Annotated in this window: 47 protein-coding genes (1 of these 47 running past the window's edge); 32 read left to right on the top strand and 15 right to left on the bottom strand. The window is 66.2% G+C overall.

The genetic code is table 11. From position 1 onward, the window contains the following. The 5 genes from RBT54_RS02430 to RBT54_RS02410 form a co-directional block, all read right to left on the bottom strand. Positions 1–1,427 carry the 5' portion of a YgiQ family radical SAM protein gene (locus RBT54_RS02430; protein ID WP_320363941.1) on the bottom strand. The gene continues 736 nt to the left of window position 1, outside the view, so the window shows 1,427 of its 2,163 coding nt (coding positions 1–1,427); its start codon is at positions 1,425–1,427; the stop codon falls past the left edge of the window. Between the two features lie 201 nt (positions 1,428–1,628). After that, positions 1,629–2,348 (bottom strand): RES family NAD+ phosphorylase, encoded by a 720-nt coding sequence (locus tag RBT54_RS02425; RefSeq protein ID WP_320363744.1) that lies wholly within the window; start codon positions 2,346–2,348, stop codon positions 1,629–1,631. Beyond that, the gene (locus tag RBT54_RS02420; protein ID WP_320363742.1) at positions 2,308–2,724 is read right to left on the bottom strand and encodes an antitoxin Xre-like helix-turn-helix domain-containing protein; all 417 of its coding nucleotides are present in this window, start codon (positions 2,722–2,724) and stop codon (positions 2,308–2,310) included. The genes RBT54_RS02425 and RBT54_RS02420 overlap by 41 nt, the downstream gene beginning before the upstream one ends. Before the next feature lie 107 nt (positions 2,725–2,831). Continuing rightward, positions 2,832–3,344 (bottom strand): RES family NAD+ phosphorylase, encoded by a 513-nt coding sequence (locus tag RBT54_RS02415; protein ID WP_320363740.1) that lies wholly within the window; start codon positions 3,342–3,344, stop codon positions 2,832–2,834. Beyond that, complete coding sequence (locus RBT54_RS02410) at positions 3,344–3,832, bottom strand: antitoxin Xre/MbcA/ParS toxin-binding domain-containing protein (RefSeq protein WP_320363738.1); 489 nt, start codon at positions 3,830–3,832, stop codon at positions 3,344–3,346. Before RBT54_RS02410 ends, RBT54_RS02415 begins: the two co-directional genes overlap by 1 nt. A gap of 148 nt (positions 3,833–3,980) precedes the next feature. On the opposite strand from RBT54_RS02410, the gene RBT54_RS02405 reads away from it, so the two are divergent. After that, entirely contained in the window at positions 3,981–5,057 is a 1,077-nt protein-coding gene (locus RBT54_RS02405; RefSeq protein ID WP_320363736.1) for a hypothetical protein, read from the top strand. Next, complete coding sequence (gene recJ / locus RBT54_RS02400) at positions 5,054–6,745, top strand: single-stranded-DNA-specific exonuclease RecJ (protein WP_320363735.1); 1,692 nt, start codon at positions 5,054–5,056, stop codon at positions 6,743–6,745. The genes RBT54_RS02405 and recJ overlap by 4 nt, the downstream gene beginning before the upstream one ends. Here the strand turns inward: recJ and RBT54_RS02395 are convergent. Next, positions 6,670–7,440: a Crp/Fnr family transcriptional regulator gene (locus tag RBT54_RS02395; protein ID WP_320363733.1), complete on the bottom strand. Its 771-nt coding sequence runs from the start codon at positions 7,438–7,440 to the stop codon at positions 6,670–6,672. The two genes, recJ and RBT54_RS02395, sit on opposite strands and share 76 nt — an antisense overlap. 451 nt (positions 7,441–7,891) lie before the next feature. Here RBT54_RS02395 and RBT54_RS02390 point away from each other — a divergent pair, with 451 nt between their 5' ends. The 12 genes from RBT54_RS02390 (at position 7,892) to RBT54_RS02335 (ending at position 18,331) form a co-directional block, all read left to right on the top strand. Next, entirely contained in the window at positions 7,892–9,394 is a 1,503-nt protein-coding gene (locus RBT54_RS02390; RefSeq protein ID WP_320363730.1) for an aromatic/alkene/methane monooxygenase hydroxylase/oxygenase subunit alpha, read from the top strand. 58 nt (positions 9,395–9,452) lie between these two features. Next, entirely contained in the window at positions 9,453–9,719 is a 267-nt protein-coding gene (locus RBT54_RS02385) for a toluene-4-monooxygenase system B family protein (protein ID WP_320363727.1), read from the top strand. A gap of 34 nt (positions 9,720–9,753) precedes the next feature. Further along, positions 9,754–10,089: a Rieske 2Fe-2S domain-containing protein gene (locus RBT54_RS02380; RefSeq protein ID WP_320363726.1), complete on the top strand. Its 336-nt coding sequence runs from the start codon at positions 9,754–9,756 to the stop codon at positions 10,087–10,089. Positions 10,090–10,141: 52 nt separating this feature from the next. After that, positions 10,142–10,456: an MmoB/DmpM family protein gene (locus RBT54_RS02375; RefSeq protein ID WP_320363724.1), complete on the top strand. Its 315-nt coding sequence runs from the start codon at positions 10,142–10,144 to the stop codon at positions 10,454–10,456. A gap of 57 nt (positions 10,457–10,513) precedes the next feature. Next, positions 10,514–11,500 (top strand): aromatic/alkene monooxygenase hydroxylase subunit beta, encoded by a 987-nt coding sequence (locus tag RBT54_RS02370; protein ID WP_320363722.1) that lies wholly within the window; start codon positions 10,514–10,516, stop codon positions 11,498–11,500. A gap of 72 nt (positions 11,501–11,572) precedes the next feature. Next, positions 11,573–12,592 (top strand): 2Fe-2S iron-sulfur cluster-binding protein, encoded by a 1,020-nt coding sequence (locus tag RBT54_RS02365; protein WP_320363721.1) that lies wholly within the window; start codon positions 11,573–11,575, stop codon positions 12,590–12,592. A gap of 82 nt (positions 12,593–12,674) precedes the next feature. Next, positions 12,675–15,563: an ATP-binding protein gene (locus tag RBT54_RS02360; protein WP_320363719.1), complete on the top strand. Its 2,889-nt coding sequence runs from the start codon at positions 12,675–12,677 to the stop codon at positions 15,561–15,563. After that, on the top strand, positions 15,560–16,189 hold the full coding sequence (locus RBT54_RS02355) for a response regulator transcription factor (protein WP_320363717.1): 630 nt from the start codon (positions 15,560–15,562) through the stop codon (positions 16,187–16,189). Before RBT54_RS02360 ends, RBT54_RS02355 begins: the two co-directional genes overlap by 4 nt. 244 nt (positions 16,190–16,433) lie before the next feature. After that, positions 16,434–16,622 carry a CsbD family protein gene (locus tag RBT54_RS02350; protein ID WP_320363715.1) on the top strand — a complete coding sequence of 63 codons (189 nt, stop codon included), beginning with the start codon at positions 16,434–16,436 and terminating at the stop codon, positions 16,620–16,622. A gap of 54 nt (positions 16,623–16,676) precedes the next feature. Beyond that, a complete protein-coding gene (locus RBT54_RS02345; protein ID WP_320363713.1) occupies positions 16,677–17,120 on the top strand; it encodes a PRC-barrel domain-containing protein in 444 nt (147 codons plus the stop codon). A gap of 77 nt (positions 17,121–17,197) precedes the next feature. Further along, complete coding sequence (locus RBT54_RS02340) at positions 17,198–17,572, top strand: DUF1840 domain-containing protein (protein ID WP_320363711.1); 375 nt, start codon at positions 17,198–17,200, stop codon at positions 17,570–17,572. 75 nt (positions 17,573–17,647) lie between these two features. Then, positions 17,648–18,331, top strand: coding sequence for an alpha/beta fold hydrolase (locus RBT54_RS02335; protein WP_320363709.1), 684 nt, complete (start codon positions 17,648–17,650; stop codon positions 18,329–18,331). Between the two features lie 116 nt (positions 18,332–18,447). Here RBT54_RS02335 and RBT54_RS02330 read toward each other — a convergent pair whose 3' ends face one another. Continuing rightward, positions 18,448–19,149, bottom strand: a complete 702-nt coding sequence (locus tag RBT54_RS02330) for a VIT family protein (RefSeq protein WP_320363707.1) — start codon at positions 19,147–19,149, stop codon at positions 18,448–18,450. Positions 19,150–19,417: 268 nt separating this feature from the next. On the opposite strand from RBT54_RS02330, the gene RBT54_RS02325 reads away from it, so the two are divergent. The 6 genes from RBT54_RS02325 (at position 19,418) to RBT54_RS02300 (ending at position 27,679) form a co-directional block, all read left to right on the top strand. Continuing rightward, positions 19,418–20,833 carry a Crp/Fnr family transcriptional regulator gene (locus RBT54_RS02325; protein ID WP_320363705.1) on the top strand — a complete coding sequence of 472 codons (1,416 nt, stop codon included), beginning with the start codon at positions 19,418–19,420 and terminating at the stop codon, positions 20,831–20,833. Then, complete coding sequence (locus RBT54_RS02320; protein ID WP_320363703.1) at positions 20,754–23,522, top strand: chemotaxis protein CheB; 2,769 nt, start codon at positions 20,754–20,756, stop codon at positions 23,520–23,522. Before RBT54_RS02325 ends, RBT54_RS02320 begins: the two co-directional genes overlap by 80 nt. Next, a complete protein-coding gene (locus RBT54_RS02315; RefSeq protein ID WP_320363701.1) occupies positions 23,503–25,794 on the top strand; it encodes a putative bifunctional diguanylate cyclase/phosphodiesterase in 2,292 nt (763 codons plus the stop codon). The genes RBT54_RS02320 and RBT54_RS02315 overlap by 20 nt, the downstream gene beginning before the upstream one ends. Before the next feature lie 133 nt (positions 25,795–25,927). Next, complete coding sequence (locus RBT54_RS02310; RefSeq protein ID WP_320363699.1) at positions 25,928–26,074, top strand: lmo0937 family membrane protein; 147 nt, start codon at positions 25,928–25,930, stop codon at positions 26,072–26,074. 84 nt (positions 26,075–26,158) lie between these two features. Further along, a complete protein-coding gene (locus RBT54_RS02305) occupies positions 26,159–27,403 on the top strand; it encodes a DUF2254 domain-containing protein (protein WP_320363697.1) in 1,245 nt (414 codons plus the stop codon). 147 nt (positions 27,404–27,550) lie between these two features. Next, entirely contained in the window at positions 27,551–27,679 is a 129-nt protein-coding gene (locus RBT54_RS02300) for a hypothetical protein (protein ID WP_281054838.1), read from the top strand. Between the two features lie 58 nt (positions 27,680–27,737). On the opposite strand, the gene RBT54_RS02295 is transcribed toward RBT54_RS02300, so the two are convergent. The 3 genes from RBT54_RS02295 to RBT54_RS02285 form a co-directional block, all read right to left on the bottom strand. Then, on the bottom strand, positions 27,738–36,824 hold the full coding sequence (locus tag RBT54_RS02295; RefSeq protein ID WP_320363694.1) for a GH36-type glycosyl hydrolase domain-containing protein: 9,087 nt from the start codon (positions 36,822–36,824) through the stop codon (positions 27,738–27,740). 120 nt (positions 36,825–36,944) lie between these two features. Then, entirely contained in the window at positions 36,945–37,259 is a 315-nt protein-coding gene (locus RBT54_RS02290) for a BON domain-containing protein (protein ID WP_320363692.1), read from the bottom strand. 85 nt (positions 37,260–37,344) lie between these two features. After that, positions 37,345–37,677: a DUF883 family protein gene (locus RBT54_RS02285; RefSeq protein WP_320363690.1), complete on the bottom strand. Its 333-nt coding sequence runs from the start codon at positions 37,675–37,677 to the stop codon at positions 37,345–37,347. Positions 37,678–37,983: 306 nt separating this feature from the next. Between RBT54_RS02285 and RBT54_RS02280 the strand changes: the two genes are divergently transcribed. Then, positions 37,984–38,142, top strand: coding sequence for a DUF3309 family protein (locus RBT54_RS02280; protein ID WP_320363688.1), 159 nt, complete (start codon positions 37,984–37,986; stop codon positions 38,140–38,142). 186 nt (positions 38,143–38,328) lie between these two features. On the opposite strand, the gene RBT54_RS02275 is transcribed toward RBT54_RS02280, so the two are convergent. Both RBT54_RS02275 and RBT54_RS02270 read right to left on the bottom strand, forming a co-directional pair. Then, a complete protein-coding gene (locus tag RBT54_RS02275; RefSeq protein ID WP_320363686.1) occupies positions 38,329–38,883 on the bottom strand; it encodes a hypothetical protein in 555 nt (184 codons plus the stop codon). A 124-nt stretch (positions 38,884–39,007) separates the two neighbouring features. Further along, the gene (locus RBT54_RS02270) at positions 39,008–39,376 is read right to left on the bottom strand and encodes a hypothetical protein (RefSeq protein WP_320363684.1); all 369 of its coding nucleotides are present in this window, start codon (positions 39,374–39,376) and stop codon (positions 39,008–39,010) included. Positions 39,377–39,891: 515 nt separating this feature from the next. Here RBT54_RS02270 and RBT54_RS02265 point away from each other — a divergent pair. Together RBT54_RS02265 and RBT54_RS02260 are read left to right on the top strand one after the other, a co-directional pair. Continuing rightward, complete coding sequence (locus RBT54_RS02265) at positions 39,892–41,811, top strand: PAS domain S-box protein (protein ID WP_320363682.1); 1,920 nt, start codon at positions 39,892–39,894, stop codon at positions 41,809–41,811. 2 nt (positions 41,812–41,813) lie between these two features. After that, a complete protein-coding gene (locus tag RBT54_RS02260) occupies positions 41,814–42,449 on the top strand; it encodes a response regulator transcription factor (protein ID WP_320363680.1) in 636 nt (211 codons plus the stop codon). Positions 42,450–42,513: 64 nt separating this feature from the next. Here the strand turns inward: RBT54_RS02260 and RBT54_RS02255 are convergent, their stop codons facing one another. Together RBT54_RS02255 and RBT54_RS02250 are read right to left on the bottom strand one after the other, a co-directional pair. After that, a complete protein-coding gene (locus RBT54_RS02255; protein ID WP_320363679.1) occupies positions 42,514–42,729 on the bottom strand; it encodes a glycine zipper 2TM domain-containing protein in 216 nt (71 codons plus the stop codon). Between the two features lie 242 nt (positions 42,730–42,971). Beyond that, positions 42,972–45,395, bottom strand: a complete 2,424-nt coding sequence (locus RBT54_RS02250; RefSeq protein WP_320363677.1) for a phosphoketolase family protein — start codon at positions 45,393–45,395, stop codon at positions 42,972–42,974. 262 nt (positions 45,396–45,657) lie between these two features. Here RBT54_RS02250 and RBT54_RS02245 point away from each other — a divergent pair, with 262 nt between their 5' ends. The 8 genes from RBT54_RS02245 (at position 45,658) to RBT54_RS02210 (ending at position 55,021) form a co-directional block, all read left to right on the top strand. Next, on the top strand, positions 45,658–46,212 hold the full coding sequence (locus RBT54_RS02245) for a phasin family protein (RefSeq protein WP_320363675.1): 555 nt from the start codon (positions 45,658–45,660) through the stop codon (positions 46,210–46,212). Between the two features lie 132 nt (positions 46,213–46,344). Beyond that, on the top strand, positions 46,345–46,935 hold the full coding sequence (locus RBT54_RS02240) for a polyhydroxyalkanoate granule-associated phasin (RefSeq protein WP_320363673.1): 591 nt from the start codon (positions 46,345–46,347) through the stop codon (positions 46,933–46,935). 40 nt (positions 46,936–46,975) lie between these two features. Next, positions 46,976–47,599, top strand: coding sequence for an alternative oxidase (locus RBT54_RS02235; protein WP_320363671.1), 624 nt, complete (start codon positions 46,976–46,978; stop codon positions 47,597–47,599). Between the two features lie 89 nt (positions 47,600–47,688). After that, positions 47,689–48,793 (top strand): peptide chain release factor 2 gene (prfB, locus tag RBT54_RS02230; protein ID WP_320363669.1). Its coding sequence is split into 2 segments (ribosomal slippage): positions 47,689–47,769 and positions 47,771–48,793, totalling 1,104 coding nucleotides; the frame shifts between segments, so codons are not numbered across the junction. 18 nt (positions 48,794–48,811) lie between these two features. After that, positions 48,812–50,173 (top strand): hypothetical protein, encoded by a 1,362-nt coding sequence (locus RBT54_RS02225; RefSeq protein WP_320363667.1) that lies wholly within the window; start codon positions 48,812–48,814, stop codon positions 50,171–50,173. Between the two features lie 32 nt (positions 50,174–50,205). Beyond that, complete coding sequence (locus RBT54_RS02220) at positions 50,206–50,925, top strand: hypothetical protein (RefSeq protein WP_320363665.1); 720 nt, start codon at positions 50,206–50,208, stop codon at positions 50,923–50,925. A gap of 5 nt (positions 50,926–50,930) precedes the next feature. After that, the gene (gene trmA / locus RBT54_RS02215; protein ID WP_320363663.1) at positions 50,931–52,037 is read left to right on the top strand and encodes a tRNA (uridine(54)-C5)-methyltransferase TrmA; all 1,107 of its coding nucleotides are present in this window, start codon (positions 50,931–50,933) and stop codon (positions 52,035–52,037) included. A gap of 191 nt (positions 52,038–52,228) precedes the next feature. Then, positions 52,229–55,021, top strand: a complete 2,793-nt coding sequence (locus RBT54_RS02210; protein ID WP_320363661.1) for an AAA family ATPase — start codon at positions 52,229–52,231, stop codon at positions 55,019–55,021. 45 nt (positions 55,022–55,066) lie between these two features. Here the strand turns inward: RBT54_RS02210 and RBT54_RS02205 are convergent, their stop codons facing one another. After that, positions 55,067–56,863, bottom strand: coding sequence for a methyl-accepting chemotaxis protein (locus RBT54_RS02205; protein WP_320363659.1), 1,797 nt, complete (start codon positions 56,861–56,863; stop codon positions 55,067–55,069). A 203-nt stretch (positions 56,864–57,066) separates the two neighbouring features. On the opposite strand from RBT54_RS02205, the gene RBT54_RS02200 reads away from it, so the two are divergent. Continuing rightward, positions 57,067–57,671, top strand: a 605-nt coding sequence (locus tag RBT54_RS02200) for an OB-fold nucleic acid binding domain-containing protein (protein WP_320363657.1), incomplete at its 3' end; no start/stop codon positions are given.

Raw genomic sequence — 57,671 nt, 5'->3', positions numbered from 1 at the left:
CGCAGGCCCGAACCGATGGTGATGCGCTTGATGCCCGGCACCGCGCGCGCCTTGCGATACAGCTCGACCAGCGACGAGTGGTCGGTGTCGAGGTTCTCGCAGATGCCCGGATACACGCACGACAGCCGCCGGCAGTTCTCCTCGATCGCCTTGCTCTTGCACGCCATGCGGTACATGTTCGCCGTCGGCCCGCCGAGGTCGGTGATGTGGCCCTTGAAATCGGGCGACTTGTCGCGGATCTCCTCGATCTCGTGAATGATCGACTCGTGCGAGCGGCTCTGGATGATGCGGCCCTCGTGCTCGGTGATCGAGCAGAAGGTGCAGCCGCCGAAGCAGCCACGCATGATGTTGATCGAGAACTTGATCATGTCCCACGCCGGGATGCGCGCGCCGCCGTAGCTCGGGTGCGGCGCACGCGCAAAAGGCCGGTCGAACACGAAGTCCATCTCGGGCGTGGAGAGCGGCACCGGCGGCGGGTTGATCCACACGTCGCGCGCGCCGGGGCCTTCGCCGTGACACTGCACCATCGCGCGCGCATTGCCGGGGTTGGATTCGAGGTGGAACACGCGCGAGGCATGGGCGTACATCACCGCGTCTTCCTTGACCTGCTCGTACGACGGCAGGCGGATGAAGGTGTGCGCACGGTCGGCGCGACGCGCAGCCAGGCGCTCGGCTGCCGGCACGATGCGTACCGGCTGGGCGCCGTCGGCGGCGGGCCTGGGCGCAGCGGAGGCCGGCTCCATCGCGTAGGGGTCGGGGTGGGTGTCGATGCGGCCAGGCTTGTCGAGCGCAAGCGAATCGATCTCGTGCCATGCGTCCGCCGGCCGCCAGCCCGGCTTGACCATGAACGCGGTACCACGCAGGTCACGGATGGATTCGATCGGCTCGCCCGCAGCCAGGCGGTGGGTCAGCGCCACCAGCGCGCGCTCGGCGTTGCCGAAGAGCAGGATGTCGGCCTTGGAGTCGGGCAACACGGAGCGCCGTACCTTGTCCGACCAGTAGTCGTAGTGCGCGATGCGGCGCAGGCTGGCCTCGATGCTGCCGATCACGATCGGCGTGCCCGGATACGCCTCGCGCGCACGCTGGGCATACACCGTCACCGCACGGTCCGGGCGCTTGCCGGCTTCGGCGTTGGGCGTGTAGGCGTCTTCCGAGCGGATCTTGCGGTCCGACGTATAGCGGTTGACCAGCGAATCCATGTTGCCGGCGGTGATGCCGAAATACAGCCGCGGTTTGCCCAGCGCACGGAAAGGCTCGGCCGACTGCCAGTCGGGCTGGCTGAGGATGCCGACGCGAAAACCGTGGGCCTCGAGCAGCCGCCCGACCAGCGCCATGCCGAAGCTCGGGTGGTCGATGTAGGCGTCGCCGGTGACGAGGATGACGTCGCATTCGTCCCAGCCGAGCGCGTCCATCTCCTGGCGCGACATGGGCAGGAAAGGCGCGGCACGGCGGCCCGTGACGGCACCGTCGTCAATGCTGGAGGTCGTTGATTCGCCGGCGGATAGCGCGGCGTCGGAGGCAGGGAGTGATCGCATGATGGGCGCCATTGTATCGGGCGGCAGGGACGGACGCGCCATCGTTACGACCTCGCCCGCATGCGCCGGGAAGCACCCTTGTCGTTTCCGGATTCAGGCCAGCCAGGGGCTCGCAGCAAACACCAGTCGCTCACTGTCGCGTCGCCACACCACGGCGTCCCGCTGCACGGCGAGCCACCAGGTCTGCATGGCAGGATCGGGCCTGGGGGAAGCGAACGCCGCTGGATCGAGGACTGCGATACACCATGCCGGCTCCGGGTCGCGCACCGACGGGTAAATGATTCCGCCGATCGGGGCTTCACGCGCGACGCGGGCAAAGGCCTGGGTGGCGCTGTAGTCGGTGGGATGCTCCCAGGCACCGAGGTCGGTGGCAAAGGGCGGCTCGCGCAGGTCGACGACAGCGGTGGCGAGCCTGACCCGAAATGCGGTGTGGGCCACGGGCTCGATCCGCTCGAGATCGACGGCGTCCTGGAGGAATTTCCAGCGCCAGTACCCCAGCTCGGCGCAGGCCGTGCGCACACGCTGCGCGCCATAGAACACCCCGGGATCGGTGGCGCCCCGAAAGCGCGAACCGCCCCGCCGTGGGTCATAGCGAAACGGCGTGGCCAGCAGATAGTCCAGCGCGGAAACGCTGGAAGGCTGAGGGGGCTTGCTGGTCTCGAGCAGCAGCTCCAGCACATCCTGTTCGGCGGCGTCATCGACGATCTTCATGGTCGAGGCGACGTGCTGGGCTTCGACGATGCGCCAGGCCGGCGCCGCCCATGCGCGAGCCTCAGACGAGACCGCGAGAGGCGTCCAGATAGTGGACGACACGAACGAGTCCTTCGGTTTGGCTGATGAGTTCGATGGGGCGCGCGTTGAGCCCCTTGTTGTCGCTGTTGAGCCATGCGCGCGCGGTGCCCTCCTCGCCCACGATGGAATCGAGCGAGCGGAACAGGCGCACGAACAGCAGCGCAAACTCCCACTCCTTGCGGTGCTGCTCGAGCTGGTAGTCGCCGGCATAGAGCCGCGTGATGGTCGACGGGCTGACCCCCAAGACCTTGGCAAGCAGCGCGCGCGAAACGTTGAGCCGTTCGGCAGCGCGCGCGACCGCCTTCGAGAGCACAGCCGCCGCGTTGGCGGTTTGCACGGTTGCGGTGGCAGTGTTGATGGTAGCAGCGGCGGTGTTGGTGGCAGCGGCGGCAGTCATGGCGCACCTCCTTTCTCCAGAAATTTTAGTTCATATTTCTTTCTTCTGCAAAACAATAAAGCCAGAGTCGATTGATTGGACTCACCCGCCCGCCGTTCGCAAGCCCATCACCACAGCCGCGCATCGGGCCGGTAGTCGACACGCCGCGTCGTCACCCGCCGCGCATCCGGGTGCGCAGGGTTGAGCAGGTAATTCCAGCCCACCGGCACCACCACCGAAGGCACGCGCAGCAGCATTGACGCGCCGCGCGCGAGCCAGTCGTCGCCGATGCGCTGCGAAGCGGCGCTGCCCACCGACCAATCGAAGTTATCCGCAGCCCAGTCTTGAGGCAGCACCACGCCCTCGGCGGCGGCCACGGCCGCGGCGGGCAGCGTCACCTCGACCGCGACCATGTCGCGCGGCGGGCGCAGGGGGGTGTGGACGCGCTTTTCGAGCTGCGCGAGCGCGAGGCTGTCGGCGAGGTAGATCACCGGCCGGCCTACGCTGTTCCAGCGCCCCCCGACCGCCGCTGCGCCGTTGCCCGCGCAGGCGAAATCCTCGGCGGCGCAAAGCAGCGCACCCGTGTCGAGGTCGATCCAGTCCTGCGCCAGCCGCCACAGCGTGGCCGTGCGTGCGGCCATCAGGCGGCGGTGCCGGCCATGATGCGGCGCAAGGCGTTCATCACCGCCTGGTGGCCCGGCGTGGTGACGAGCAGTTCGATGGGAATCGCACCGCCCAGCACCGGGATGGGCGCACCCAGCCATTCGCGGGCGGCGGCCTCGTCGCCGAACACGCGCGTTGCCGCACGCTCGACGTCGATGAGGCGGGCGACGCGGTCGGAGTCGTCCTGCGACAGCGGCTTGCCCTCGCGCACGCGGCGGTCGTAGGTGGCCGGTGCCACGCCCAGCAGTTGCGCCAGGCTGCGCCCGCTGCGCCCGAAACCGTGGGCAAAGGCATCGAGCGAGCCGGGCTCGAAGCCCTCGCGCACCATGTGGTCGCGCTCGAGCGCCGACGCAGCGTGCAAGTAGTGCTCGATGCTGGCCCCGCCCCTCACGCCACCCATTGCGCCGCGCGCAGCGTAAGGGACCGCGGGTTCACGGGTCGACGGGCTTGGTTTGCTGGCGGACATCGTTATCACCTGATTGCTAAACGTGAATCAATTGAATCCCTTCGACTGCAATCTGTCAAGCCGCCGCACCGGCTACAGCGGGGATTCGCACGGCGGGTCGCTCTGGTCGCACGTGCTAGACTCGCGCGCTTCCAACGAAGCGTTCCCGATGCAGATCCAGCTCCTGATTCCCGGCCTGTTATGGCCTGTCGCCACTCTGCTCGGCCCGGCCTCCGGGCTCGCGCTCGACGGGCTGGCGACCCTGCTCGGCCGCGGGCGGCGGCAGGTTACGGCCTTCGAACCCTACGACCGCCAGCTCGCGCGGCTGTTCGGCCTGCACGGCGACACCCTGCCGCTGGCGACGCTGCGCCGCCTGGGCGAAGCCGATGCGCCAGCGCTCGAGCCCGGTAGCCACTGGCTGTGCGCAGACCCCGTAAACCTGTCGTTCGCCCGCGAACACCTGCTGCTGCAGGCGTTTCCGGACGAAGAACTGGACGCGGCGGAATGCGCCGAGCTGGTCCTTGAGCTCAACGAGATCTTCGCCGACCTCGGCCGCTTCGAGGCCTGCACCCCCACGCGCTGGTACCTGCGCCTGCACCAGCCGACCGCGGTCACGCTCTACCCGCTCGACGATGTGACCGGGCGCCCGGTCAAGCACTTCCTGCCCGAGGGCGACGACGCCCGCCTGTGGCAGCGCACGATGAACGAGGCGCAGATCGTGCTGCACAACCACGCACGCAGCCGTGCCCGCGAAGAGGCCGGCCGGCGCGCGGTCAATAGCGTGTGGCTGTGGGGCGCCGGCGCGCTCGACACACCGCCGCAGGCGCCCGCGCGCCACGTCCAGGCCACCGACCCGATCAGCATCGGGCTCGCCCGCGCGGCCGGCGCGGCGGTCGGCGCGCCGGACCCGGGTTCGGCGCTGAAGCAGGACACTCTGGTCGTGCTCGATGCGCTGCGCAAACCCGCCCAGCAGCTCGACCTCGACACCTGGCGCCGCGGCCTCGAGGCGCTCGAGCGCGACTGGTTCGCCCCGCTCGCCGACGCCGTGCAGCGCGGCCGGGTCGATACGCTGCGTCTGCTCGCCCCCGGCGACCGCGGCACGCTGCAGCTCGAGGTGCGCGCCAGCGAACGCTGGAAGTTCTGGCGCAAGCCCTACGCCTTCGACGCCCTGTTGAAGTCGATCGCCCCGGCGCCGGTGCAGTTGCCCGACGCCCCGCCTCCCATGAATCCGCACGCAAACCGATGACCCGCATCCAGTCCCGCGCCATCCCGCAGCAAGCCTTCAACCGCCTCGCCGATGCCGGCCTGCACCCGCTGCTCGCCCGCCTCTACGCCGCGCGCGGCATCAGTCGCGCCGACGAGCTCGACACCAGCCTGAAGAACCTGCTGCCGCCCGAGGCGCTCACCGGCACGACCGAGGCCGCGATCCTGCTCGCCGACGCCATCGAGGCCGGCGCGCGCATGGTCATCGTCGCCGACTACGACTGCGACGGCGCCACCGCGTGCGCGGTCGGCGTGCGCGCGCTGCGCGCCTTCGGTGCCGACGTGCATTACCTGGTGCCCGATCGCGTAACCCTCGGCTACGGCCTCACCCCGGCCATGGTAGAGATCGCCGCGCGCCTGGAGCCGGATGTACTCATCACCGTCGACAACGGCATCGCCAGCGTCGAAGGCATCGCCGCCGCGCGCGCCCACGGCATGGCCACGGTGATCACCGACCACCACCTGCCGGGCGACGTGCTGCCCGAGGCCGACGTGATCGTGAACCCCAACCAGCCCGGCTGCGACTTCCCGAGCAAGGCGCTGGCCGGCGTGGGCGCGATGTTCTACACCATGCTCGCGCTGCGCGCCGAGCTGCGCGAGCGCGGCGCCTTTGCCGGCGCCAAGGAGCCCAACCTCGCCGACCTGCTCGACCTGGTCGCGCTCGGCACCGTGGCCGACGTGGTGAAGCTCGACCGCAACAACCGCATCCTGGTCGCGCAGGGCCTCACCCGCATGCGCGCCGGGCGCCTGCAGCCGGGCATCCGCGCGCTGTTCGCGGTGGCCGGGCGCGACCCGGGGCGTGCCAGCACGACGGACCTCGGCTTCATGATCGGCCCGCGCCTGAACGCCGCCGGCCGGCTGTCGGACATGAGCCTGGGCATCGAATGCCTGATCACCGACGACGCCGGGCGCGCGATGAACATCGCCCAGGAACTGGACAAGCTCAACCGCGAACGGCGCAGCATCGAGGCCGGCATGCAGGAAGATGCGCTGGTCCGGCTGGAGGGGTTCGATGCCGGCAACCGCGCCACCGTCGCGCTGTTCGAGCCCGACTGGCACCAGGGCGTGATCGGCATCGTCGCCGGGCGCATCAAGGAACGCCTGCACCGCCCGACGATCGCCTTCGCGCGCGCCGGCGACGGCGAACTCAAGGGTTCCGGGCGCTCGATCCCCGGCCTGCACCTGCGCGACGCGCTCGATCTCGTCACCAAGCGCCAGCCCGATCTCATCGTGCGCTTCGGCGGCCACGCCATGGCGGCGGGCCTCACCATCCGCGAATCCGAGCTCGCGCGCTTCGACGCGGCATTCGAGGAGGCGGTGGGCGAACTGCTCGAGCCCGCCCAGCTCGAGCGCCGCATCGACACCGACGGCAGCCTGGAATCCGGCTATTTCGCGCTCGACGCCGTGCGCCTGCTCGAGCACGAGATCTGGGGCCAGGGCTTTCCGGCGCCGGTGTTCGACGACGTATTCCGAGTAGAGCGCCAGCGCCTGTTGAAGGACAAACACCTCAAGCTCGACCTGTGCCGCAACGCCTCGCGCTACGAGGCCATCCAGTTCAACCACGCCGGCGGCGCGCCGGATCAGATCCACGCAGCCTACCGCCTGGGGATCAACGAGTTCCGCGGCGTGTCGAGCGTGCAGTTGATGCTGGAGCATTTCGAAGCGGCCTGAGCTTCGAACAGGCGGTCGCACTCCGCCCGCACCGCGCGGTAACACTCGCAGGCGCGCGCCTCGAGGCCGGCGCGATCATTCACCGTGATGTGTCCGCGCCGATAACGGATCAGGCCCTCCGCCTGCAGCTTGCCCGCCGCCTCGGTGACCGCCTCGCGGCGCACGCCGAGCATGTGCGCGATCACCTCCTGGGTGACATCGACCTGATTGCCCGGCAACAGGTCCAGGCTCGACAGCAGCCAGCGGCACAATTGGCGGTCAACGAGGTGGTGGCGATTGCAGACGATGCTGTAGGCCATCTGCGCCATCAGCGCCTGGGCATAGCACAGCGACAGGCGCTGCAGACTTCCGCCCTGATCCCGTTCCCGGCACATCACCTCGGCCGGCAGGCGCCAGGCCTCGCCCCCGCTCTGCACCGTCATCGCAAAGCGCGTGCTCACACCCCCGAGCACGAGCGGAATGCCGACCAGGCCGTCCTTGCCCGTCATCGCCAGCTCGGCCGACGCGCCGCTGTCGTTGGCAAGGATCAGCGCCACGATGGCGGTGGTGGGAAAGTACGCGAACTCGAAGGGCGCACCCGGTGCATGAAGCAGCGCACCCGGCACCAGGGTGACATGCTCGAACTCCCCCACCAGCCGCGCGTAATCGCGATCTGGAAGCGCCGCCAGAATCTGGTTCTGGCGCGGATCGTCCATCGGTAACCCCACCTTGTTGCCCCACTGCTGCTGATACCGCCAATCGGTGTGCGCTGCGCACAAAGACCCGCAGCGCGACGCGTGTCCGGTGGAATTTGTATTCCTTATGTCGGCACGCATCTGTTCGACGGCGCACGTAAGTGCCGAAGACGAGCCCCCAAGGTTCGGCAGCTCCCCCCGAATTTCACCCCTTTTCGGAAAGTGCCTTCAGCGCTGGCGCGGGTTTGAAGATCGCCGCAATCGGCACGATCGCGTAGCTGCGGGACAGGATCGGGTCCTCGGGTCAGGCGGAAATCTAAACCAAAGTCTAATTCCAGCACGCCCCGCTTCCGCTTACCTTCTCTTCGCGCTCGGTGTTAAGTGGTTTTGACGCGCACCGGCACGTGGCGAAAGGGTTCGCCGTACTTCGAGGGCCGCCGAACTCTCGAGACTAATCAGAAAGGAGACATGGATGGCTTTGCTCAACAGAATGGATTGGTACGACCTGGCGAGAACCACGAACTGGACGCCCTCGTATGTGACCGAAGACGAATTGTTCCCGCCGAAGCACTCGGGCGAATTCGGACTGCCGCTGAGCGCGTGGGAAAAATATGACGAACCGTACAAGCAGACCTATCCGGAATATGTGAAAGTCCAGCGCGACAAGGATGCCGGCGCGTACTCGGTGAAAGCCGCGCTCGAGCGCAGCCGCATCTTTGAGAATGCCGATCCGGGCTGGAAGTCGGTGATGAAGGCCCACTACGGCGCCATTGCCCGCGGCGAATATGCGGCAGCCAGTGCCGAGGCCCGCATGATGCGTTTCTCGAAGGCGCCAGGCATGCGCAACATGGCGACGCTGGGCTGTATGGATGAAATCCGCCACGGCCAGCTACAGCTCTACTTCCCGCACGAGCATGTGTCCAAGGACCGCCAGATGGACTGGGCGTTCAAGGCCTACGACACCAACGAGTGGGCGATGATCGCCGCGCGCCACTTCTTCGACGACATCATGGTCCGCGATGCGATCAGCATTTCCATCATGCTGACCTTCAGCTTCGAAACCGGCTTCACCAACATGCAGTTCCTTGGCCTGGCGGCGGATGCGGCAGAAGCCGGCGACCACACCTTCGCCAACCTGATCTCGAGTATCCAGACCGATGAATCGCGCCACGCCCAGATTGGCGGCCCGGCGCTCAAGGTGCTCATCGAAAACGGCCATAAGGCGGAGGCGCAAAAGCGCGTCGACATTGCCGTCTGGCGCGCCTGGAAGCTGTTCTCGGTGCTGACTGGCCCGATCATGGACTACTACACCCCGCTTGAGCACCGCCAGCAGTCGTTCAAGGAGTTCATGGAGGAATGGATCGTCGCCCAGTTCGAGCGCGCCCTGACCGACATGGGCCTGGATCTGCCCTGGTACTGGGACATCTTCCTGAACGACCTGAGTCAGACCCACCACGGCATGCACCTGGGCTCCTACTTCTGGCGCCCGACCCTGTGGTGGAATCCGGCCGCGGGCGTCACGCCGGACGAGCGCGCCTGGCTCGAGGAGAAATATCCCGGCTGGAACGACACCTGGGGCCAATGCTGGGACGTTTTCATCGACAACGTGGTGGACGGCAACATGGCCATGACCTACCCGGAAACCCTGCCCTACGTCTGCAACATGTGCCAGTTGCCGATCCTCGGCACGCCGGGCAAGGGCTGGAACGTGAAGGACTATCCGCTCGAATACAACGGCCGCTTGTACCACTTCGGCTCCGAGGTGGATCGCTGGGTCTTCCAGCAGGATCCGGAGCGTTATGCCGGCCACCTCTCCATCGTCGATCGCTTCCTGGCCGGGATGATCCAGCCGATGGATCTGGGCGGCGCGCTCAAGTACATGGACCTCGCACCCGGCGAAATTGGCGACGACGCGCACAACTACGCGTGGGCCGAAGTGTACCGCGCGCTGCGTGCCACCAAGAAAGTCAGCTAAGCAAACCAATCAGGCAGGCCGGCGCTACAGCCGCCGGCCCATCAAGGAGACAAGACTTATGGCGCTATTTCCACTGACCTCCAATTTCGAGGGGGACTTCGTGCTGCAACTGGTGGCCGTCGATTCCGAGAACACCATGGACGAGGTCGCCGCCGCTGCCGCAGTGCATTCCGTCGGTCGACGTGTGCGCGCGCGCCCCGACTGCGTCATGCGCATCCGTCGCCAGGGCGGCGAGGCATTTCTGCCGCGCACGATGAAGGTTTCCGAATCGGGCCTCAAGCCGACGGAAACCGTCGAAATCATCTGGGAAGCTGCGCCCCACTGACGGCCCGGCATTCATGACGATCTGGGAGAGAACCATGAGCTTCACGAAGGTGTGCACGGTCGAGGACCTGTGGGAAGGGGAGATGGAGTCGTTCACCGTCAATGGCCACGACATCCTGCTGGTGTGCGCCGAAGGGGGCGAGTTCAAGGCTTTCCAGGGAATCTGCCCACATCAGGACATCCCGCTGTCGGAGGGCAAGTTCGACGGCCAGAAGATCATCTGCCGCGCCCACCTGTGGCAGTTCGATGCCGCTTCGGGCCAGGGCATCAACCCGGACGACTGCGCGCTGGCGCAATACCCGGTCAAGCTCGACGGCGACGACATCCTGGTCCGCACCGAGGGCGTGAGCCCCCTGTTTGCCCATAGCTGAGCCATCCGCGCCGGCGAATGCGGCGGTGACGGAAAGGAACGAGGAAGAAAAGATGAGCACGTCGAATGCAGGACAGTCCTATCACAACAACATGGTCGGCCCGGTGATGCGTGCCGGCGACCTGGCGATGGCAGTGATCGAGGCGGCCAGGATCGATAACCCGGGCAAGGAAATATTCGTGGAGGACAAGCGCGCGTATGTCCGGATTCATGCCGAACAGGAAATGATCCTGCGCCAGCAAACCATCGAAGAAGAGCTGGGGCGACCTTTCAAGATCAATGACCTGGAAGTGGACCTGAGTTCGTTCGCGGGCCAGATCGAGAGCCAGGACAACGCCGTGCGCTTTTACTTCAACAAGAAGCTCTGAGTGCGGATCGGGCCCTGCCCGACCGCACCTGACACGAAAAACAGAGGAGACAAGGAAATGTCGGAAGTCCAGCAACTGAAGCCGCTGAAGACCTGGAGCCATCTCGCCGCGCGCCGCCGCAAGCCGAGCGAGTACGAGATCGTCAGCACCAACCTGCACTACAACGATCGGGATCCGAATGCGCCCTTCGAGCAGGATCCCAACACGTTCATGAACAGCTGGTACAAGAAGAACACCTTCGCGACCCCGCTCAAGCATGAAGACTGGAACGCCTTCCGCGATCCGGACGAAGTGGTCTACCGCACCTACAACATGATGCAGGACGGTCAGGAAACCTATGTTTTCGGGCTGTTCGACCAGTTCAACCAGCGCGAGAACGACAGGGCGCTCGATCCGCGCTGGGCGGGCTCGCTGGCTCGCTTCTACACGCCGTCGCGTTATCTGTTCCACACCTTGCAGATGGCTTCGGCCTATGTGGGTCAGGTGTCACCGGCGAGCACCATCACCAACTGCAACTACTTCCAGATGGCCGACAGCCTGCGCTGGCTGAGCCACACCGCCTATCGCACCAAGGAGTTGTCTACGGCCTTCCCCGACAAGGGCTTCGGCACCGATGAGCGGCGTTATTGGGAGCACGACCCGGTCTGGCAGGGCTTCCGCGAATTGATGGAAAAGACGCTGACGGTCTGGGACTGGGGCGAGGCGGTGATCGTGCTCAACCTGGTTGCCAAGCCGGCGATCGAGGAAAGCGTGCTGCGCAAGCTGGGCGATTCCGGACGCCACAACGGCGATACGCTGCTCGGGATGATCACCGACGTGCAACTGATCGATTCGGCCCGCCACCGCCGCTGGGTGAGCGCCCTCATCAAGATGGCGCTGGAAACACCGGGCAACCTGGAAACCATCCGGGGCTGGATTGCCAGGTGGGAACCGCTCGCCGACAAGGCGATCGAGGCCTACTGCTCGCTTCTGCCCGATGTTCCGGACGCCGCCGCGTCCGCCAAATCGGCAACGCGCGAATTCCGTCATTCCCTCGGGCTGTAAGGGCCGCCACGTCTTTGACGGTTCGGGGCGCAGAGCCGACCCGGAAGCACCTCTTTTCGTGACCGAGGGACCATGAGCGATCAGGCAAGAATCACCAATCAGAAGGATGGCACCACTTTCGCCCACGCGCCGGGGGATAGCGTTCTGCGCGCTGCGTTGCGAGCCGGTGTCGGGCTGAGCTACGAATGCAACTCCGGGGGTTGTGGTGGGTGCAAGTTCGAGCTGATTGAAGGCGAAGTCGAGAATTTGTGGCCCGAAGCACCAGGCCTTACCGAGCGCGACAAGCGGCGCGGTCGGCATCTGGCCTGTCAGTGCGTGCCACGCGGCGACATCACGATTTCAGCACCCAGTGCAGCCGAGTACGCGCCCCGTCGCCCGCCGCAGCGCCAGTCCGCCCGCTTGGCCTTGGTGCGGGACATTACCCACGACATCCGCGAATTCCGCTTTGTCGCAACGGCCGGGGCCGACTTCCTGCCAGGCCAGTATGCGATGCTCGATCTCCCCGGGGTGACCGGTTCGCGCGCCTATTCGTTGGCGAACACGCCCAACGCCGAGCGCGAGTGGCATTTCCAGATTCGCCGTGTTCCGCATGGCCTCGGCACGCATGCCTTGTTCGATCGCCTTGCGAGGGGCGACGAAATCGGACTCGACGGACCGTATGGCGTGGCCTATCTGCGCACCGACAGCCCGCGTGACATCGTTTGCGTCGCCGGCGGATCGGGCCTGGCGCCGATGGTATCCATCGCACGGGGTGCGGTCGAAGCCGGGATGCTCGGCGAGCGGACGCTGTACTTCTTCTACGGCGCACGTACGGCACGCGATGTGTGCGGCGAGGACCTGCTCTCGTCACTGGCAGGATTTGGCGATCGAATCCGCTTCATCCCCGTCGTCTCCCTGCCCGGTGACGATGGGCAATGGTCGGGCGCGACCGGTTACGTCCACGACCACCTGGAACGCGTATTGCCCGAAGGACTTTCCAACTACGAGTTCTATTTCGCCGGTCCGCCTCCCATGACGCAGGCCCTGCAAGAACTGCTGATGGTCGGTCACAAAGTGCCATTCGGCCAGATCCACTTCGACCGCTTTTTCTGACGAGCGCAGTGGCGAGAGGCTGCCTCGCTTTTTTCCGGAGAGTGTTGGATGCTCTACAAACGTTAATGTCTGCAATGTATTCATGGCCCAAAATTCACGCTTCGTAATGATTCGGCGGGGAATCTCGGTAAAGGGCATCGAGCTCGCGGACGATGACTCGAACGATGTCAGGCGTCAGAAACTGGCTCGAATCATCCTCGACTCGATGTACCAGTTTCTCGGCTTGCTGGACGTCGAAGGTAACGTGATCGAAATCAACCAGGCCGCGCTTGACGGCGCCGGGGTCAAGCTGGAAGAAGTGGTCTCCAGACCCTTCTGGGAAGCACGCTGGTGGGCTTCGTCGGAAGAGGCCCGCAGCCGCGTGCGCTCGATGGTTGCGGAAGCCGCAACGGGAAGATTCGTGCGCTGCGACATCGAGGTCTACGGTGAATCCAGAGGCAGCCGGACGATCGTCGTCGATTTCTCCCTGACGCCCATTTTCGACGACGCCGGCCGGGTCGCGTTCCTGCTGCCCGAGGGACGCAACATTTCGGAGAAGATCGCCATCGAGGCGGAGCTGACCCGCCGTAACAACGAAGTGCATGCGGCGATGGAAAAGCTGCTCGAGATCGACGGCTTCAAGACCAAATTCTTCGCCAATGTCAGTCACGAACTGAGAACGCCGCTGACCTTGATCCTCGGGCCGGTCAACCAGTTACTGCAGTCCTCGAGCAAAATCCCGGAGCGTGAGCATTTCCGCTTGTTGACCATCAAGCGGAACGCCCAGGCGCTCCTTCAGCAGGTCAACGACCTGCTTGACCTCGCCCGCATCGACGCGGGGGAAATGCCTCTGGTGTACTCGTGCACCGATATCGCCGGTCTGGCGCGCGAGGTGGCCGACGGTTTCGGGGGCGCCGCGGAAGAGCGCAGAATCAGCCTGTCGTTTGCGGGTGAGGAGGCGCTCTACGCCGATGTCGACCGGGCGAAATTCGTTCGGGTCGTGACCAATCTGCTCTCGAACGCTTTTAAATTCACCCCGCCAGGGGGACGGATTCGCTGTTCGGTCGAGCGCTTGCCCGGGGAACGGGTCCTGCTCAGCATCCAGGATAGTGGCCCCGGGGTCCCCAATCATCTGAAACGCCCCATCTTCGATCGATACGCGCAGGGGGCGGACGAGCTTTCGTCCAAAGGCAGCGGCCTCGGACTCAATATCGTGAAGGAATTCGTGGAACTGCATCGCGGCACGATCTCGGTACTGGACGCGCCCGAGCGTGGTGCATTGTTCCAGGTCGAACTTCCGCTGCACGCACCGCCTGGCGCCTTCGTCAGGGCGCGCGATGCGGGCTGGGTGCCCGCGCTGCAGCCCGTCGAATTGTCCCGCCATTGCGAGTTGCCGAGACTCCCCCAAAAAGCGGGTAATCCACGCATTCTGGTCGTCGAAGATAATCCGGACGTTCGCCAGTTCCTGTACGACGTACTGGGCGATGACTATCAAGTGACGCTCGCCGAGAATGGCGAAGTCGCGCTCAATCTCGTTTTCGCCAATCCCCCCGATCTCATCATCACCGACCTGATGATGCCGGAAATGGATGGCGAACGATTCGTTCACGAGCTGCGCAGTCGGCAGACCTCCCACATCCCCGTGCTGGTGCTGTCGGCTCGTGCCGACGATGCGTTGCGCGAGACGCTGCTCGAGGAGTCCGTGCAGGATTACCTGACCAAGCCCTTCTCGCCCCAGGAGCTGCGTGCTCGCGTGCGCAACCTGGTCACGGTCAAGCGTACGGTCGACATTCTCCAGAAGGAGCTCAATTCGCAGGCTTCGGACATCAGTGAATTGACGAATGGATTGATCGCCAGCCGCAAGTCGCTGCAGGAAGGCATGCGCGCCCTGCAGATCTCCGAGCGCCGCTGGCTGGGTTTTTATGAAAACACGGCAGTCGGCATTGCCCTGGTCGATTCCGACGGCAAGATCATGAAGGCCAATCCTGCGCTGCAACAGATGCTTGGCTATGGCCCAAAGGAGATATTGGACGTTTCACTCGTCGACCTCAGCGAAGCTTCGGAGCGCGCGACGACGCGGGACAACGTGTTCAGTCTGCTGCAGGGCCGGCGCGGCAGCTACCAGCTACAGAAGCGCTACGAGCGCAAGGACGGCAGCTTCCTGTGGTCCAAGGTCTGCGCATCGGTCATTCCGGCCGTTGACCTGGAAGGGCCAAGGATCGCCGTGATCGTCGAGGACCTTTCAGCGCAGAAGGCTGCCGAGGATGCGCTCGCGGCAACACAGGCCGACCTCGCCCGCGTCTCGCGCTTGACGACGATGGGAGAACTTGTCGCCTCGATTGCCCATGAGGTGAATCAGCCGCTGGCCGCCATCGTGACCAACAGCCACGCCGCACTTCGCTGGCTGGAGCGTGATGAGCCGAATTACGAGGAAGTCGTCGCCGCGCTGCAGCGCGTGCATCGTGACGCAGCGCACGCCGGCAACGTCATTACCCGTATCCGCGGCTTCCTGAAGAAGGAGGGTTTGAAACGCGAGCGGGTGGACATTCCCGGGATGATCGATGCACTCATCCAGATGCTGCAACGGATACTGATGCAGGCGGATATCCGTGTGACCGTACGTATCGCCCCCCAACTTCCCGAGCTGTGGGGCGATCAGGTGCAATTGCAGCAGGTGCTGCTGAACCTGCTGGTCAATGCCATCGACGCCATGCGCAATCAGGGCGGGCGCGCTCGGCGCATCGTCGTCGAGGTGCAGGAGCCCCCCATCGGAGGCATTCTCTTTTCGGTGGAAGATTCCGGGCCGGGCGTGCCGGCCGAGCTTGCGGCGTCGATTTTCGAGCCGTTCCACTCGACGAAGAGCGATGGTCTGGGAATGGGGTTGGCGATCAGCAGAACGATCGTGGAGAACCACGGCGGTACGCTGTGGCTCGATGCCTCGAACGCGGAAGGGTCGCGCTTCGCTTTCCGCGTCCCGGTGAAATTGTCATGAAGACTGCGGCGAGTACCACCCCCACGGTTTATGTCGTCGATGACGACGTTTCGATCCGCGAATCCCTGAGCAGCCTGATCCGGGCGGAAGGCATGATGGTCGAGGTGTTTGCGTCGCCGCTCGATTTCCTGGCGATCGAGCGTCTCAAGGACTTCGCGTGCGTAGTGCTGGATGTCCGCATGCCCGGCCTCGACGGTTTGTCGCTACAGGACGAACTGGCGCATCGTGGCTGGGAGGTCCCGATCATCTTCATCACGGGGCATGGCGACGTACCGGATGCTGTTCGGGCCATGAGGGCGGGCGCGATCGATTTCCTGAAGAAGCCTTTCGAGGATTTCGCCCTGCTGCATGCGATCACCTCCGCGCTTTCCCGCGTAAGCAGTACGTTTCACGAAAAACTCGAAATCGCGGAATTGCAGGCGCGCTACGACCAGCTGACACCGCGCGAGAAAGAAGTTCTCGTCATGGCCACCAAAGGCAGGGCGAACAAGGTCATCGCCCTTGATCTGGGAATTTCGGAGAGCACGGTCAAGGTCCATCGCCACAACGTCATGAGCAAGATGCAGTTCCGCTCGTTACCGGAACTGGCGCTCGCATTGCAGCGCTTGAAACCGGAGAGTCACTAGCTTTTCCGGAAGTAATGCGCCTGCACGACCGCGCGCAGTTGGCGGGGGGTGTCGACTTTCCGCACGCAGCAGAACGCGGGCGCGCGTAACTGCCGAACTCGGGCACCACGGCAGATTCAACCGCGGCTTATGTGCCCTGACGTACAGACCGCGCTCGTGGATACGCACATCCTGCATGAACCCGCTGCCCGGCACCGTCCCCGCAGCGGCTCCGAAAGGCCAACCAAGCAACAAGGAGATCAGCATGAACAAGGATCAAGTCAAGGGCCGGATCAAGGAAGCCACGGGCAAGGTGAAGGAAGTCACCGGCAAGGTCGTCGGCAATCAAAGTCTGGAAGCAGAAGGCAAGGTCGACCAGGTGGTCGGCGAGGTCCAGTCCGACTTTGGCGACGTCAAGGAAGACATCAAGGACGCCGTCAAGAAGCCTGCTTGACACCACGCCGATCGAGCCCATGCCGATCGACCCCATGCACCGCCAGGAGATGAGATGAATTACGAAGAACGCGACAACTACGGGATGTACAAAGCCATCGCCCCGGCCACGCTGGGGCCCGACATGGAGACCGGGCCAGGTCCGCACCTGATGGGTGCAGACACCTTGATCGGCAACGAGGTGGTGAACCACAACGACGAGAACGTGGGCGAAATCAAGGAGATCATGCTGGAAGTGCAGACCGGGCGCGTCTCATACGCCGTGCTGTCCTTCGGCGGATTCCTGGGGATGGGCGAAAAGCTCTTCGCCGTTCCGTGGAGCGCCTTGAAGCTCGACACCGAGAACAAGCGTTTCGTGCTGAACGTCGACAAGGAGCGTCTCGACGAGGCCCCCGGCTTCGACAAGGGCAAATGGCCGAACATGGCGGACCCCGCGTGGACGAGCACGATCCATTCGTACTATGGCACCCAGCCGCATCGGGATGACCCGACCGCCTGAGTGCACGTCGAGAACCCTGCCCCCCAGTCCGAATCACGCGACGGGGGGCACTTCCGTCTTCGAGGAGGCAAGCCGCCATGTTGATCACGTTCAAATCGAGTGCCAGCAGTAATGTGCTTATGTTCGAGACTGCCGCGAAGGATTTCCTGCGCTGCATCGGCAAGGCGCCGGACGAGGCGACCGGGATCATCACGGTCGAGCAGCTTCCGGCCGCCATCGACAGCGTCAGGATGGCTATGGCTGCCGACAAGACCGAGCCGCGCAGATCGGACGATACCGCCAGCAAGGACGGGACCGGCACGAAAGGGGCCGGCGAGATAGGGACAGGGACCCGCGAGACGGGAGCCGGCGAAGACGACGAACCGGTCAGCTTCGCCCAGCGTGCGCTGCCGATGCTCGAGCTTCTCGAGCGCGCGCGGGCTGAAGGCGTGCCCGTGGTCTGGGGGGTTTAGCCCGCTCGGGAGAGACCGCATATCGAATTCACCGCCCAAGGAGACACGATCATCAAGAACCCCAACCTCATCCTCTTGCCGGGACTGCTCAACGACGCGAGCCTGTTCGAGCAACAAGCCGACGCGCTGGCAGACGTTGCCGGCATCACGATCGCAGACCTTACCGGTGCTGACACGATCGGCCAGCTTGCCACCGACACCCTCGCCGCAGCGCCGGACGGACAGTTCGTGCTCGTCGGCCTTTCGATGGGCGGTTACGTCGCCCTCGAAATCATGCGTCAGGCCCCGGAGCGCGTCCGTGCCCTGGTCCTCATGAGCACGAGCGCGCACCCCGAGACACGCGAAGCCACCGCCGCGCGCGAGAAGCTCATCAAGCTCGCCGAAACGCAATTCCAGACGGTCATCGAAACCCTGCTGACGCGCATGGCGCACCCCGATCATGCACGCACACCCGAGGTAGGCGGCATGTTTCAGTCATCCGCAAACGGTCTGGGGAAAGAGGTCTTCGTGCGTCAGGAGCGCGCCATCATCGGCCGCATCGACAGCCGCCCCAGCCTCGCCCGCATCAAGTGTCCGACCCTGGTGATCTGCGGCCGGGAGGACGAGATCACGCCACCCGCCGTGCACGAAGAACTGGTCGCAGCGATACCCGGCGCGAAACTGGAGATCATCGAGAACTGCGGCCACCTTTCGCCGCTCGAGCAGCCCGAACAGGTCACCGAGATCCTGCGCAACTGGCTGCGCGCACTGCCGGGTTGAAGGAGGGCAGAGCCACCCGCCAGCAGGTCACGAGGAGCGCGCTTCCCGAGGTCCGCCGTTTTCCCCGCCGATTCCTGCAGCTCGGAGGTGTTGACCTGCCATATCGCCAGCTCGCGTCACACGACGGCGCCGAACAGCGCGCCAACACCCGCGGTCATCGCCATCGCCAGTGCGCCCCAGAAGCTCACGCGCCACGCGCCGGCGACCTTCCCCGCGCCGCCCACGTGCGCGGCCGCGGCGCCGAGAACGGCCAGGAAGGCAAGCGAGGTCCCGGACACCCAGGGAATAAGGCCCTGCATCGAGGCCACGACGCTCACGCCCAGCGGCAGCGCCGCCCCGACTGCGAAGCTGGCGGCAGAGGCGAGCGCGGCCTGGACCGGGCGCGCGCCGAGCGTGTCGGTGATGCCGAGCTCGTCGCGCGCGTGGGCGCCGAGCGCATCGTGCGCCATCAGTTGCGCGGCCACCTGCTGCGCCAGTTCGGGCTGAAGTCCGCGCCCGACATAGATCGATGCCAGCTCGCGACGTTCGGCGGCTGGATCCGAATCGAGCTCGTCCTGCTCGCGCGCCAGGTCGGCCTGCTCGGTATCGGCCTGGGAATGCACGGACACGTACTCGCCCGCGGCCATCGACATCGCGCCGGCGACCAGCCCGGCCACCCCTGCCACCAGCACACTCTCCTTGCTCGGCCCGGCCGCGGCAACGCCGACCAGCAGGCTGGCGGTGGAAACGATGCCATCATTGGCCCCGAGTACACTGGCCCGCAGCCAGCCGATGCGATCGCTACGGTGGCGTTCAAGGTGGCGAGACAGTGATCTCATCGCTACGCTCCCAAAGAGGTTCGGCTCAGTCAGCCGCAATCATCGTCGTTGGCAGCGCGCCCGGCGACCAGGCCTTCGGTGTTCGTCGCAACGAACGTGCTGCTTTCGACATCCCAGGCCCCGGCATGCCCAGCGGGTACATTGCCAAAACGCCTTTCATTTTCTATCAATCAGTATTGCATTCTGGCTGCATGCATCTGTTCGCCAGCGCACCTCCGCCCGGAACACAGCACGGCGCGCACAGCGCGCAACAACCGAGGAGACCAGGATGAGCGACCCATTGCCACCGGCTACCGGCGAGAACCGCATCCTCGCCGCGCTTCCGGTCAACGAGCGCGCGCGACTGATGGAGGACCTCGAGCTGGTCACCCTGAAGCTCGGCCACGTGCTCTACGAACCGGGAGAGGTGCTCAGCTTCGCTTACTTCCCGACCTCCTGCATCGTGTCCAAGGTGTTCACCACCGAGGACGGCTCCACCGCCGAGGTGGCCATGACCGGCAAGGATGGCCTGGTCGGCATTGCGCTCGTGCTCGGTGGCGGCACCTCCACGCACAAGGCGGTGGTCCAGTGCGCAGGCACGGCCTGGCGGCTGCGCGCCGAGGTGATGACCTGGGAACTCGAGCAGCACGGCCATCTGCAACGCCTGGCGCTGTGTTACACCCAGGCGCTGATGACGCAGATGGCGCAGAGCGTGGTGTGCAACCGCCATCACGCGGTGGATCAGCAGTTGTGCCGCTGGCTGCTGCTGAGCCTGGACCAGCTGCCCGACAATCAGCTCAACATGACCCAGGAGCTGATCGCCAACATGCTCGGCGTGCGCCGCGAGGCCGTCACCGAGGCGGCGGGCAAGCTGCAGGCCGCCGGGCTCATCCAGTACCGGCGCGGACAGATCACGGTCACCGACCGCCCCGGCCTCGAAGCGCGCGTTTGCGAGTGCTACGGCGTCGTCAGCGCCGAATACGAGCGCCTGTTTCACCTCCCGCAGGCGATCCTGCCCGGCGACCGCGCGCGGCCCAATCCCGCCACCCTGCGCAAACGGGCCGAAGCGCGACTGGAAACGGAAAAAGCCGACAGGGCCGCGACATCGGACGCAGCGTCGGACCCGCAATGGCAGCAAGCAAGGCTGCTGCACGAACTCGAAGTGCACCAGATCGAGCTCGAGATGAGCAACGAGGCCCTGCGTCAGGCCTATGACGAGGCCGATGCGCTGCACCGCAAATACGCCGACCTTTACGACTTCTCACCCATTGCGTATTTCACGCTGGATGCGCTGGGCGTGATCGTCCAGTTCAACCTGGCCGGGGCAATCCTGCTCGACATTCCGCGCTCGCAGACACGGCCTCACCGCTTCGCCGCATTCGTGAAGCCCGAGTTCCTGCCCGTCTTCAATCGTTATCTCGAGGAGATGCTGCGCGGCAAGTGCAGGCGAAGCTGCGAGCTCGTGCTGCTTGCCACCGCCCATCGCCCGGAACGGCCGGTGCGCATCCAGGCCGTTGCCGATGAGAGCGGTCAGGAATGCCAGATGGCGGTGATCGACATCGCGGCGTGCACGCAATCGGTGCATCATGGACGCCGTCACACGGATCCCGAGTATCAGGCAGTCAATGACCACACAGTCCAAGCGCCCGCGCGCGACCCCGCACTCAAAGTCGCCACCCTCTCCAGCCGCCACGGCAGCCGCTGAGTCGCCGCGCGGCACGCCCACCAGCGCCTTTCCGATCGTCGGCATCGGTGCGTCGGCGGGCGGCCTCGAGGCGCTCGAGCAGTTCCTGGGCAGCGTGCCGCCCAACTCCGGCCTCGCCTACGTGGTTGTCCAGCATCTGGACCCCAACTACAAGGGCATGATCGTGGAGTTGCTGCAGCGCGCCGCCGCCATCCCGGTCGCCCAGGCCGAAGACGGCATGAAGGTCGAGCCCGACCACGTCTATGTGATCCCGCCCAACTGCGATCTGTCGATCCTGCACGGCGTGCTCTACCTGCTCGAGCCGGCCGCCCCGCGCGGACTGCGCCTGCCGATCGATTTCTTCTTCCGCGCGCTCGCCGACGACCTGCAGGCGCGCAGCATCGGCGTGATCCTGTCGGGCATGGGCTCGGACGGCATGCTGGGTCTGCGCGCGATCAAGGAAAAAGCGGGGGCGGTGTTCGTCCAGGCCCCCGCCTCGGCCAAGTTCGACGGCATGCCGCGCAGCGCGGTCGATGATGGCCAGGCAGACGTCGTGGCCAGCGCGGCCGAACTGCCGGCCCGCATCATGAGCTATCTGCAGCACCTGCCCACCCTCGACGAACGGCAGGTCGACGCAGCGTTGGACGCCAACCAGAGTGGCCTGGATAAGGTCCTGGTGCTGCTGCGAGCCCGCACCGGCCACGATTTCTCGCTCTACAAGAAGAGCACGCTCTACCGGCGCATCGAGCGCCGCATGGGACTGCACCAGATCCCCCACATCAGCGCCTATGTGCGCTACCTGCGCGACAACCCCCAGGAAGCCGAGCTCCTCTTCAAGGAACTGCTCATCGGCGTCACCCGCTTCTTTCGCGACCCCGAGGTCTGGAAGCAACTGCGCACCGACGTCCTGCCGGCGCTGCTCGCCACCCACCCCGAGGGCAGCGTGCTGCGGGCGTGGACGGCCGGCTGCTCCTCCGGCGAGGAGGCCTACTCGCTCGCCATCACCTTTCGCGAGGTACTGAGGGACCTCACGCCCCCGGCACGCTATGGCCTGCAGATCTTCGCCACCGACCTCGACCATGACGCCATCGACAAGGCGCGCACCGGGAGCTATCCCGCTAACATCGCCGCCGACGTCGGCGAGGAGCGCCTGAGGCATTACTTCGTACAGGACGAGCGCGGTTATCGGGTGAGCAACGAGATCCGCGAAATGGTCATCTTCGCGCCGCAGAACCTGGTGATGGACCCACCCTTCACCCGGCTGGACCTGCTGAGTTGCCGCAACCTGCTGATCTATCTCGAAGGCGAGCTGCAGAAGAAGCTGCTGCCGCTGTTCCATTACAGCCTCAAGCCGGGTGGCATCCTGATCCTGGGCAGCGCGGAGACGATTGGCGACGCGAGCGATCTGTTCGCCCCGCTGCCTGGACGGACTCGCCTGTACCGCCGTCGGGATCAGGACACGCGCACCGATCTGGCGGACTTTCCGACGGCTTTTGGACAATCGCGCGGCTCCATGACGGTGGCGACGGGTGCAATCACGGACAGCGAGCCCTCGCCAATGTCGGCCCCCAGCCTGCAGGCGCTCACCGAAGCCCAGCTTCTGCTGCACCACTGCCCGCCGGCGGTGCTGCTCAATGAAAAAGGGGACATCGCGTACATCAGCGGCAAGACCGGAAAATACCTGGAGCCGGCCGCCGGCAAGGCCAACCTGAACATCTTCGCCATGGCGCGCGAGGGCCTGAGCGGCGCCGTGCATTCGGGCTTCGCCAAGGCGCTGCGCCAGAAGGCCACCGTGTCGCTCAAGTCACTGCGAGTCGGCACCAACGGCGGCACACAGTACGTTGACGTGACGCTGCAGCCGATGACCGCACCCGGTACCGCGCGCGACATGGTGCTGGTCGTGTTCAAGGACGTCGCCGGGCCCAACACCGCGCCCGTGGTCGCGGCGGCCGATCACCTGAGCGCGCATCGCGCCCGGCTGAGTGCGGCAGAAGAGGAACTCAAGCAGTGCCGCGACGAGCTGCACATCACCCGCGAGGAGATGCAGAGCTCGCAGGAAGAGCTCAAGGCCGCGAACGAGGAGTTGCAGTCCACCAACGAGGAACTGCAGAGCACGAACGAGGAGCTGACCACCTCCAAGGAGGAGATGCAGTCGATGAACGAGGAGCTGCAGACGGTCAACCACGAGCTGCAGGCCAAGGTGGACGAGCTGTCGCAGGCCAGCGACGACATGAAGAACCTGCTCAACAGCACCGACATCGCCACCCTCTTCCTCGACGACGACCTCAAGGTGCGCCGCTTCACGGACCAGACCACGAGCATCATCAAGCTCATTCCGGGCGACGCCGGCCGCCCCGTCACCGACCTCGTCACCGAGCTGGACTACGCCGGGCTGGCCGACGACGTGCGCGAGGTGCTGCGCTCGCTGATCTTTCACGAATGCCATGTACCTGCACGCGACGGGCGCTGGTTCGCGGTGCGCATCATGCCGTACCGCACCCAGGACAACCGCATCGACGGGGTGGTGATCACCTTCGTCGACATCACCCTGGCCAAGACTCAGGAAGACACACTGCGCGAAGCGCTCGAGGCGCTGCAGGGCCGTTTTGCCGAGCAGAGCGAAGAACTGGACCGCTCTCGAACCCTTGAAGCCGTGCTGACGAAGGCACAGGACATTCTGGAGCTGCGACTTGCCCGAACCACAAGATAGCGACGCCGCAGCGCGTCTGCGCTTGCGCGCAGAGCGGCGGCTGCAGCGCCTCGCACGCACCGTCAAGGCCACCAGCGCGGCGCCGGGCGTGCTCGACAACGAGCGCCTGCTACATGAGCTCCAGGTCCATCAGATCGAGCTCGAGATGCAGAACGAGGACTTGCGCACCTCGCGCGCGCAGGTCGAGGCGGCGCTCAAGCGCTACACCGAACTCTATGATTTTTCTCCGCTGGCCTACTTCACCCTCGATCGCATCGGGACGGTCCTGCAGACGAACCTTGCCGGTGCAAAACTGCTCGGCGTGGAGCGCACCCGCCTCGGCCACACGCGGCTGGGTGCCTTCCTGGCCGCCCAGGACCTGCCCGCGCTGAATGCCTTTCTCGACGAGGTGTTCGGTTCACGGCCCGCATCCGCTCGTGAGCTGCGCCTGGCCGGCGACCATGAGCCGCCCCGGTTCGTGAGCATCGAGGCCACCCTGGCACCGGACGCACTCAGTTGCAACGCGGTCGTGACCGACATCAGCGCAGCCAAGGTGGCGAACGCCAGGCTGCAACTGGCCGCCAGCGTGTTCTCGCATGCCCGCGAAGGCATTGTCATCATCGATCCGGCGGGCAGGATCCTCGACGTGAATGCGGCCTTCACCCACATCACGGGCTACCAGCGCGATGAAGTGGTGGGGCGAGCGCCCAGCCTGCTCAACAGCGGTCGCCAGGGCGCCGCGTTCTATGCCGAGATGGAGAAGACCCTCGCGCGTGACGGGCAGTGGTCCGGCGAGATATGGAGGCGCCGCAAGAGCGGCGAGGAATACCTCGAGGCGACCACCATCAGCACGGTCAGGGGGGTGGACGGACACACCGTGAACTACGTCGCCCTGTTCACCGACATCACCAAGGTCAAGGCACAGCAACAGCAGCTCGAACACATCGCGCATTACGACCCACTCACCAACCTCCCCAACCGTGTGCTGCTCGCCGACCGCCTGCAGCACGCCATGATCCAGTGTCAGCGCCGCGGCCGCGCGCTCGCCGTGGCCTATCTCGACCTCGACGGCTTCAAGGAGGTGAACGACCGGCACGGACACAGCGTGGGTGACGACCTTCTGGTCACCCTTGCAAACCGCATGAAGCTTGCCCTGCGCGAAGGCGATACGCTGGCCCGCATCGGGGGCGACGAGTTTGTCGCCGTGCTGGTCGACCTCGCGCACTTGCAGGACTCCACGCCCGTGCTCGCCCGCCTGCTGCAGGCGGCCTCGGCACCGGTCTCCATCGCAGGCGCGGCGCTGCAGGTGTCTGCCAGCATCGGTGTGACGATTTATCCGGAAGACGTATCCGACGCCGAACAACTGCTGCGTCACGCCGACCAGGCGATGTACCAGGCCAAGCAGGCTGGCCGTAACCGCTACCACGTATTCGACATACACCAGGACGTCGAGCAGCAAAGCCGCCACGAGAACATCGCACGCATTCGCCTCGCCCTGACGCAGCAGGAATTCGTGCTGTACTACCAGCCCAAGATCAACAAGCGCACGGGGGGGGTGATCGGACTCGAGGCGCTCATCCGCTGGCAACATCCCGAGCGCGGGCTGCTGCTGCCCGCCGCGTTCCTGCCGACCATCGAGGGCCATCCGCTGACCGTGGAAATCGGCGAATGGGTCGTCAATACGGCACTGGCGCAGATGAGCGCCTGGCACGCCAGCGGCGCAGACATGGCGGTCAGCGTCAACATCGACGCGTATCAATTGCAGAAAGCTGATTTCGTCACCCGCCTTGCCGCGATGCTCGCCGCCCACCCTGAACTCGAGCATCGCCACCTCGAGCTCGAGGTGCTGGAGACCAGCGCGCTCGAGAACATGGGCCAGGTTTCCGACATCATGCAAGCCTGCCACGCGCTGGGCGTGCGCTTCGCGCTCGATGATTTCGGCACGGGCTACTCCTCCCTGACCTACCTCAAGCACCTTCCTGCCGACCTCCTCAAGATCGACCAGAGCTTCGTCTCCGGGATGCTCGAAGATGCCGATGACCGCGCGATCGTGGAAGGCGTGATCGGGCTGGTGCGCGCGTTCCGCCGCGAGGTCATTGCCGAAGGCGTGGAAACATCGGCCCATGGCGAGCTGTTGCTCAAGCTGGGGTGCGAACTGGCGCAGGGCTACGGCATCGCCCGGCCCATGCCGGCCGCCGAGGTGCCCGCCTGGGTCATGCACTGGAAGCAGAAATGGGCGGGCCTGCCCCGCCCCATCCTGCCCCGCTCCATGCCACTCGATACTCCAGTCTGAGACCGCAACCGCGCGCGCTCGAGGGCGGCTGCCTGCAGGGGCGCACGGCAAAACCCTTATGTGCGCCAGGGTACAGACGCCAGCGGCACCGGCGTCGATAGTGAATCCTGCATTTACGAGAACGGAGGATTCCATGCTCTACACCATCGCCGTCATACTGCTCATCCTGTGGCTGCTCGGACTGGTCACCTCGACCACCATCGGCGGCTTCATCCACGTCCTGCTGGTGATCGCGATCATCGTCGTCCTGCTGCAGGTCATCAACGGACGCCGCCGCTGATCGACGAGGCGCACGCCAAGGGGCCTGCCGAAGCAGCGAAATCCACGCTCCAGGCGCCATAATCCCGGCTCTAACAACACCGGGATGTCGAGTGTGCCAAATCTGCGCTGGTTGATCACCGAACTCGCCCGCCGCCTCTGGGTGCGGGCGAGCATCTTTGCCGTAGCGGGCATCTTCACCGCCATCATCGGCATTGCCCTCGCACCCCTGATTCCTGCCGACTGGTCAGGCAAGATCGGCGCGGCCTCGGTCGGCAACGTACTGCAGATCCTGGCCTCGAGCATGCTGGCGGTGACCACCTTCTCGCTGGCGACCATGGTGTCGGCCTACGCCACCGCCTCGAGCGCGACCACGCCGCGGGTTGCCGAACTGTTGATCCAGGACAGCAGCGCGCAGAACGCGCTCGCCACCTTCGTCGGCAGCTTTCTGTTCAGCCTGGTCGGCATCATCGCGCTCAACGCCGGCGTGTATGGCGACAGCGGTCGCGTGGTGCTGTTCGTCGGCACGATCGGGGTCATCGCGGTCATCGTCATCACCCTGTTGCGCTGGATCGATCTGCTCGCCCGCTTCGGCCGGGTTGGCGATGCCATCGACCGCGTCGAATCTGCGGCCATTCATGCGATGCGCGCGCGCTCGAAGCACCCCTGCATCGGCGCGCGCATGCGGGCCGGGCCGGCACCGACGGTTGCAGCAGTTACCAGCGCCAGAATCGGCTACGTCCGGCACATCGACGTCGAGGCGCTGGAGCGGCTAGCGTCGGTGGCTGGCGGCCAGATCCACGTCGACGCCCTGCCGGGCGCCTTCGTCGACACCGCAAGCCCTATTGCATGGCTCGATTTCACCCCGGACGAAGCCGCACTCGAGGCCGTGCGCGATGCCTTCAACGTCGGCGCCCGGCGCTCGTTCGACCAGGACCCGCGCTTCGGTCTGATCGTGTTGTCGGAGATTGCGTCGAAGGCGCTCTCCCCCGCCATCAACGACCCCGGCACGGCGATCGCAACGATGGCCGCCCTGGTGCGCGTGCTCGCCATCCTGGCCGAGCCGCGCGAAGCGGAAAGCGAGATCTTCTACCCCCACGTCTTCATTCCGGCGCTGACGATCGACGATCTGTTCGACGATGCCTTCTCGCCGATTTCCGAATCCGGCGCCGGCACGCTCGCGGTCGGCATCCGGCTGCAGAAAACCCTGCGCGCCCTGTCCGCGTTCGACCATCCCGAGTTTCGTGTTGCGGCACGCCATCAATCCAGACTTGCGCTGGAGCGCGCTCGTCACGCGCTGGCACTGGCCGAGGACGTGGCAAAGCTCGAGGCCGAGTCGTCGGAAATCTGAACGAACAGTCTGAATTCACTCGGCGAGCGTGGCGCCGCGGTGCGCCGCGCCCGCGCAGCTATCTTTTGCCGACGCCGGTTTTCTGCTCGCTAACGGCCTATAGTGGGGAGGGGCCGACATTCGCCGGTCCGCATCAGGAGCACGACCATGAACAAGATCAGAAAGAGCAACAAGGAAACCAAGAAACAGCCCGCCCTCGACCCGAAGGAAAAGAAAGCCGCCAAGCAGGCCAAGAAGCACGCCAACGACACCGCACCGCTGATCACCCCGCGTTGAACCGGGCGCACGCCACCTGCGTGCTCACCCCTGCATGACGGTGTCCGGCGCGCTGCGCTCACACCCCGCCGCCCAGGCCTGCGGCCTCGGCCTTGCGCCAGAAATCCACCTCGACCCGATGCTCGCGCCGATCGTCCACTAGCGCGATCCTGCGGTCAGCCAGTTCCACCCCATCGAGCCTCACACGCTGAAGACCGCCCGCCGCATCGCCGCGGGCGGGCAACTGCACGATGAGGATGTGGTAGACGGTTTCCCGATAACGGTAGTGAAGCCTGAACTGCGGCCACTCTGCCGGCAGCTTGGGCACGAACCAGAGCCGATCGCCTTCCACGCGTAGCCCAAGCAGCGACTCCACCATCAGCCGGTACATCCAGCCCGCCGAGCCGGTGTACCAGCTCCAGCCACCGCGCCCGGTGTGCGGCGCGCGCGCATAGACATCCGCGGCAACGACGTAGGGCTCCGCCTTGTAGATGTCGATGGCCTGGGGCGCGCGCGCGTGGTTCACCGGATTGATGATGCGCAGCAGTTCCCAAGCCCGCTCACCGTCGCCGAGGGCGGCAAAAGCCATCGCCGCCCAGATCGCGCCGTGGGTGTATTGCCCGCCGTTCTCGCGCACGCCCGGCACGTAGCCGCGGATGTAGCCGGGGTCGAGGCTGGCGCCATTGTGGCTGGCGCTGTCGAAGGGCGGCTCGAGCAACTGGACGAGGCCGTCGGCGCGCCGCACGAGATGCGTATCGAGCGCCTGCATCGCCCGCCGCGAGCGCGCTTCGTCGGCAACACCCGACAACACCGACCAGCTCTGCGAGATCGAGTCGATGCGGCACTCCACGCCCTGCGCCGAACCCAGCACCGTGCCGTCGTCGAACCAGGCGCGACGGTACCAGTCGCCGTCCCAGGCATGGTGCTCGATGCGCTCGCGCAGCGCGGTGGCCTCGCCGCGGCAGAAGGCGGCGAAATCATGCTCGCCGCGGTTCTCGGCCAGCTCGGCGAATCGCCCGAGCACCTCGCACAGGAAGAAGCCCAACCACACGCTCTCGCCGCGGCCCTGAATGCCGACCAGGTTCATGCCGTCGTTCCAGTCGCCCGAGCCCATCAAGGGCAGGCCGCGCTCGCCAAAGCGCAGGCCGTGGCGGACGGCGCGCACGCAGTGCTCGTAGAGGCTGGCTTCGTCGCCCGAGCGGGTGGGCAGGTCGTAGTACGAATCCTCCTCGGGCATGACCGGCCGGCCCTCGAGGAAGGGCTGGCGCTCGTCGAGCACGCCGGTGTCGCCAGTGGTGCTGACGTAGCGACACACCGCCAGCGGCAGCCACAGGTAGTCGTCCGAACACTGGGTGCGCACGCCGCGCCCCGCGGGCGGGTGCCACCAGTGCTGCACGTCACCCTCCTGGAACTGGCGACTCGCGCACAGCAGCAAGTGCGCGCGCACCAACGCGGGTTCGGCGTGGACCAGCGCCATCGCGTCCTGCAACTGATCTCGGAAGCCGAAGGCGCCACCCGACTGGTAGTAGCCGCTGCGCGCCCACATCCGGCACGCCAGGGTCTGATACATCAGCCAGCCGTTGGCGAGCACGTCGACCGCCGGATCGGGGCTTTCGACCTGCACCGCGCCCAGGGTGTGATTCCAGTGCTCCCACACTGCCTCGAGCGCCGTGCGCGCGGCATCTGCACCACGGAAGCGGCGCACGAGCGCGCTGGCCTCGTCGGCGTTGCGACCGACGCCCAGGCGGAACACGATCTCGCGCGTCTGCGCCGCGGCCAGCTCGATGGTCACCTGGATCGCCCCGCACGGGTCCAGCCCCGGCCCCACCGTCCCCGACAGGCGCGCTCGCCCCAGGGCTGCGGGATTGCGCAGGCTGCCGTTACGGCCGATGAATTCGGTGCGGTCGCCGCTCACCCTGCGCGTCGGATCATCGACGTCGAGGAAGGCCACACGCTCGGCGAACTCGGCGTTGAACGGGTTGCGCGCCAGCAGCGCGTCGCTGTCGGGGTCGATCGCGGTGCTGACATGCATGGCCGACTTCGGCCGCAAATCCCCCAGCACCCAATCGACGTAGGCAGTCGCAGACAAGCGGCGGGGCCGTCCGGACGCGTTGCGCAGCTTCAGCACCGAGAACTTGATCGAAGCATCGGTGGCGACATACACCCACAGCTCGGAGACGATGCCATGCACCTGCATCTCGAACACGCTGTAGCCGAAGCCGTGGCGGATGACGTAGGTGGCCTCGGCCCGCATCGGCTGCGGCGTCGGCGACCACGACTGGCCACTGTCTTCGTCGCGCAGGTAAATCGCTTCGCCGCCCGTATCGCTGACCGGGTCGTTGTCCCACGGGGTCAGACGGAACTCGTGCGCGTTCTCGCCCCAGGTGTAAGCCGCCCCGCTCTCCGACACCACGGTGCCGAAGGACGCGTTGGCCAGCACGTTCACCCATGGTGCGGGCGTGACCTGCCCGGGCGCGAGCGTGATCACGTATTCGCGCCCATCGGCAGTGAAGCCACCGAGCCCGTTGCACAGGATCAGATCGGTGCGCGGCGCGCCCCCCGCCGTCTCCAGGCGATGTAAAGGCACTGGCGCATCGCTGCGCCTGGGCCGGAAGTCCGGCTCGGGCACCCTGGCCAGCAGCGGCAAGTCGAGCTGCTCGGCGAGGGTGCCGCGTGCGTCGGACAGCACGACACGAGCCACCGACTGCAGCAGGATGCGGTCCTCGCTGGCGATCTGCTCGGCCATGCGCACGAAGATGCCGCCCGGGCGGTCGATCACGCTCGCACCCACGCCCGAGGCGATCAAACCCATGATCGCGTCCTGCAGACGCTGGCGGTAGCCGACGTGCTCCTCGTTCCAGATCACCAGATCCACCGCCAACCCCTTCAACCGCCAGTAGGCATGAGCCTGCACAAGCTGGCGGACGAGGTCGAGATTGGCGGCATCGGCGATCTGCAACAGCACGATGGGCAGGTCGCCCGAGATCGCGTACCCCCACAGCCCGGACTGACCGCGATGGTTGCGCACCAGCACGCTGGCATCGGCCCGGCGCGCCGCGTTGGCGTAGAGCACGGCGCTCGCCAGGCGGGCATGAAGCTGGGCGTCGGCGTCGGTCAGGTCGAGCTGGCGCAGCACGACCTGGCTGTGGGTCCACGACAGCTCGAAGACGCGGTCGGCGAGATGACGGTCCTGATACTTGTCGATCAGGCACTCGGCCACCTCGCGGCGCTCGGCGACGCCGGTGACGATGTCGATCATGGCCGATTGGTCGGGTTCGAGCGTGACGGTACAGCGGATGGCCACGATCGGGTCGAGCACCGAGCCCTCGCTATCGGACAACGGCCCCGCGGCGCGCATCGCCAGCGGCTCCGCCGTGCTGGCGTTGCGGCCGATGAAGCGCGCACGATCGGTCTCGTAGGACACCGTGCCCGGCCCGGCCTCGGACCCAGGCTCGGACCCACCCCCGGACACCTGCGGGCGCACCACCATCAGGTGGAACATCCATGGTGCCTGCTCGTCGCGCGAACGCGGCCGGCGGGTGCACAGGATGGCCTGGCGGGCGCGCACGATCTCGGTCTGCACGAACAGGTTGCTGAACGCCGGATGCAGCGCGTCGGTGGCCGGCGGCGCGATCACCACCTCGGCGTAGCTGGTGAGCTCGATCTCCCGGCGCTGGCCCGATCGATTGGTGAGACGCACCCGGCGCAGCTCGATGTCGTCCTCCGGCGAGACGACGATCTCGGTGTAGGTCTCGATCTGGTCCGCCCTGCCTGCGCTCGTCCGGCCGCTGCCGTCCGCCGCGCCGCCCTCTCCCGACTGCCCCTCGCCGAGCACGTCGTGGCGGCGAAACTCGGCACGGCCTTCCGAAAAGATCGCCTCGTAGGTGGCCGGCGGCGTCAGCGTGGGCTGGTAGGTGGTCGACCACACCTGCCCGGTGCTCAGCTCGCGCAGGTAGCAGAACGCGCCGCGGTTGTCGCAAGTGCCGTCTTCGCGCCAGCGCGTGAGCGCGAGCTCCTTCCAGCGGCTGTAGCCGCTACCGGCGTTGCTGAGCATGACGTGGTAACGCCCGTTGGACAGCAACTGGACCTCGGGCATCGGGGTGTGGGGCGTATCGAAGAACCGGATCGGTGGTTCCTCACCGATCGCGGCCGAATGCATCTCGGCGAGCTGGGCAGTGTGCGGGAAAAGTTCGGTCGCGCGCGGGATGCGCTCCTGCAGCAACAGCAGCACCGACTGGAACTCGCGATCGGCCTCGAAACGGCGCTGCATCGGGCGCGCCAGCACGAGGTAGGCAAGCGCGAGCAGCGACATGCCCTGGTGGTGCGCCATGAACGAGCGCACCACAACACATTCCTGGCCGCGCCGCTGACGCGCCGGCGTGTAGTCGATGGCTTCGAACAGGCCGAAGCGGCCCATGTAGCCCGCCGCAGCCAGGCGCTGCAGGTTGGCGCACGCCTCTTCGGGCGCCACCATCAGCGCCAGCGCCGAGGCGTAGGGCGCGACCACCAGATCGTCGGCCAGGCCGCGCTTGAGTCCCAGCCCGGGGACGCCGAAGGCGCGGTACTGGTAATTGAGGTGCACGTCCACCGTGTTGTAGCCGGACTCGGAGATACCCCAGGGCACGCCGCGCTGGCGGCCATACTCGATCTGCCGCGCCACTGCCGCCCGGCAGGTCTGGTCGAGCAGGGTGTCGTCGTAGGTCGGCATCACCAGCAGCGGCATCAGGTATTCGAACATCGACCCGCTCCACGACAGCAGCGCCGGCTCGCCCGCGGTGCGGGTCAGCAGGCGCCCGAGGGCGAACCAGCTCTCCTGCGGGATCTGCCCTTGGGCAATGGCGACGAAGGTGCTCAGGCGCGCCTCCGAGGCCAGCAGGTCGTAATAGCTCGCGTCGACGCGCTGCTCCGCGACGTTGTAGCCGATGGTGAACAAGTGGCGGGAGTGGTCGTACAGGAAGCCGAACTCCATGTGCCCCAGCTCGCCCGCCCGGTGCGCCAGGCTGTCGATGGTGGCCAGGCGCTCGCGGGCACGCGCGCCAGCCGTGGCGAGGTGGCGCTGCAGCTCGCTCAGCCAGGCGTGCTGTGCTGCTGCCGCTGCGGTGGATGAGGACGCCGCTGCGGCCAGCCAGTGTGTGATCAGCGGCGCGCAGCGCACGTCCACGCTGGCGAGTTCGAGCAGGGTCGGAATGCGCGCGTCCGGACCGATACAAGCGAGTTCGCCGGTAAGCTCGGCCGCCAGCCCCAGCGCAGGCGGGGGCAAGCTCAGCCAGGGGGCAAGCGCATCGACTTCGTCCGCGGCCGCCTGGCACTGACGCGCAAGCGCCCGAGGCCATTCGCCCCCGGCGCCGTCGGGCGTGCGGCGCTCCCGTATCAGCGCGTTGTCGCCCCGAGCGCTGTCGACCACGATGGGGTCGCCCTGCGCGCTGCCGCCCGGCTCGGGAAGGAGCTCGGTCGCGAGGCGCACCAGCGTCGCCAGGCTGGCCCGCGCCGCGGCGAGGGAGGCTGCCGAGGGGGCCGCCGCGTCTGCCAGCGCGCGGCCGAATGCCGCCAGGCGCTCCGGTGCAATGTCGGACTCCGCCTCGACCAGCGCGAAGGTGTCGCTCATGCCCTCGAAGAGCCGTGCCGGCACGATGGGGTCGGCACCGAGCGCGAGCAGGCCTGCGCGCAAGGTGATGAGGTGGCCGGCAAGGTTGCCGCTGTCTACCGTGGACACGTAGAGCGGCGGCATCGGCTGCAGCGTGCGCGTGTCGTACCAGTTGTAGAAATGCCCACGATGGCGCTCGAGCACTGCCAGGGTGCGCAGGGTGTCTGCGGTGCGCTGCACGACGCCACCGGCGGTGAGGTAACCGAAGTCGTAGGCGGACAGGTTCGCCAGCAGCGCCATGCCGATGTTGGTCGGCGAGGTGCGGTGGGCGATCAGCGCCACGCGATACTCCTGGAAATTGTCCGGCGGCAGCCAGTGGTCCAGCGGGCCGACAAAGGTGTCGAAGAAGGCCCAGGTCCGGCGCGACAACTGGCGCAGGAACCGGAGCTGCTCGAGCGAGAGTTCGACCACCGGGCGCGCGAGCGGCTGACTGATCCACCACGCGATTGCCGGCGACGCGAACCACAGCAGCAGCACGGGCAGCGCCACACCGAGCGCGGCCGGGTTGGTCAGCGCAAGCAGCGTCGCCAAGGCAAGCGCGAGCGCCGGGCCCATCCACATCGCGCGCAGCACGCTGGCAAAACCGTGGGCGCCGCGCCGGGCGGAGGCACGCTCGGCCTCGCTGGAGGGGTTCCACTCCAGCAGCCCGCGGTGCGACACCGCCATGCGCCACACGCTGCGCACGATCGCATCGAGGCTGAACCAGGCTTCGTGCGGCAGGCAGGCAAGCTCGAACGCCACCTGGCCACCGCGGCGCGCCGCCGCGATTCTTACCGCGGTGACGTGCTGCCGCCAGGTCACCTCGGGCGGCTTGCGCACGAACTCGTGCAAGGTCGCGAGCACCGGCGGCAGCAGCACGATGGCGATCACCGAAAGCGTCCACGTCCATGCCACGCCGGGAACGATCCAGCCCAGCACCAGCAGCAACACCAGTGCTGCGGGGACGAGGCTGCGGCGCAGGTTGTCGAGCAGCTTCCAGCGCGACAGCGCCGACAGCGGGTTGGGCTCGCGACACGGGGCCCGTGCCGGGGTGGTCCGGGGTTGGGTCGTCCGGAGTTGGGGTGCATGGACTTGGGCACCCTCGCCTGCCGCCGAATCCTCGCACTGCACCGGCACCCGCGGCCACAGCCACGCGACGAGCTGCCAGTCGCCGCGAATCCAGCGGTGGCGGCGGCTCACGTCGGTGCCGTAGCGTGCCGGATAGTCCTCGTAGAGCGACACGTCGCTGAGCAGCCCGGAACGCACGTAACAGCCCTCGAGCAGGTCGTGACTGAGGATGCGGTCCGGCGGGAAACGATCGCCGAGGCAGTGCTCGAACGCCTCGACGTCGTAGATGCCCTTGCCGACGAAGGAGCCTTCGCCGAAGAGGTCCTGGTACACGTCCGAGACCGCCCGGGTATACGGATCGATGCCCGGCTCGCCGCCATTGAGGCGGGCATAGCGGGATCGGCTCGCGCCCGGCAGACTGATCGCCACCGCGGGCTGCAGGATGCCGTAGCCGGCAACGACACGGCGCGTGACCCGATCGTGCTGCGGGCGATTGAGCGGGTGCGCCATCGCCGCCACGAGCGCCCGCGCCGCATCGCGCGGCAGCTGGGTATCGGTGTCGAGGGTGATGACGAACTTCACCCCCGAGAGTGCAGCGGTATCGCCCACCACGCACGCAAAGCCCGCACCCGGGGCGGCGGGGATGCCGCGCAGCAGGGCGTTGAGCTCGGCGAGCTTGCCGCGCTTGCGCTCATGCCCCATCCACACGCCTTCCTTCGGGTTCCAGCGCCGGGGGCGATGGAAGAGGAAGAAGATGTCGCCTTCGGCGTCGGGCCGGCGATCGCCATATTTACGATTGAGCGCCTCGATCGCGAGGCGCGCACGTTCGACCAGCACGGCATCTTCGGCCAGTGTTTCGTGGCGGGCGTCGAGCAGGTCGGTGAGCAGACCGAAATGCAGGCTGTCGTCGCGATTGGCCAGGAAGCGCACTTCAAGCGCCTCGACCAGCTCATCGACGTTGTCCGCACTGGTGAGCATGGTCGGGACCACCACCAGCGTGCGCCATTGCGGTGGGATTCCGGCAGAGAAGTCCATGCGCGGCAGCGGGTGCGGGGTCGCCAGCAGCGTGGCCAGCCAATTCACCAGGGCTGCGCCCAGCCGGCTCGCGGCCAGCAGCGCAAGAGGGGCGACTGCCAGGGCCAGCAACCAGGCCCATTCTCCGCCCACTGCACCGCCCACCGCACCGCCTTCCCCTACGCTGGCGCCCAGGGGCCAGAGCAAACCGCCGGCGATGGCTACGCTGAGCAGCGCAATGGCGCCGAGATAAAGCGCCAGCGGGCAACGCCGCGCCCGTGCCCTCAGCGCCGCGCACCAGGAGGGCCGAAACCCGACCGCACGCTCGAGCACCGGCCGGCCCTTGTCGATGAGATAGAAGCCAACGTGGCCGGCGCGAGCTGACCCGTCGCCGCCCTGCGCCGCGCGATCCCCAGCTTGCTCGCTGGCCGGGACACCGCCGCCCGCCAGCACCACGGCCTGGTGCGCCACCTCACCCTCGGTGCAGGCGCTCTTCTTCGCGATCGCCTCGACCACGTGCCGGTAGCGGTCACGGGTCGCAAAATCCATCCCTGCATACATCCTGCTGGGGTCTTCGCACAGCGCATGCTCGACCACGCTCATGGTCTCGACGAAGGCGCGCCAGTCCAGCGCGCTCAACAGGCGCAGGCTGCCGATGCTGTTGCTGATCGACACCTGGTCGGCGGCCTGCTTCTGGTTCTCGGCCTGGATCGACTGCTCGATCGTCATGCCGTGCTCGGTGAGCTGCTGCTCGATCCACGACAACGGCAAGGCGAGCGCGGGACCGCGATGCTGGAAGCGACGCACGAGCCCGGCGACGAAGGTGCAGTTCATGGGCGGGTTCGAGCGCGCCATGTCCGCCAGCACCAGGATCAGGCTCTTGGGGTCGGTGTCGGCGGCCTCGATCACGCGGTCCGCCCAGCTGTCGGCCAGATCGCGCTCGGCGCAGGCATCGGCCACCCGCACGCCGGTGCGGCGCAGGCTCTCGACCAGCGCAAGGCGCAGCATGATCGGAATGGCCCACAGCTCGCCCAGCTTCAATGCGCTGACGGTCTGGTACGCGGCGATGAAGCGGCGCAACTCCTCGGCGTCGACCCGGCCGTCGCCGTGCGACACGATCTCGAGCATGAGGTCGTACACGCGCGGTTGCCCGGCCGAGGGCCCACTGGCCAGGCGCGGAAGGCCGACACTGTAGCCGCGCGGCAGGTGTCGCCGTGCGGTGCGGATCTGTTCCTCGATGAGGTAGAAGTTGTCGAGCAGCCATTCACCCGCCGGCGTGATGCGGCGGCTCTCGGTGACGGCGGTGGTGAGACGCCGCGAGGCTTCGACAAGTGCGTGCTCGTTGTCCGCGAGCCGGGTCAGCAGTTGATCCGGACGACGGCCCGACGCGAGTTCATGGGCGGCGGCAAGGGCCTTGCCGTGCTGCACCATCTGCTCGCTGCTGAACAACTCCGCGCGCAATGGCGACTCAGCGTCGGCAGGGTTCCCTTTCCGGGAGCGCAACGCTGGAAAGACCGCAAGGAAAGCCCCGCGGCCACCGTCGATGATGCGCTTCAGCAGTGGCCGCGGGAAAGACATCGCTTACTTCAGACGCATGTCGTTCTTGACCGACTGCACGCCCTTGACGCCGCGCGCCAGTCCGACTGCGGTGTTGATGTCGGCCTGCGAATTGACGAAGCCACTGAGCTGGACCACGCCCTTGAAGGTCTCGACGTTGATCTCAGCCGACTTGAGGCTGGCATGCTCGAAGATGGCCGCCTTGACCTTGGCCGTGATGACGCTATCGTCCACATACTCGCCCATGCCCTCCTGTTTCGAGGTCGAGGCACAGCCCACTGCGGTGATCAGGGTGAGCGATAGGAAAAGCGCGGACAGGTATTTGCCAAACTGTTTCATGATCGAAATCTCCAAAGTTTGATGACGCAGGACTTCTTGCTGCTGCTTCAGTCCGGTAGCGGGCACCCCGCGCCGGATTCGTGCATCACCGGCTGCGCAACATCGTGCCGATGATCAACCCGGCCACGGCAGCCACGCCGAGGGCCTTCCATGGGTTCTGGACCACATACTCGTGGGTGCACTCGGCGGCCTCGCCCATCCGCCGGCCAGCCGCCACGCGCGCCTTGTCCAGCCGCACACTGGCCTCACCCAGGCGGTCGTCGATGCGCGCACGCACCGCGGTGAACTCTTCGCTGCTGGCGTTGAGCACTTCCTTGAGCAAGCTCTCCGTATCGGCGACGAGGCCCTTCAGGTCCTGCACCACCTGAGCGCGCATATCGGCAACGGCCCCGTGCTCGGCGTTCAATTCTGTATTCATCATTCCTCCTGTGGACGTCGTTGGCCCGACGGTTCGAATCCGGGCGGGTATTCCCTAGTAATAACGCCGGGGATACGCTGAATGGCATGTTCATCCTTGCGGCACCCCGCGTCTGTGCGCTAGCCAACAGACCGCAGGTCACGCCTCGCCAAGACTGGGCCAAGGCCAGGGTGCCGTGCGGCCAAGGCTCGTTGGGCGCCGTTCATCCCGTCCTGCCCAAGGCCGGTGCGCACGACGCGCAACATGGCGCGACCTTGGCTCCTGATCCTGTGCTGAAGGCACTCAATTACTGCAAGGAGACTTGAAATGTCACTAGGAACCATCCTGCTTATCGTGCTGGTCCTGTTCCTGATCGGCGCACTTCCAAGCTGGCCGCATAGCCGCAGCTGGGGTTACGCGCCCAGCGGACTGCTCGGCGTGGTGCTGCTGATCGTGCTGATCCTGTTCCTCATGGGGCGGATCTAGGCTCTGCCGCGGGCGCGGCGAGAGGGGGACCGAGCGAGGGGTACCAATTGAGGAACCTGTCGAGTGCGCCCAGGCTGGGCGCACTCGACGAAAACACTCAACCAAAAAAAAGCCCCTGAATCTCAGGGGCCTCAAATTACACGGCTTGAATTGTCCGAAAACGTCTGCTCATGCGGCCTGGTTTGCTTACGCGGCCTTCTTCATGACCTTCTTCTCGGTCGTGCTGGCCGCTGCAATCATCGGCTGCACGGCATCGTCTGCAGCCGCCAGACTGCGCTCGGCAATCTCGGCGCTGGCGTTGATCATGCGTTCGTAAGCTTCGGTGGCGCTGCTCAGCGTCGACTTGATCTGCTCGACCGCTTCGACACTGCCCGTCGGGCCGGATTTGGCCATGGTGTCGAGCAGCGCGCCGATGGCCTCGGCGAGCTCGTTGCTGCGCTCGACCGTGATCTGTCCGATTTCGACCTGCGACTTGATGCAGATGCCGCTGAAGTTGCGCAGATAGTCGCTGGCCAGTTCCAGCGAACGTGCCGGCGAACCGGATTGCGCAGTCAGTTGCTCGAGAAGATTGCCGCTCTTGGGCACCGCAATGCCAGCCTTGTACGACCGCAGCGCGTTCATGTTGAGCGCGAACAGTTGCTCGGACGTGTCCAGCGCAATATGGACGATGGCGTTGAAAGCATCGCCGTTGGCGGTGACGACTTCAGAAATCTTTTCGTGCAAGGGCGTGATCGAGTTCATCCTGTGTTCCTCAAGGTTACAGAGTGGCGGGGTCCGTCGCTGCTCAATGACTTCCGTCTTGCGGCGACCGCAACCCCAATTGAATTAAGCCTGCATGCTGCCTGCGCAACTGATCACCTGTCTGTCAGTTCAGCGCCCGATCAGTGCCGGAAAAGAAGTCGATCCGTGTCGGATAATTCCGATTGGCGCGCACGTCCCGCTGGCCGGCTCCGAATGGCAACACATCCATGGGCTCGACCACCAGGCCCAAGGCCTGAGCACTGGTCTGAATGAAACGGACCTCGACTTCACATGAAAAGGGGCCGAGCAGCACGGTCGCGGGCTCGCGCCCGGCCCCCGCACCTCGTCGACTTGGTTTCGTTGTGACCACGGGTGCCCGCAGGTAAATACCCGGGCGCAATGAGTCGACAGCGATCAGCGCCTGATCCGGCCTGCGCTGCTGTCGTGGTGCGATGAACCTGTGTAGTGAGTCCTGCAAAGCTGTCTCCTCCATGCGGTGGCTCTTCGGCCACTCGGTCTCGTATCTGTACGACATGCCCTCCCGCAGTCATCTCGCGCAGCGCTTTCGGGGTCGTCGGGAAAACCGGCCTTGTGCCTGTTGCTGCATACTCGAGCTTCATTGAATTCCCACTCGGATTATGCATATTCAATCAATCGCAGTCTGTCGGCAAATGGCTGAACCGGCGTCAGATCATCAGATGGCTGACGTAGGGCTTTTCCTACGCTGATCAATTACTCGAATGCACGCATACCCATTCTGCAGCGATTGCAGTACGCTCGAATCGGTGTCCGCTCCGGATTGCCTGATGGAGTTGTTTCTCGATCATGAAGCCCGATTGCACACAACCGAACCTGCCCGTACCCGATGCAGCATGCGGACCAAAGCCGGCGGGGCAACAAGGCGCCGCCCCGCTGCAGGGCGCCGTCGATGCGCTGGAGCACCAGTTGCTGGAGCATCAGGTCGAGCTCCAGGCGCAGACCGAGGCCCTGCACGACATCGAGCGTGAATTGAAGGCGTCGCGCGATCGGTACATCAGCCTGTTCGAGCACGCGCCGACCGCCTACCTCTTGCTCGACGAGAAGGGCCGCATTTCCGAACTCAATCTGCCGGCTGCCGCCCTGCTCGGAAGTGATCGCCGTAGATTGCTCCATCGTCGTTTCAGCCAGTTTCTTCACGCCGATGCGACCGATACCTGGCGCCGATTTCTCCGCAACGATCTGAAGCATGCCGACACGCACACCTGTGAGCTGAAACTGCGACACAGTGACGGCGACGGCTTCTGGGCGCGCCTGGTCGGCCACCGCCACCTGGAGAAGGGAGGAAAGCGGGTGCTGCGGATCGCGCTCGAAGACATCAGCGAGCGCAAGCTGCTGGAGCAGGCGCTACAGGAGAAGGAGCGCTACCAGCGGGCGCTGCTCGACAACTTCCCGTTCATGGTGTGGCTCAAGGACACGGAAGGCCGCTTTCTCGCCGTCAACAGGGCGTTTGTCAATTCATTCGGCGGCGATCGAGCCGAGGACTTTGTCGGCAAGACCGATTTCGACCTCGTTCCGCCAGCGCTGGCCGAAGCCTATCAAGCCACCGACCGGGAGGTCCTCGCTTCACGCCGGCAGATCATGCTCGAGGAGGAGACCCACAACAAAGGCAGGTCGACCTGGTCAGAGACCTACAAGGCGCCCGTGCTCGACCAGCATGGCAATCTGCTCGGCACCGTGGGTTTCGCACGCGAAATCACTGCACGCAAGGAGGCCGAGACCGCACTCCTGCACATGAACGACGTGCTCGAAGAAGAGGTCGCCGAACGCACCGCGGAAGTGGATGCGAGCGCCCTGGCCCTGTCCGAGTCGGAGCGGTTTTTCCGCGCAACGATCGATGCACTGCCTTCGATCCTGTGCGTGCTGGACGAGAACGCCAGCATCGTCACGGTCAACAAGGCATGGCGGGAGTTCGCGGTAGCCAACAGCGGCGACTCCGGCGCGGTCAGCGAAGGAGCCAACTATCTCGCCGTGTGCGACGCTGCGGCAAGACGTGAGCACGGAAGCGCCCTTGCGGTGGCAAACGGCATTCGTGACGTCCTGGCTGGAAAGCAGAAATCGTTCGTGCTGGAGTACGAGTGCAGCACACCTACCCAGGTGCGCTGGTATGAAGTCACGGTCTCGCGCTTTCCCGGTGACGGACCGGTACGCCTGGTCGTGGTGCATGACAACATCACCCGGCGCAAGGAACTGGCGACCGCGCAGCGTGAAGCATCCCAGCGCCTGCAACGTCTTGCAGCGCACCTGGAGTCCGTGCGCGAGGAACAAAGCACCCGGATCGCGCGCGAGGTGCACGACGAACTGGGCGGCACGCTGACCATGCTCAAGCTCAGTCTGGTGACGACGATCGACAACCTGGCGACCTTCTCGCCGATGGTGAGCCAGTTGCAGGGCATGGTCGAACAAGTGGATGCAGCCCTGCACACGGTCAAGCGCATCTCCACCCATCTGCGCCCCGCCATGCTCGACACCCTCGGCCTGCTCGCGACGATCGAGTGGCATGCCGGACAGTTCTCGCGCATGACCGGCATCGAGGTGGAGTTGCACATGCCGGACTATGTCCGCCTGTCGGCTGAGGCCAGTACCGCGGTGTTCCGTATCGTCCAGGAAGGGCTGACCAACATTGCCAAGCACTCGGGGGCGAAAAAGGTGAGCATCACCATGATCAAGCGCAAGGGGAACCTGATCCTTCGGCTGCAGGACAACGGCAAGGGACTGCCGAAGGACAGCCTGCGCAAGCACGACTCGTTTGGACTGATCGGCATGCTCGAACGTGCGCAGCACCTTGGCGGTGAGCTGACACTGACCGGCACGCCACAGACTGGAACCCAGTTGATGCTGCGCCTTCCGCTCGACGCGGGCGCCACGCCGGCGATTCAGGGAGAGGGCTGAACATGGTCAGAGTTGTCATCGTCGACGACCACGCGGTGGTGCGCAGCGGCCTGCGCCAGTTCCTGGTCGCAACCGACGACTTCGAGGTCGCGGCCGAAGCCGCAACAGGTGGCGAGCTGCTTGCGCTGGTGGGTTCGACCGAGGCGGACGTCGTGCTGCTCGACATCACCCTGCCCGACATGAATGGACTCGAAGTGCTCAAGCGCATCAAGCTGGTCCGCCCCGGCCTGCCGGTGCTGATCTTCAGCATGTTCGCCGAGGACGAGTTCGCGATGCCGGCGCTGCACGCAGGCGCGGCGGGCTACCTGAACAAGGACAGTCCGCCCACGCAGATCCTGAGCGCAATTCGCACCGTCGTGGGGGGAGGCCGTTACATCAGCCCGGCACTGGCCGAGCGATTGATCGACGGCACGATCAATGGGGCGCGGCGCCTGCCGCACGAGACGCTGTCACCGCGCGAGATGTCCGTCATGCTGCTTCTGAGCAAGGGCGTTTCGCTTACCAGAATCGGTGAACAGTTGCATCTGAGCGTGAAGACAATCAGCACCTACCGCTCGCGCATCCTGGAAAAGCTGAACATGCAGTCCAACGCCGAAATCACGCGCTACGTGCTGGAGCACAAGCTGGGGCCTGACTGACAGCGCACACGGCGCAAGCCCGAAGGCCTGCGCCGTGTGCGCGTAAAACGGCCTTCACACGGCCTTACTTGCTGACCTCATGACCGATGATGCCGCCGACCGCGGCGCCACCGACGGTGCCAACCGCGCTGCCACCGGTGAGCACTGCACCACCGACCGCGCCGACACCTGCGCCGACGGCTGTGTTCTTGTCCTGATTCGACATGCCGGCACACCCTGCGAGGCCGAGCAGCATCGCGGCTGCGACCGTACCGACGGCTAATCTGTGCATTGTTCTCATGGCATTACTCCTTGATCTGATGAAGCGGGAAGTGATGCCTTGGCGGATTACGCTGGTCATGCACCTCACTTCGCCAAAGGCTGCGGGGATCAGCAAGGATGCATCGCATCGCTGGAAAATCCCGCGCGCCCGTCGGCTCGGATAACGTCATCGTGAGGCCGGGCGCCGATCGCGTCTGTCTGCTGCCGCACATAACGCCCTCTCGAGACGTGTCGCCGTCCACCCGGCGCCCGGACCGGGACTCACCACGGCCACTTCCAGTTGCGGATCTCGGGCATGTCCTCGCCATGGCGCTCGATGTACTCCTTGTGCTCCACCAGGCGGTCGCGCATCGCCTGCTTGATGTGCGGCGCGCGCGCGCGCATCTTCGGCACCCGGTCCATGACGTCGGACACGAGGTGGAAGCGGTCGAGGTCGTTGAGCACCACCATGTCGAAGGGCGTGGTGGTGGTGCCCTCTTCCTTGTAGCCGCGCACATGCAGGTTGGCGTGGTTGCTGCGACGGTATGCCAGGCGGTGGATCAGCCAGGGGTAGCCGTGATAGGCAAACAGGATCGGGCGGTCGCGGGTGAACAAGGCATCGAAGTCCTTGTCGGTCAGGCCGTGGGGGTGCTCCTCCTTGGGCTGCAGCGTCATCAGGTCGACGACGTTGATCACGCGCACCCTTAGATCGGGCGCGAGTTCGCGCAGCAGCGCCACCGCGGCCAGGGTCTCGAGCGTCGGCACATCGCCGCAGCAGGCCATGACGACGTCGGGTTCGCTGGCCTGATCGACGCCAGCCTCCCCACCGCCCTGCCAGTCGTTGCTGGCCCATTCCCAGATGCCGATGCCGGTGCTGCAGTGCTTGACCGCCGCGTCCATCGACAGCCACTGCGGCGCCGGCTGCTTGCCGGCGACGATGACGTTGATGTCGTTGCGGCTCCTGAGGCAATGGTCGGCCACCGCCAGCAGCGTGTTGGCGTCGGGTGGCAGATAGACGCGGATGATGTCGGCCTTCTTGTTCACCACGTGGTCGATGAAGCCCGGGTCCTGGTGCGAGAAACCGTTGTGGTCCTGACGCCAGACGTGCGAGGTGAGCAGGTAGTTGAGCGAGGCGATCGGCCGCCGCCACGGGATCTCCATGCTCGTGACCTTGAGCCACTTGGCATGCTGGTTGAACATCGAGTCGATGATGTGGATGAAGGCCTCGTAGCACGAGAAGAAGCCGTGGCGACCGGTGAGCAGGTAGCCCTCGAGCCAGCCCTGGCACATGTGCTCGGACAGCACCTCCATGACCCGCCCGTCGGGGGCGAGATGGTCGTCGCCGTCGACGCGCTCGGCCATCCAGGCGCGGTCGGTGACCTCGAACAGCGCACCCAGCCGGTTGGAGGAGGTCTCGTCCGGGCCGAACACGCGGAAGTTGTCCGGGTTGTGCACGATGACGTCGCGAAGGTAGGTGCCCAGCACCCGGGTGGCTTCGGCGTCTTCCTGGCCGGGGCGCGCCACCGCCACCGCATAGTCGCGGTAATCGGGCAGGCGCAGCTCGCGCAGGCGCAGGCCGCCATTGGCATGCGGGTTGGCGCCCATACGGCGCTCACCTACCGGCGCCAGCGCGGCCAGCTCTGAAATGAGTGCGCCCGCCGCATCGAACAGCTCCTCGGGGCGATAGCTTTCCATCCACTCCTGCAACAGGCGCACGTGCTCGGGCTTGCTGGCCATGTCCGACAGCGGCACCTGGTGCGAGCGCCACGAGCCTTCGGTCTGCTTGCCATCCACCGAACGCGGCCCGGTCCAGCCCTTGGGGCTGCGCAGGATGATCATCGGCCAGCGTGGCCGGCTCGGGTCGCGGCCCCCCGCGCCTTCGCCCTCGCCTCCTCCCTCGCGTGCACGGCGCTGGATGGCGCGGATCTCGGCCACCACCGTGTCGACCGCGGCGGCCATGTCCTGGTGCATCTGTGCGGGGTCGTCGCCCTCGACGAAATACGGCGTGTAGCCATAGCCGAGGAAGAGCTGTTCCAGTTCCTCGTGGCTGATCCGCGCCAGCACGGCCGGGTTGGCGATCTTGTAGCCGTTAAGGTGCAGGATGGGCAGCACCGCGCCGTCGGTGACCGGATTGAGGAACTTGTTCGAATGCCACGCCGCGGCCAGCGGCCCGGTCTCGGCCTCACCATCGCCGACCACGCAGCAGGCGATGAGATCGGGGTTGTCGAAAACGGCGCCGTAGGCGTGCACCACCGCATAGCCGAGTTCGCCACCCTCGTGGATGGAGCCCGGGGTTTCCGGGGCGACGTGGCTGGGAATGCCACCGGGAAAGGAGAACTGACGGAACAGCCGGCGCATGCCCTCCTCGTCGCGTGACACATTGGGATAGAGCTCGCTGTAGCTGCCCTCGAGCCAGGTACTGGCCACCAGCGCCGGCCCGCCGTGCCCTGGCCCGGCGAGGTAGATCATGTCGAGGTCGTCACGCCGGATGACCCGGTTCATGTGCGCGTAGATGAAGTTGAGCCCGGGGGTCGTACCCCAGTGCCCGAGCAGCCGCGGCTTGATGTGCTCGAGGCGCAAGGGCTCTTTCAGCAAAGGGTTGTCGAGCAGGTAGATCTGCCCGACCGAGAGGTAGTTGGCCGCGCGCCACCAGGCGTCGATATGGCTCAGTTCCACGGCAGACAGCGGGAAAACATTCTTGGACATCGATGGCCTCACACGAGTATTGCGTTCTCCTCCGGGCGTCAGCGACACCCATCAGTCGATCGACTGTTTCACTATAGGCCACCACCCGCCCCATCATCGACAATCTGAAAGAAACGAAAAAAGCCTTGACTCTCAGCGGGATGAGGCCACACTGGGCTTGCGTGCTGCGGCGCAACATAAATGCCGGAGACGGGACAGTAGCCATCCATGCACTGTCCCGCACCAGGCTAATTCACGCAGACATTCCCACAAGGAAGACCCAATGCAAGCTGCCACCACTGAACAGAAGCGCACCGCCCAGACCTACACCAATGCAGTTGGAGCGCTGTCCGAGATCGCCTTCTCCAGCGTCGAGCGCCTGAGCGCGCTTAACCAGAAACTGGCCCGTGCTGCAATGCAGGACTGCCTGGCAGCATCGAACGATCTGCTCGCCGTCCGCGACGTGAATGCGCTGCAGAACCTGCAGACCTCGGCGACCGCGCCGGTCGTCGCGCAGCTTGCAGACTATCTGCGCAGCGTGCAGGAGATCGCCACCAAGTCCCAGCAGCAGGCGGGCGAGGTGTTCAAGAACTACTTCGGCACGCTCGGTCTGGGTTCGAACGCCAGCGCAAACATGCAGGCCGGATTCGACATGCTGTCCAAAATGACCCGCCAGACGCGGGACATGATGGACGCCAACATCAAGACCGCGGGCGAGGCAGGCGAAAAGCTGGGCCGCCAGGCCAAGGACATCGTGGACACCAACGTCAAGGCAGCAGGCGAGGCAGGCGACAAGCTGGCCGCGTCCATGACGCCGAACCCCAAGAAGGCTGCGTAAGCCAGGCCTTCTGCACCCCGCATCACGAAGCCCCGCTGGTCGGGGCTTTTTCGCTACCTATTTCGCCATCATTTGGCCAGGCCGGCCTGTGCGAGAATCGCCGCCTACCTCTGCCTTAAACAAGGAACATCCATGACCACCACCACACTGCAACGCACGCGACGCAACGACCGGCCCGCCCCTGACGCCTCCAACGCCGCCACCGCACAGCCCCACCCGACGGCAGCCGCCATGCACAACGACCCCCTGCTGATGTGGACTGCGCTCGCCAACCAGGCCAGCGAGATGATGTTCGCCTCCGCAGAGGTCATCAGCCACCGCACCGGGCGCATGGCAGTGGCCGGCGCTGCGCCGAGCGCCGACGACATGGATGAATTCAGCCTGATGACGCAGGAAAAGTTCGAAGCCGCTGCCGAATCATCCTCGTCGGTGACCGCACATTGGCTGCAGTTGAACCAGCAGTTGTGGACGCAGATGTTCACGCAACTGCAGGCCGGCATGACGGCGATGATGTCGGCTGCGACCAGCTCGAACCTGGCTGAATCGATGGCGCACCACGCCACGCTGTTCGCGGCGATGTCGCCCAGCGCCGATACGCAAGCGCAGTTCTCCAACGCCGCCGCCGACCTCACCCGCCGCGCGCTCGAGCCGCTGCATGCCCGCGCCACCGCCAACGCCGTGCGGCTCGGCCGGCACAAGGCTGCAGCAGATGGCACATCATGAAAATGATGCCCCCCAAAACGCACATCGGCGCGTACCCGCGATGAGCGAGCCGGTCAGTCTCGATCGCACGCATCCGCCAAGCGGTGTGTCCGACCAGTTCGCGCGCGCCTTCACCCGGCTGCTGCGCTTCTTCGCCGATACCTTCTTCGCGCAGCGCTACGGGCACCGCGCGATCGTCCTCGAGACGGTCGCGGCAGTCCCCGGCATGGTGGGCTCGACGCTGCAGCACCTGAAGGCGCTGCGCAACATGTCCGACGACGAGGGCTGGATTCGCGTGCTGCTGGACGAAGCCGAGAACGAGCGCATGCACCTGCTCACCTTCGTCGAGATTGCAAAGCCGACCCGCCTCGAGCGCTGGCTGATCATCCTTGCCCAAGGCATCTTCTACAACCTGTTCTTCATGCTGTATCTGATCTCGGCGCGCACCGCGCATCGGGTCGTGGGCTACTTCGAAGAGGAAGCGGTGATCAGCTACTCGGAATACCTCGCCCAGGTCGAGGCCGGCCACCACGAGAACGTGCCCGCGCCAAGACGTGCGATCGAGTACTGGAACCTGTCCCCGGATGCTCGCCTGACGGACGTCATCATTGCCGTGCGGGCCGACGAAGCCGGGCACCGCGACGTCAACCACGCCTTTGCCGACCAGCTTGGCGCGCGCGCCTGAAGAAAGGTCTCCAGCGTCAGCCGAAACACAGCGGCGCGCCGCGTGGCCTTATAATGCGCGGTTTCCCAGATTCCGCCGGAGCCTCGCACATGGAAGCCGAACGCCAGAACGCCCTCGCCGAAAAACTCGCCGACCTCGCCGCCCGCGGTCGCGAACTACGGAGGTATCTTTGACTACGATGAAAAAGCATCGAAGCTCGAGGAAGTAAACCGCGCCCTGGAAGACCCGGCGGTGTGGAACAACGCCGAGCGCGCGCAGGAACTCGGCAAGGAAAAGCGCCAGCTCGAAGACGTGGTGCTGACGCTGCAGAAGATCGACGCCCAGTCGCGCGACCTCAAGGACCTCTATGAGCTCGCCGAGGCCGAGGACGACGACGACACCTTCGAGGCGGTCGAAGCCGACCTCGTCGGGTTGCAGGGCGCGATCGAGAACCTCGAGTTCCGCCGCATGTTCAGCAATCCGATGGACCCGAACAACTGCTTCATCGAGATCCAGGCCGGCGCCGGCGGCACCGAAGCCCAGGACTGGGCAGGCATGCTCGAGCGCATGTACCTGCGTTACGGCGAGAAGAAAGGCTTCACCGTCGAGCTGCTGGAAGAAACCGAGGGCGAAGTCGCCGGCATCAAGAACTGCACGATCAAGTTCAGTGGCGAGTACGCCTACGGCTTCCTGCGCACCGAGACCGGCATCCACCGCCTGGTGCGCAAGTCGCCGTTCGACTCGAACGCCCGCCGCCACACCAGCTTCACCTCGGTGTTCGTGTTTCCGGAGGTCGACGACTCGATCCAGATCGACATCAACCCCGCCGACCTGCGCGTCGACACCTACCGCGCGTCCGGCGCCGGCGGCCAGCACATCAACAAGACCGACTCCGCGGTGCGCATCACCCACGAGCCGACCGGCATCGTGGTGCAGTGCCAGAACGACCGCTCGCAGCACAAGAACAGGGCCGAGGCCATGTCGATGCTGAAGGCGCGCCTGTACGAGGCCGAGTTGCGCAAGCGCCAGTCCGAGCAGCAGAAGCTGGAAGACTCCAAGAGCGACATCGGCTGGGGCCACCAGATCCGCAGCTACGTGCTCGACCAGTCGCGCATCAAGGACCTGCGTACCAACTACGAGGTCGGCAACACCCAGGCGGTGCTCGACGGCGACCTGGACGACTTCATCGCGGCGAGCCTGAAGCAGGGCGTGTAAGGCGAAGGCGTTCACCGCTTGACTGACCCCTTCCTCTCCGACTTCCTCGCCCCCGGCGTGGACGCCGACGAAGTGCCCGAGCTGGCGGCGCTGGCGTCGGCGCGTCCGCTGCTCGACGCCTTCATCACGCTGTTTCGCGGCACCGAGGCCGAGGTGCTGATGCGGCTCCTGGTGCTGCGCGAGATCGGCCGCCAGGCCGACGCCCCGCGCTGGTCGCCCGAGGCGCTGCGCGCGCGCTTCACCTACCTCGAGCCGGTCAAGCTCGAGACGGTGCTGAAGCGCCTGCGCGACAACGCCCTGCTGACGATCGGCGAGGACGGCCACTACGCGCTGTCCGACATTGGCCGCAACGCAGTGGCGGCGATCGCGATGCTGCTGCGCTTTGGCGAGGACGAGGACGCCGAGCTGGGCTTTCTGACCGCCCAGTTGGCCGGCCTGCAGGCGGTGGGCAGCCTCACGCCCGAAGCGCTCGGCCACCTGCTCTCCAAGCTCAACGACCTCACCTGGCACTTCGAGGAGGCGATCGCCTCCGGCTCCGAGTTCCGCATCCTCGACGCCCGCCGCCGCCTGTCGGCCAACGGGCGCTGGCTCGAGCGCGGCACCGACATCCTCAACGCGCTGCTGGCAGACCCCGAGGTCGACTTCGACATCGCGCGCATCGCGCAGCGTATCGGGCTGGCGCAGTCGCGGCTGGCGCGGGTGGATGCTGCCTTTCAGCGTGCGCTGAACAAGATCGAATCGCAGCGCGTGACGCTGGGCGCCTCCGGCATCTCGTCCTCGGACGTCGCCGCCTGGCTGCGCAGCCTGGATGCAAATGCGGTCGCCGGCCTGGTACTGGATGCCTTCGCCGCGGTGCCCGAATTGCCGCTGCTCGCCGGCGGCCACGAACTGCTCGACCGCGCCGAGGCCCTGCTCGAAGGCAGCAGCGTTACCAGCGACGCCGACGCCGGCCTGCCGCCGCCCGACTTTGCCGGCACCGAGATCGCGCTGCAGGCCGAAGACCTGCGCCTGCTCGAACACTTCACCCACCGCCTGGAAGCCCTGCCCGCGCCCCAGCCGCTGCATCACGTGGTCGCCGGCGGTGGCTTTGCGCCCGCCAGCTACCGGCTGTCGCTGCTCGCCCTGCTCGCGGATGGTGCGGGTTCTGGTGCGCAAGCCGGGCCCGAGGAGGGCCCGGTCGGCAGCTTCATGCGCCTGCCGGTCGAGGTCGAGTTCGGCGACACGCTGACCGCGGTCGGCGAAGACGAGATCGCCGCGATGACGCTCGGCGAAGTCCGCCCGCGCACACGCCCGCTAGAGCCCGTCTCCGCCCCTTCCGCTCCGACCGCAGACCTCGCGCTGACCGCGGCCGCCGCCGCGCCCCGCCCCCCGGTGGTCTGAACCCACCATGAGCCAGGATTTCCGCGCCCGCCATGGAACATGAACTCAAGACCCTCACCGCCCGCCTGCTCGCGCAGCGCTGGCTGCCGCGCAACGACAAGCTGGTGCGGCGCGCGCTGGTCGACGAGACTTTCCGCTTCGAGCTCGACCGCCGCCTCGCCGACGTCGGCCTGCGCCTGCTCGACAATCCCTACGCCGCGCATGTCGGCGTCGCGCTCGAGCCCGAGCTCGCCGAGCCTGTGTTCGGCGCGGGCCGCGAATACGCCGCCAGCAACCTCGGCATCACGCGCGACGAAATTGCGCTGCTGGTGATCATCTGGGCGCTGATCGTGCTGCCCAAGCGCGAACGCCAGGTCACCCGCCGCGAACTCGTCGACGACGGCCAGTCCGACCTCTTCGGCGGCGCCGACAAGCCGGTGGCGCATGGCGAGACAGTCTCGGGCGCGCTCACCGAAGCCTCGCTGATCGCCGACTTCGGCCCGCGCCTGGGCGGTCGCACCAAGGTACGCAACTTCATGCTCGGCAAGCTCGCTCGCCTCGGCTTCATCGAGCGCCGCAACGGCCTGATCACCGAAGGCCCGCTGCTCGACCTCGCGCTCGACTACCGCGTGCTGGCCGACCGCATCATCCACGGCACGCTCGGCGAAGTGCTCGCCACCGCCGGCCAGGCGCTGCCCGAAACCAACGCTTTTGCTCAGGTCGACATCCTCGCCGAGGCGCTGCCCGACGACCACACGGTGGAAGAGAACTGATCGACATGCCCCTGCCCATCATCGACCCCGCGCGCTACGAGGACCAGCTCGCCACCAAGCTCGCGCGCTACCGCGCCGACTTCGCCGAGTTCGACCTGCCCGAGCCGCAGGTCTTCCGATCCGCACCGCTGCACTACCGCCTGCGCGCCGAGTTTCGCCTGTGGCACCACGACGGCCGCATCGACTACGCCATGTTCGACAGCGCCGACCCGAAGCAGCCGATCCTGGTCGACAGCTTCCCGCCCGCCGCCGAACCCATCGCTACCCTGATGCCGCGCCTGCGCGACGCCCTCCAGGCCAGCGAAGCCCTGCGCAGCAAGATCTTCCAGGTCGACTTCCTCGCCACGCTGAGCGGCGAGTGCCTGGTCAGCCTCATCTACCACCGCCCGCTCGACGAGGCTTGGGAAGCCGCGGCACGCACGCTCGCTGCGGACCTGAACATCCAGCTCATCGGCCGAAGCCGCAAGCAGAAGATCGTGCTCGGACGCGACTGGGTGCAGGAGGTGCTGGCGGTCGATGGCCAACGGCTGCGCTTCCAGCAGTTCGAAGGCAGCTTCACCCAGCCCAACGGCGAGGTGAATCAGCACATGCTGGGCTGGGCGCGCGCGCAGGCAAAGCGCGTCGGCGCCCGCCCGCAAGGCCCGGGCGACCTGCTCGAGCTCTACTGCGGCAACGGCAACTTCACCGTGGCGCTGGCGCCGCTGTTCGGGCGCGTGCTCGCCACCGAGATGAGCAAGACCTCGGTCAATGCCGCGCACACCAACCTCGCCGACAACAATGTGGCCAACGTGACCCTGGTGCGCATGGCGAGTCAGGAGATCAGCGACGCGCTCGCCGGCGGGCGCGAGTACCGCCGCATGCAGGGCGTGAACCTGGCCAGTTACCGCTTCTCGACGCTGTTTGTCGACCCGCCGCGCGCCGGCCTGGACGAGGGCACGATCGCGCTGGCGAAGGGCTTCGACAACATCCTCTACATCTCCTGCAATCCCGAGACGCTGCGCGCCAACGTCGCCGCGCTGTCGGCGACCCACCGCATCGACGCGGCCGCCGCCTTCGACCAGTTCCCCTACACCCACCACCTCGAGTGCGGGCTGCTGCTGCAGAAGCGATGACGATGACGACCGCCCGTGGGAGCGGGCTTGCCCGCGAATACATCTGCCGAGCAGGCGATGTTCGCGGGCAAGCCCGCTCCCACAGCAGCTCCCACAGCAGCTCCCACAGCAGCTCCCACAGCAGCTCCCACAGCAGCTCCCACAGCAACGAGACATCGCCCTCGGGCGTCACCCATCAAGACTGACACCCCATGTTCCACATCAAGACCCTCGAGCTCGTGCACTGGGATTTCTGGCGCCGCTTCTCGCTGCCGCTGGACGCGCAGATCGTCACCATCGTCGGCCCCAACGGCTCGGGCAAGACCACGCTGCTCGACGCGCTGCGCACGCTGTTCGCGCTGCGCTGCTCGGGCAAGCGCGACTTCCGCCGCTACGTGCGCCGCGCTGATCGCAGCTTCGCGTGGATCCGCGCGGTGGTCGCCAACCAGCCGGGACACAGCGGCAAGCGCCCGTTCTTCCCCTGCCTCGCCGACGAGGTCACGCTCGCCTGCCGCATCCGCAAGGCCGGTGGCGACTGGATCCGCGACTACGCCATCGTCGACGGCAACCTGTCGATCGAGGCGCTGGAAACCACCAACGACTGGATCGGCCTGCGCGACTACCAGCACCGCCTGGCCTGGGGCGGGCTGACGCCGGCGATCACCAAGGTGCTGGCGCTCGAACAGGGCGACACCGACAAGCTGTGCGAATACTCGCCCAAGGCGCTGCTCGAGCTCGTGTTCGACGTCTTCGGCGACAAGGAGGTGCTGGACAACTACCAGGCCGCGCGCGAGGAACAGAAATCCGCCGAGCGCGAACTCGGCGAGCTCGGCATCGACCTCGAGCGCCTGAAGACCCAGGCCGAGGAGAAGAAGGCCGAGGCCAACCGCTATCTGGAGTGGAAGCAGCTCGCCGACGAGGTGCAGGCGCTGGAGGCCGAGATTGTGCCGCGCCTGGAGATCGCCGAACTGGAGCGCGAGATCGCCAGCGAGCGCGAGGCGCTGCAGCGCGTCGGCCGCGAACGCAGCGACAAGCTCGTGGAGCAGCGCGAATCGCGCCAGCGCCTGGAGGCGGTGCGCGTCGAGCAGGACGCCGCGCAGGCCGAGCGCAAGCGCCTGAAGGAATCCGACAGCGCTTCCGAGCAGCGCTACCTCGGCGCCCACGACCGCGTGCGCGACCTCGACAAGCTGCTCGAAGAGCGTGACGCCCTGCGCGCCCAGCTCGCCAGCGAACACGGCGCCGACGCGGTCGCACTGGAGAAGGAGCACGAGGACGCCGACACCGTGCTCGCCACCCTGCGTCGCAAGGAGCGCGAACTCGTCGCTGCCTTCGAGGACAAGACCGGCACCCTGCGCGCCGAGCGCAACCGCGCCGGCCCGCCGGGCGACACCGAGGTGGCGCGCTTCCGCGTGAAGCTGAGTGCCGAGGGCATCGCGCACCACAGCCTCGCCGAGGTGGTCGAAGTGACCGACCCCGCCTGGCAGGCCGCGCTCGAGGCCATCCTGCGCCCCTACCGCCACCTTATCCTGCTCGAGCGCGAATCCGACCGCCACGCCGCGTGGGCGCTCGGCGAGCGTGAGCGCTTCCGTCACTTCATCGTCCCCGAGCGCGAGACCGCGCCGCCGCCGCGACCGATGAGCCTGGCCGAAGTGGTGGAATTTAGCGCCCCGGTGCCGCGCTGGCTCAGCGATCTGGTGAACCGCATCCGTCGCGTCGAGGACGCCGAGGCCGCGCGTGATCTGCCCCGCGAGCAGGAATGGATCACCCGCGACGGCTACCACCGCGAACGCCGCGGCGCCCGCCACCTCGGCCGGCCGCAGGAATTCCACTTCGGTGAGCTCGCCCGCCAGTCGCGCGTCAGCGCGTTGCAGGACGAGGTCGCCGGGCTGGACAAGCAACTGCAGGCGCTGCGCCCCAGAATCGATTCGGCGGCGGCAAAGCTCACCACGATCCGTCAGCGCCTGCTCGGCCTGCAGTCGGCGCAGCTGCTCGCCGCCCGCAGCGAGGCCTACGCCAGCGCCGAGGCCGAACTGCCCGCCGCACGCAAGGCGCTCACCGACGCGATCGGCGAACGCACCGAGACGCGCGGCGAGCTCGACCGCCTCACCGAAAAGCTGAACGGCATCCAGATCGAACTCGAGCGCCGCAACCGCGAACTCAAGGCCGTCGACCTGCGCCTGGCCGACATCGCGCGCGAGCACGGCCCACGCCGGCACGGGCAGGCCGAGCGCATTCTCAAGCTGCGCCGCCGCCGGCGCGGCATGCCGGCGCACTGGCTGGACGCGAACGAGCTCGCGCTGCTCGCCGACAAGTATGGCGACGCCCGTGGTGCGCGCCTGCAGCTCGAGCGCCTGCGCCGCCACCTCGACGAGGGCGACTGGATCACCGACGCCGCCGTGCTGGTGGTGCGCGACCGCCTCGGCGCCGACGTCGCGCTGCGCGAGCGTGACTACCTCAACCGCCAGGGCTACTGCACCACCGCGCGCCTGCACAGCGACAACGCGCGCGCGGCCTACATCGCCAAGCTGCGCGCCACCGTGCGCCAGTACGCCAAGAACCTCAAGGCGCTCGGCGAGCTCGCCAACGTCAACGTCGATTGCCCCACGCCGCACCTGGAAAACGAGGACCTCTCGCTCGCCCAGGCCGGGCTCGAGGTGCGCTTCGACTTCGACCGCAAGGGCGCGGTGGGGCTGAACGACGGCGAGGCCTCCGGCGGCCAGCAGGTCATGAAGTCGCTGATCCTCTTGATCGGCCTGTTGATGGACGAATCCCGCCCGGGCGGCTTCGTGTTCATCGACGAACCCTTCGCCCACCTCGACGTCGCCAACATCGACCGCGTCGGCACCTTCCTGCGCGCCACCCGCGCGCAGTACCTGATCACCACCCCGGTCACCCACAACGCCAACGTCTTCGCCCCGGCGCAGCTCACGCTGGTCACACGCAAGAAGCAGCCCGGCACCGACTGGGCGCCGCCGATCGGGGTGCTGCAGCGGGCGGTGGATTGAGGACTACCGCCTGGGGCACAGCCAAGCAAACGGGTCGAAACGCGCTCAGCGTTCCAGCAGCGCGTCGGCCGGGGCGCCGATGCGCACGTTACCCCAGTGGCGCCCGTTGACCGTGATCGGCATGGCGATGTCGCACAGCACCTCGCCGGTGTCACGCAGATAGGTCTGCAGCAGCATCGGCTCGGTGTTGCGCGCGGCGCGCAGCTCGGGCGGACGCTCGAACTTGCGGCAGGTGCGATTCCCGACCAGGTCCTTCTCGGGGTCGCCGGTCAGCGGCTTGGAAAAACGCGTGTTGTGCGCCGACAGATAGCTGTCGGTATTGACCGCCACCGCGAATGCCGCGCCGCGTGCGCGTTCCAGGCTCTCGTCGAGGATGCGCTGGCAGCGGCGGGTGAATTCGTCACCCCAGCTCACCTTGAACTTGGGCGGATTGGTGCCTGCCACCGGGCGATAGCTGCGGTCGAAGACGTCGACGCGCGCCACGGCCATCTGCTCGAGTTCGCCCTGGACGCGGTCGCGGAAGCTGCGCGTCTCGTTCACCAGTTGGTCGAAGGCGCCACTGCCGATCTTGAAGCGCGACACCAGCTCCTGGACAGCCTCGGTGGACTTGGTGAGGCCGAGCGTGCGCTGTTCGCAGTTGTCCATCTGCCCAGCCACCTCGGTGGACAAGTGATGGATTTCGGTTACGTTCGCGTGCACATGCGCGTTGGTCTCGGTCAGCGAGGCCATGCCACCGGCGATCTGGGTCAGTTGTCCGCCAGTGCGCTCGAACTCGCCCACCATGTGCTCGAACTGCGCCGCCGAGCGCGTGACCACGTCGCGTGTCTGCTCGACGTCGTCGTTGATGACGTCGTTTTCGGCGCGGGTCTCGCCCACCAGATCGAGCATGCCGTTGATGTTGCCGACGATCTCCTGCGTGGCCTGGTTCACCCGCTCGGCCAGCTTGCGCACCTCGTCTGCCACCACCGCGAAGCCACGTCCCGCCTCGCCTGCACGTGCCGCCTCGATCGCGGCGTTGAGCGCGAGCAGGTTGGTCTGGTCGGCGATCTCGCGGATCAGCGAGGCGATCTGCTTGACGCTCTCGGAGCGCTGCGACAGGTCATCGACCGTGTGATTGAAGCGCTGCAGCTTCTCGCTCACGGCGTTGATCTTGGAGGCGATGTTGCGCACCTCATCGAGCGATTCGCGCGCGATGTCAAGGTTGCGCAGCGTCGACACGTCGATCTTGCGCGCGCTGTCCGACACCTCGCCGATGGCGGCGGTCGAGCGCGTGCTGGACTCGAACACGGTCTGCGTCATCTCGCCCTGGCGGCGGGCATCCTGCGCAGAGCGCTCGACGCCGAGCTTCACCTGCACCGCCTCGCGGGCGATGCTGACGCTCATCGTGCGCACCTTGTTGATGATCTCGCGCATCTTGGCGGCAAAGCGGTTGTAGCCCTCGCCCAGCTCGCGCAATTCGTCATGCGTGGTCAGCGGCAGGTCGCGGGAAAAGTCGCCTTCGCCGCGCGCGATCTCGTTGAAGATGCCGGTGATCACGCGGATCGGGCGCACGATGAGGTGCCGGAGGTAAAGAATCTGGGCGAGCATGAGGCACAGCGCCAGCGCGGACAGACCAAGCATCCAGTAAAGCCCGGCGTCGAACGCCGCTGCCACGCCGGCCAGCGTCGGCGCGGCAACCTCACCGGCCTGCAGGGCCGCGTCCACCGCTGCGCGCTGCTGCATCCAGATCGCCAGGTAGCCGAGGTTGACCACGAACAGCAGCATGAAGCTGAACAGCTTCTTGGTCAGCGAGTTCCAGAACGTGCGCTCGACCGACTCGTAGATTTCTTTGAATGCCTGCATGGTGCTTCGCTTGTGATGGGTGGATACCTGTTTCTTTATCGGTCCCTGACGCGGGGACTTTAGCCCTATATGCCCCCTGAGCGCTGGCGCAGGCGAACAACGAATCCGGAATTGCCCCGCCCTGCTTGCCCTGCCACAATCACGCCTTTGGCGCGGGCATCAGCGCGCGCTCACGCACTTTCCACCGAATCGAAGCAGACGCCATGTCCGACCAGACGAACATCCAGCCGCAGGACGAAAACCACCTCATCGCCGAACGCCGCGAGAAACTCGCCGCCTGGCGTGCCAGCGGCCGCGCCTTCCCCAACGATTTCTCGCGCGAGAACACCGCCGGCAAGCTCGACGAACTCTACGGCGACAAGGACGCCGACGCGCTGGAAGCTACCCCGGTCGAGGTCAAGGTGGCCGGGCGCATCATGCTGAAGCGCGTGATGGGCAAGGCGAGCTTCGTCACCATCCAGGATCTGTCGGGCCGCATCCAGCTCTACGTTCAGCGCGACGGCGTGGGTGAAGATGTGTACGCCCAGTTCAAGACCTGGGACATCGGCGACATCGTCGGCTGCGTCGGCACCGTGTTCAAGACCAAGACCGGCGAGCTCTCGGTCAAGGCCGCCGAGATCCGCCTGCTCACCAAGAGCCTGCGCCCGCTGCCCGACAAGTTCCACGGCCTCACCGACGTCGAGCAGAAATACCGCCAGCGCTACGTCGACATGATCATGAACGAGCAGACGCGCTTCACCTTCGTCGCGCGCAGCCGCATGGTGCAGTCGATCCGCAACTACATGACCGGCCACGGCTTCCTCGAGGT

Source organism: Thauera sp. (genome assembly GCF_034003485.1).
In the GTDB taxonomy this organism is placed as follows: Bacteria; Pseudomonadota; Gammaproteobacteria; order Burkholderiales; family Rhodocyclaceae; genus Thauera.
Note: the sequence above shows the minus strand (reverse complement) of the source record. Positions and strands in the feature narration are given on the sequence as shown.

Bases quoted from the DNA above. Each gene is read 5' to 3' on its own strand.
- RBT54_RS02365 (WP_320363721.1), top strand. From the start codon at position 11,573: ATGAGCGATCAGGCAAGAATCACCAATCAGAAGGATGGCACCACTTTC.
- RBT54_RS02350 (WP_320363715.1), top strand. From the start codon at position 16,434: ATGAACAAGGATCAAGTCAAGGGCCGGATCAAGGAAGCCACGGGCAAG.
- RBT54_RS02375 (WP_320363724.1), top strand. From the start codon at position 10,142: ATGAGCACGTCGAATGCAGGACAGTCCTATCACAACAACATGGTCGGC.
- recJ (WP_320363735.1), top strand. From the start codon at position 5,054: ATGACCCGCATCCAGTCCCGCGCCATCCCGCAGCAAGCCTTCAACCGC.
- RBT54_RS02340 (WP_320363711.1), top strand. From the start codon at position 17,198: ATGTTGATCACGTTCAAATCGAGTGCCAGCAGTAATGTGCTTATGTTC.
- RBT54_RS02300 (WP_281054838.1), top strand. From the start codon at position 27,551: ATGAACAAGATCAGAAAGAGCAACAAGGAAACCAAGAAACAGCCCGCC.
- RBT54_RS02235 (WP_320363671.1), top strand. From the start codon at position 46,976: ATGAGCGAGCCGGTCAGTCTCGATCGCACGCATCCGCCAAGCGGTGTG.
- RBT54_RS02280 (WP_320363688.1), top strand. From the start codon at position 37,984: ATGTCACTAGGAACCATCCTGCTTATCGTGCTGGTCCTGTTCCTGATC.
- RBT54_RS02355 (WP_320363717.1), top strand. From the start codon at position 15,560: ATGAAGACTGCGGCGAGTACCACCCCCACGGTTTATGTCGTCGATGAC.
- RBT54_RS02305 (WP_320363697.1), top strand. From the start codon at position 26,159: ATGTCGAGTGTGCCAAATCTGCGCTGGTTGATCACCGAACTCGCCCGC.
- RBT54_RS02210 (WP_320363661.1), top strand. From the start codon at position 52,229: ATGTTCCACATCAAGACCCTCGAGCTCGTGCACTGGGATTTCTGGCGC.
- RBT54_RS02290 (WP_320363692.1), bottom strand. From the start codon at position 37,259: ATGAAACAGTTTGGCAAATACCTGTCCGCGCTTTTCCTATCGCTCACC.
- RBT54_RS02240 (WP_320363673.1), top strand. From the start codon at position 46,345: ATGACCACCACCACACTGCAACGCACGCGACGCAACGACCGGCCCGCC.
- RBT54_RS02395 (WP_320363733.1), bottom strand. From the start codon at position 7,440: ATGGACGATCCGCGCCAGAACCAGATTCTGGCGGCGCTTCCAGATCGC.
- RBT54_RS02410 (WP_320363738.1), bottom strand. From the start codon at position 3,832: ATGTCCGCCAGCAAACCAAGCCCGTCGACCCGTGAACCCGCGGTCCCT.
- RBT54_RS02270 (WP_320363684.1), bottom strand. From the start codon at position 39,376: ATGGAGGAGACAGCTTTGCAGGACTCACTACACAGGTTCATCGCACCA.
- RBT54_RS02370 (WP_320363722.1), top strand. From the start codon at position 10,514: ATGTCGGAAGTCCAGCAACTGAAGCCGCTGAAGACCTGGAGCCATCTC.
- RBT54_RS02345 (WP_320363713.1), top strand. From the start codon at position 16,677: ATGAATTACGAAGAACGCGACAACTACGGGATGTACAAAGCCATCGCC.
- trmA (WP_320363663.1), top strand. From the start codon at position 50,931: ATGCCCCTGCCCATCATCGACCCCGCGCGCTACGAGGACCAGCTCGCC.
- RBT54_RS02325 (WP_320363705.1), top strand. From the start codon at position 19,418: ATGAGCGACCCATTGCCACCGGCTACCGGCGAGAACCGCATCCTCGCC.
- RBT54_RS02275 (WP_320363686.1), bottom strand. From the start codon at position 38,883: ATGAACTCGATCACGCCCTTGCACGAAAAGATTTCTGAAGTCGTCACC.
- RBT54_RS02385 (WP_320363727.1), top strand. From the start codon at position 9,453: ATGGCGCTATTTCCACTGACCTCCAATTTCGAGGGGGACTTCGTGCTG.
- RBT54_RS02220 (WP_320363665.1), top strand. From the start codon at position 50,206: ATGGAACATGAACTCAAGACCCTCACCGCCCGCCTGCTCGCGCAGCGC.
- RBT54_RS02405 (WP_320363736.1), top strand. From the start codon at position 3,981: ATGCAGATCCAGCTCCTGATTCCCGGCCTGTTATGGCCTGTCGCCACT.
- RBT54_RS02320 (WP_320363703.1), top strand. From the start codon at position 20,754: ATGACCACACAGTCCAAGCGCCCGCGCGCGACCCCGCACTCAAAGTCG.
- RBT54_RS02310 (WP_320363699.1), top strand. From the start codon at position 25,928: ATGCTCTACACCATCGCCGTCATACTGCTCATCCTGTGGCTGCTCGGA.
- RBT54_RS02360 (WP_320363719.1), top strand. From the start codon at position 12,675: ATGGCCCAAAATTCACGCTTCGTAATGATTCGGCGGGGAATCTCGGTA.
- RBT54_RS02380 (WP_320363726.1), top strand. From the start codon at position 9,754: ATGAGCTTCACGAAGGTGTGCACGGTCGAGGACCTGTGGGAAGGGGAG.
- RBT54_RS02255 (WP_320363679.1), bottom strand. From the start codon at position 42,729: ATGAGAACAATGCACAGATTAGCCGTCGGTACGGTCGCAGCCGCGATG.
- RBT54_RS02205 (WP_320363659.1), bottom strand. From the start codon at position 56,863: ATGCAGGCATTCAAAGAAATCTACGAGTCGGTCGAGCGCACGTTCTGG.
- RBT54_RS02245 (WP_320363675.1), top strand. From the start codon at position 45,658: ATGCAAGCTGCCACCACTGAACAGAAGCGCACCGCCCAGACCTACACC.
- RBT54_RS02250 (WP_320363677.1), bottom strand. From the start codon at position 45,395: ATGTCCAAGAATGTTTTCCCGCTGTCTGCCGTGGAACTGAGCCATATC.
- RBT54_RS02415 (WP_320363740.1), bottom strand. From the start codon at position 3,344: ATGGCCGCACGCACGGCCACGCTGTGGCGGCTGGCGCAGGACTGGATC.
- RBT54_RS02420 (WP_320363742.1), bottom strand. From the start codon at position 2,724: ATGACTGCCGCCGCTGCCACCAACACCGCCGCTGCTACCATCAACACT.
- RBT54_RS02330 (WP_320363707.1), bottom strand. From the start codon at position 19,149: ATGAGATCACTGTCTCGCCACCTTGAACGCCACCGTAGCGATCGCATC.
- RBT54_RS02260 (WP_320363680.1), top strand. From the start codon at position 41,814: ATGGTCAGAGTTGTCATCGTCGACGACCACGCGGTGGTGCGCAGCGGC.
- RBT54_RS02285 (WP_320363690.1), bottom strand. From the start codon at position 37,677: ATGAATACAGAATTGAACGCCGAGCACGGGGCCGTTGCCGATATGCGC.
- RBT54_RS02390 (WP_320363730.1), top strand. From the start codon at position 7,892: ATGGCTTTGCTCAACAGAATGGATTGGTACGACCTGGCGAGAACCACG.